The sequence below is a fragment of the Micromonospora wenchangensis genome (assembly GCF_002210435.1).
GTDB lineage: Bacteria > Actinomycetota > Actinomycetes > Mycobacteriales > Micromonosporaceae > Micromonospora > Micromonospora wenchangensis.
The window spans coordinates 1-54,062 of the sequence record NZ_MZMV01000039.1 but is presented as its reverse complement, the minus strand read 5'-3'; the positions used below and the strand labels follow the sequence as shown (position 1 = coordinate 54,062).

Annotated in this window: 58 protein-coding genes, 2 tRNA genes and 1 riboswitch (1 of these 61 running past the window's edge); of the genes, 37 read left to right on the top strand and 23 right to left on the bottom strand. The window is 72.3% G+C overall.

The genetic code is table 11. The features are described from left to right. Positions 1 to 1,020 carry the 3' end of an ATP-binding protein gene (locus tag B5D80_RS21650; protein WP_088645744.1) on the top strand. It extends 1,599 nt beyond the left edge of the window, so 1,020 of the gene's 2,619 nt are visible here — the last part of the coding sequence; its start codon lies off the left edge, out of view; the stop codon is at positions 1,018 to 1,020. Positions 1,021 to 1,215: 195 nt separating this feature from the next. Here the strand turns inward: B5D80_RS21650 and B5D80_RS21645 are convergent, their stop codons facing one another. After that, entirely contained in the window at positions 1,216 to 1,722 is a 507-nt protein-coding gene (locus B5D80_RS21645) for a MarR family winged helix-turn-helix transcriptional regulator (protein WP_088645743.1), read from the bottom strand. Positions 1,723 to 1,823: 101 nt separating this feature from the next. Here B5D80_RS21645 and B5D80_RS21640 point away from each other — a divergent pair, with 101 nt between their 5' ends. Together B5D80_RS21640 and B5D80_RS21635 are read left to right on the top strand one after the other, a co-directional pair. Next, on the top strand, positions 1,824 to 2,402 hold the full coding sequence (locus B5D80_RS21640) for a YceI family protein (RefSeq protein ID WP_088645742.1): 579 nt from the start codon (positions 1,824 to 1,826) through the stop codon (positions 2,400 to 2,402). Positions 2,403 to 2,635: 233 nt separating this feature from the next. Then, a complete protein-coding gene (locus B5D80_RS21635; protein WP_088645741.1) occupies positions 2,636 to 4,114 on the top strand; it encodes a glutamate-cysteine ligase family protein in 1,479 nt (492 codons plus the stop codon). A gap of 55 nt (positions 4,115 to 4,169) precedes the next feature. On the opposite strand, the gene B5D80_RS21630 is transcribed toward B5D80_RS21635, so the two are convergent. Next, complete coding sequence (locus tag B5D80_RS21630) at positions 4,170 to 5,531, bottom strand: hypothetical protein (protein ID WP_144081731.1); 1,362 nt, start codon at positions 5,529 to 5,531, stop codon at positions 4,170 to 4,172. A 114-nt stretch (positions 5,532 to 5,645) separates the two neighbouring features. On the opposite strand from B5D80_RS21630, the gene B5D80_RS21625 reads away from it, so the two are divergent. Both B5D80_RS21625 and B5D80_RS21620 read left to right on the top strand, forming a co-directional pair. Continuing rightward, positions 5,646 to 6,326 carry a PASTA domain-containing protein gene (locus B5D80_RS21625; RefSeq protein ID WP_088645739.1) on the top strand — a complete coding sequence of 227 codons (681 nt, stop codon included), beginning with the start codon at positions 5,646 to 5,648 and terminating at the stop codon, positions 6,324 to 6,326. A 145-nt stretch (positions 6,327 to 6,471) separates the two neighbouring features. Next, positions 6,472 to 7,272: a PASTA domain-containing protein gene (locus tag B5D80_RS21620; protein WP_088645738.1), complete on the top strand. Its 801-nt coding sequence runs from the start codon at positions 6,472 to 6,474 to the stop codon at positions 7,270 to 7,272. A gap of 28 nt (positions 7,273 to 7,300) precedes the next feature. Here B5D80_RS21620 and B5D80_RS21615 read toward each other — a convergent pair whose 3' ends face one another. Both B5D80_RS21615 and B5D80_RS21610 read right to left on the bottom strand, forming a co-directional pair. Next, positions 7,301 to 7,870, bottom strand: coding sequence for a hypothetical protein (locus B5D80_RS21615; protein ID WP_088645763.1), 570 nt, complete (start codon positions 7,868 to 7,870; stop codon positions 7,301 to 7,303). 108 nt (positions 7,871 to 7,978) lie between these two features. Then, the gene (locus B5D80_RS21610) at positions 7,979 to 8,263 is read right to left on the bottom strand and encodes a hypothetical protein (RefSeq protein WP_088645737.1); all 285 of its coding nucleotides are present in this window, start codon (positions 8,261 to 8,263) and stop codon (positions 7,979 to 7,981) included. A gap of 638 nt (positions 8,264 to 8,901) precedes the next feature. Between B5D80_RS21610 and B5D80_RS21605 the strand changes: the two genes are divergently transcribed. From B5D80_RS21605 to B5D80_RS21595, 3 genes are all read left to right on the top strand, one after another. Further along, the gene (locus B5D80_RS21605) at positions 8,902 to 9,783 is read left to right on the top strand and encodes a helix-turn-helix domain-containing protein (protein WP_088645736.1); all 882 of its coding nucleotides are present in this window, start codon (positions 8,902 to 8,904) and stop codon (positions 9,781 to 9,783) included. After that, on the top strand, positions 9,753 to 9,974 hold the full coding sequence (locus B5D80_RS21600; protein ID WP_088645735.1) for a DUF397 domain-containing protein: 222 nt from the start codon (positions 9,753 to 9,755) through the stop codon (positions 9,972 to 9,974). Before B5D80_RS21605 ends, B5D80_RS21600 begins: the two co-directional genes overlap by 31 nt. 151 nt (positions 9,975 to 10,125) lie before the next feature. Beyond that, entirely contained in the window at positions 10,126 to 10,527 is a 402-nt protein-coding gene (locus B5D80_RS21595) for a hypothetical protein (protein WP_088645734.1), read from the top strand. Here B5D80_RS21595 and B5D80_RS21590 read toward each other — a convergent pair. From B5D80_RS21590 to B5D80_RS21575, 4 genes are all read right to left on the bottom strand, one after another. Continuing rightward, positions 10,495 to 11,115: a hypothetical protein gene (locus B5D80_RS21590; protein WP_088645733.1), complete on the bottom strand. Its 621-nt coding sequence runs from the start codon at positions 11,113 to 11,115 to the stop codon at positions 10,495 to 10,497. The two genes, B5D80_RS21595 and B5D80_RS21590, sit on opposite strands and share 33 nt — an antisense overlap. Before the next feature lie 158 nt (positions 11,116 to 11,273). Then, a complete protein-coding gene (locus B5D80_RS21585) occupies positions 11,274 to 12,080 on the bottom strand; it encodes a WecB/TagA/CpsF family glycosyltransferase (RefSeq protein WP_088645762.1) in 807 nt (268 codons plus the stop codon). Beyond that, a complete protein-coding gene (locus B5D80_RS21580) occupies positions 12,077 to 13,198 on the bottom strand; it encodes an NAD-dependent epimerase/dehydratase family protein (RefSeq protein ID WP_211291600.1) in 1,122 nt (373 codons plus the stop codon). The genes B5D80_RS21585 and B5D80_RS21580 overlap by 4 nt, the downstream gene beginning before the upstream one ends. A gap of 64 nt (positions 13,199 to 13,262) precedes the next feature. Continuing rightward, a tRNA-Leu gene (locus B5D80_RS21575) sits at positions 13,263 to 13,348 on the bottom strand. 229 nt (positions 13,349 to 13,577) lie between these two features. On the opposite strand from B5D80_RS21575, the gene B5D80_RS21570 reads away from it, so the two are divergent. The 7 genes from B5D80_RS21570 to pknB are packed head-to-tail and all read left to right on the top strand — an operon-like array spanning position 13,578 to position 22,595. After that, positions 13,578 to 14,372 carry an FHA domain-containing protein gene (locus B5D80_RS21570; protein ID WP_088645731.1) on the top strand — a complete coding sequence of 265 codons (795 nt, stop codon included), beginning with the start codon at positions 13,578 to 13,580 and terminating at the stop codon, positions 14,370 to 14,372. 6 nt (positions 14,373 to 14,378) lie between these two features. Next, positions 14,379 to 14,867: an FHA domain-containing protein FhaB/FipA gene (locus B5D80_RS21565; RefSeq protein ID WP_088645730.1), complete on the top strand. Its 489-nt coding sequence runs from the start codon at positions 14,379 to 14,381 to the stop codon at positions 14,865 to 14,867. After that, complete coding sequence (locus B5D80_RS21560; RefSeq protein ID WP_088645729.1) at positions 14,864 to 16,288, top strand: PP2C family protein-serine/threonine phosphatase; 1,425 nt, start codon at positions 14,864 to 14,866, stop codon at positions 16,286 to 16,288. The genes B5D80_RS21565 and B5D80_RS21560 overlap by 4 nt, the downstream gene beginning before the upstream one ends. Before the next feature lie 29 nt (positions 16,289 to 16,317). Beyond that, positions 16,318 to 17,808, top strand: coding sequence for an FtsW/RodA/SpoVE family cell cycle protein (locus B5D80_RS21555; protein WP_088645728.1), 1,491 nt, complete (start codon positions 16,318 to 16,320; stop codon positions 17,806 to 17,808). Next, complete coding sequence (locus B5D80_RS21550; protein WP_088645727.1) at positions 17,805 to 19,310, top strand: peptidoglycan D,D-transpeptidase FtsI family protein; 1,506 nt, start codon at positions 17,805 to 17,807, stop codon at positions 19,308 to 19,310. The genes B5D80_RS21555 and B5D80_RS21550 overlap by 4 nt, the downstream gene beginning before the upstream one ends. Position 19,311: 1 nt before the next feature. Continuing rightward, positions 19,312 to 20,793: a serine/threonine-protein kinase gene (locus B5D80_RS21545; protein WP_088645761.1), complete on the top strand. Its 1,482-nt coding sequence runs from the start codon at positions 19,312 to 19,314 to the stop codon at positions 20,791 to 20,793. Further along, entirely contained in the window at positions 20,790 to 22,595 is a 1,806-nt protein-coding gene (gene pknB, locus B5D80_RS21540; RefSeq protein ID WP_088645726.1) for a Stk1 family PASTA domain-containing Ser/Thr kinase, read from the top strand. The genes B5D80_RS21545 and pknB overlap by 4 nt, the downstream gene beginning before the upstream one ends. 69 nt (positions 22,596 to 22,664) lie before the next feature. Here the strand turns inward: pknB and B5D80_RS21535 are convergent, their stop codons facing one another. The 4 genes from B5D80_RS21535 to B5D80_RS21520 are packed head-to-tail and all read right to left on the bottom strand — an operon-like array spanning position 22,665 to position 25,591. Beyond that, entirely contained in the window at positions 22,665 to 23,315 is a 651-nt protein-coding gene (locus tag B5D80_RS21535) for an aminodeoxychorismate/anthranilate synthase component II (protein ID WP_088645725.1), read from the bottom strand. Between the two features lie 4 nt (positions 23,316 to 23,319). Further along, entirely contained in the window at positions 23,320 to 23,598 is a 279-nt protein-coding gene (locus B5D80_RS21530) for a hypothetical protein (protein ID WP_088645724.1), read from the bottom strand. A gap of 2 nt (positions 23,599 to 23,600) precedes the next feature. Continuing rightward, positions 23,601 to 24,788: a class E sortase gene (locus tag B5D80_RS21525; protein WP_088645723.1), complete on the bottom strand. Its 1,188-nt coding sequence runs from the start codon at positions 24,786 to 24,788 to the stop codon at positions 23,601 to 23,603. Then, a complete protein-coding gene (locus B5D80_RS21520) occupies positions 24,785 to 25,591 on the bottom strand; it encodes a DUF881 domain-containing protein (protein ID WP_088645722.1) in 807 nt (268 codons plus the stop codon). Before B5D80_RS21520 ends, B5D80_RS21525 begins: the two co-directional genes overlap by 4 nt. Before the next feature lie 227 nt (positions 25,592 to 25,818). On the opposite strand from B5D80_RS21520, the gene B5D80_RS21515 reads away from it, so the two are divergent. Both B5D80_RS21515 and B5D80_RS21510 read left to right on the top strand, forming a co-directional pair. Continuing rightward, positions 25,819 to 26,082: a cell division protein CrgA gene (locus tag B5D80_RS21515; RefSeq protein WP_088645721.1), complete on the top strand. Its 264-nt coding sequence runs from the start codon at positions 25,819 to 25,821 to the stop codon at positions 26,080 to 26,082. A gap of 288 nt (positions 26,083 to 26,370) precedes the next feature. Continuing rightward, a complete protein-coding gene (locus B5D80_RS21510) occupies positions 26,371 to 28,587 on the top strand; it encodes a (Fe-S)-binding protein (RefSeq protein ID WP_088645720.1) in 2,217 nt (738 codons plus the stop codon). A gap of 90 nt (positions 28,588 to 28,677) precedes the next feature. Here B5D80_RS21510 and B5D80_RS21505 read toward each other — a convergent pair whose 3' ends face one another. Further along, on the bottom strand, positions 28,678 to 29,358 hold the full coding sequence (locus B5D80_RS21505) for a GOLPH3/VPS74 family protein (RefSeq protein WP_088645719.1): 681 nt from the start codon (positions 29,356 to 29,358) through the stop codon (positions 28,678 to 28,680). A gap of 131 nt (positions 29,359 to 29,489) precedes the next feature. On the opposite strand from B5D80_RS21505, the gene B5D80_RS21500 reads away from it, so the two are divergent. From B5D80_RS21500 to B5D80_RS21485, 4 genes are all read left to right on the top strand, one after another. Next, a complete protein-coding gene (locus tag B5D80_RS21500) occupies positions 29,490 to 30,797 on the top strand; it encodes a hemolysin family protein (protein ID WP_088645760.1) in 1,308 nt (435 codons plus the stop codon). Next, positions 30,790 to 31,794, top strand: coding sequence for a hemolysin family protein (locus tag B5D80_RS21495; protein ID WP_088645718.1), 1,005 nt, complete (start codon positions 30,790 to 30,792; stop codon positions 31,792 to 31,794). The genes B5D80_RS21500 and B5D80_RS21495 overlap by 8 nt, the downstream gene beginning before the upstream one ends. Before the next feature lie 177 nt (positions 31,795 to 31,971). Beyond that, the gene (locus B5D80_RS21490) at positions 31,972 to 32,970 is read left to right on the top strand and encodes a C40 family peptidase (protein ID WP_169733088.1); all 999 of its coding nucleotides are present in this window, start codon (positions 31,972 to 31,974) and stop codon (positions 32,968 to 32,970) included. A 155-nt stretch (positions 32,971 to 33,125) separates the two neighbouring features. Next, positions 33,126 to 33,262: riboswitch (cyclic di-AMP (ydaO/yuaA leader) on the top strand. 75 nt (positions 33,263 to 33,337) lie between these two features. Next, positions 33,338 to 34,315 carry a C40 family peptidase gene (locus B5D80_RS21485; protein WP_245854847.1) on the top strand — a complete coding sequence of 326 codons (978 nt, stop codon included), beginning with the start codon at positions 33,338 to 33,340 and terminating at the stop codon, positions 34,313 to 34,315. Positions 34,316 to 34,366: 51 nt separating this feature from the next. Here B5D80_RS21485 and dcd read toward each other — a convergent pair whose 3' ends face one another. Beyond that, the gene (dcd, locus tag B5D80_RS21480; RefSeq protein WP_088645715.1) at positions 34,367 to 34,945 is read right to left on the bottom strand and encodes a dCTP deaminase; all 579 of its coding nucleotides are present in this window, start codon (positions 34,943 to 34,945) and stop codon (positions 34,367 to 34,369) included. A gap of 134 nt (positions 34,946 to 35,079) precedes the next feature. On the opposite strand from dcd, the gene B5D80_RS21475 reads away from it, so the two are divergent. Beyond that, positions 35,080 to 35,634: a pyridoxamine 5'-phosphate oxidase family protein gene (locus B5D80_RS21475; protein ID WP_088645714.1), complete on the top strand. Its 555-nt coding sequence runs from the start codon at positions 35,080 to 35,082 to the stop codon at positions 35,632 to 35,634. Positions 35,635 to 35,705: 71 nt separating this feature from the next. On the opposite strand, the gene B5D80_RS21470 is transcribed toward B5D80_RS21475, so the two are convergent. Then, the gene (locus B5D80_RS21470) at positions 35,706 to 36,728 is read right to left on the bottom strand and encodes a zinc metalloprotease (protein ID WP_088645713.1); all 1,023 of its coding nucleotides are present in this window, start codon (positions 36,726 to 36,728) and stop codon (positions 35,706 to 35,708) included. Positions 36,729 to 36,962: 234 nt separating this feature from the next. Between B5D80_RS21470 and B5D80_RS21465 the strand changes: the two genes are divergently transcribed. The 4 genes from B5D80_RS21465 to B5D80_RS21450 all read left to right on the top strand — a co-directional run bounded on the left by B5D80_RS21465 (position 36,963) and on the right by B5D80_RS21450 (position 38,973). Beyond that, positions 36,963 to 37,036, top strand: a tRNA-Gly gene (locus tag B5D80_RS21465). 115 nt (positions 37,037 to 37,151) lie between these two features. Beyond that, positions 37,152 to 37,382, top strand: coding sequence for a hypothetical protein (locus tag B5D80_RS21460; protein ID WP_211291599.1), 231 nt, complete (start codon positions 37,152 to 37,154; stop codon positions 37,380 to 37,382). A gap of 381 nt (positions 37,383 to 37,763) precedes the next feature. After that, positions 37,764 to 38,027, top strand: a complete 264-nt coding sequence (locus B5D80_RS21455; protein ID WP_088645711.1) for a bacteriocin immunity protein — start codon at positions 37,764 to 37,766, stop codon at positions 38,025 to 38,027. Between the two features lie 58 nt (positions 38,028 to 38,085). Next, entirely contained in the window at positions 38,086 to 38,973 is an 888-nt protein-coding gene (locus tag B5D80_RS21450; protein ID WP_211291598.1) for an LLM class flavin-dependent oxidoreductase, read from the top strand. Between the two features lie 24 nt (positions 38,974 to 38,997). Here B5D80_RS21450 and B5D80_RS21445 read toward each other — a convergent pair whose 3' ends face one another. Then, positions 38,998 to 39,429 (bottom strand): ASCH domain-containing protein, encoded by a 432-nt coding sequence (locus tag B5D80_RS21445; RefSeq protein WP_088645710.1) that lies wholly within the window; start codon positions 39,427 to 39,429, stop codon positions 38,998 to 39,000. Between the two features lie 101 nt (positions 39,430 to 39,530). Here B5D80_RS21445 and B5D80_RS21440 point away from each other — a divergent pair, with 101 nt between their 5' ends. After that, the gene (locus B5D80_RS21440) at positions 39,531 to 40,073 is read left to right on the top strand and encodes an alpha/beta hydrolase (RefSeq protein WP_088645709.1); all 543 of its coding nucleotides are present in this window, start codon (positions 39,531 to 39,533) and stop codon (positions 40,071 to 40,073) included. 14 nt (positions 40,074 to 40,087) lie between these two features. Here B5D80_RS21440 and B5D80_RS21435 read toward each other — a convergent pair whose 3' ends face one another. After that, the gene (locus B5D80_RS21435; protein WP_088645708.1) at positions 40,088 to 40,636 is read right to left on the bottom strand and encodes a phosphoribosyltransferase; all 549 of its coding nucleotides are present in this window, start codon (positions 40,634 to 40,636) and stop codon (positions 40,088 to 40,090) included. A 157-nt stretch (positions 40,637 to 40,793) separates the two neighbouring features. Here B5D80_RS21435 and B5D80_RS21430 point away from each other — a divergent pair, with 157 nt between their 5' ends. From B5D80_RS21430 to B5D80_RS21415, 4 genes are all read left to right on the top strand, one after another. Next, positions 40,794 to 41,465 (top strand): septal ring lytic transglycosylase RlpA family protein, encoded by a 672-nt coding sequence (locus B5D80_RS21430; RefSeq protein ID WP_425437230.1) that lies wholly within the window; start codon positions 40,794 to 40,796, stop codon positions 41,463 to 41,465. Positions 41,466 to 41,552: 87 nt separating this feature from the next. Next, positions 41,553 to 42,680, top strand: a complete 1,128-nt coding sequence (locus B5D80_RS21425; protein WP_088645706.1) for a PP2C family protein-serine/threonine phosphatase — start codon at positions 41,553 to 41,555, stop codon at positions 42,678 to 42,680. Positions 42,681 to 42,796: 116 nt separating this feature from the next. Then, complete coding sequence (locus B5D80_RS21420) at positions 42,797 to 44,653, top strand: acyl-CoA dehydrogenase (protein WP_088645705.1); 1,857 nt, start codon at positions 42,797 to 42,799, stop codon at positions 44,651 to 44,653. Positions 44,654 to 44,851: 198 nt separating this feature from the next. After that, the gene (locus tag B5D80_RS21415) at positions 44,852 to 45,121 is read left to right on the top strand and encodes a DUF6458 family protein (RefSeq protein ID WP_067300694.1); all 270 of its coding nucleotides are present in this window, start codon (positions 44,852 to 44,854) and stop codon (positions 45,119 to 45,121) included. A gap of 100 nt (positions 45,122 to 45,221) precedes the next feature. Here the strand turns inward: B5D80_RS21415 and B5D80_RS21410 are convergent, their stop codons facing one another. After that, entirely contained in the window at positions 45,222 to 45,758 is a 537-nt protein-coding gene (locus B5D80_RS21410) for a SixA phosphatase family protein (protein ID WP_088645704.1), read from the bottom strand. Positions 45,759 to 45,883: 125 nt separating this feature from the next. Here B5D80_RS21410 and B5D80_RS21405 point away from each other — a divergent pair, with 125 nt between their 5' ends. After that, positions 45,884 to 46,174, top strand: a complete 291-nt coding sequence (locus B5D80_RS21405; RefSeq protein WP_088645703.1) for a DUF6458 family protein — start codon at positions 45,884 to 45,886, stop codon at positions 46,172 to 46,174. A gap of 70 nt (positions 46,175 to 46,244) precedes the next feature. Here B5D80_RS21405 and trhA read toward each other — a convergent pair whose 3' ends face one another. Then, complete coding sequence (trhA, locus tag B5D80_RS21400; protein WP_088645702.1) at positions 46,245 to 46,922, bottom strand: PAQR family membrane homeostasis protein TrhA; 678 nt, start codon at positions 46,920 to 46,922, stop codon at positions 46,245 to 46,247. 107 nt (positions 46,923 to 47,029) lie between these two features. On the opposite strand from trhA, the gene B5D80_RS21395 reads away from it, so the two are divergent. From B5D80_RS21395 to B5D80_RS21385, 3 genes are read left to right on the top strand one after another with little or no spacing between them, the layout of a single operon-like run. Continuing rightward, positions 47,030 to 47,641: a 5-oxoprolinase subunit B family protein gene (locus B5D80_RS21395; RefSeq protein WP_088645701.1), complete on the top strand. Its 612-nt coding sequence runs from the start codon at positions 47,030 to 47,032 to the stop codon at positions 47,639 to 47,641. Continuing rightward, on the top strand, positions 47,638 to 48,522 hold the full coding sequence (locus B5D80_RS21390; RefSeq protein WP_088645700.1) for a 5-oxoprolinase subunit C family protein: 885 nt from the start codon (positions 47,638 to 47,640) through the stop codon (positions 48,520 to 48,522). The genes B5D80_RS21395 and B5D80_RS21390 overlap by 4 nt, the downstream gene beginning before the upstream one ends. Next, positions 48,506 to 49,255 (top strand): LamB/YcsF family protein, encoded by a 750-nt coding sequence (locus B5D80_RS21385; RefSeq protein ID WP_088645699.1) that lies wholly within the window; start codon positions 48,506 to 48,508, stop codon positions 49,253 to 49,255. The genes B5D80_RS21390 and B5D80_RS21385 overlap by 17 nt, the downstream gene beginning before the upstream one ends. A 10-nt stretch (positions 49,256 to 49,265) precedes the next feature. Here the strand turns inward: B5D80_RS21385 and B5D80_RS21380 are convergent, their stop codons facing one another. Genes B5D80_RS21380 through B5D80_RS21370 form a run of 3 tightly spaced genes read right to left on the bottom strand, consistent with a single transcriptional unit; the run spans position 49,266 to position 51,700 of the window. Beyond that, a complete protein-coding gene (locus B5D80_RS21380) occupies positions 49,266 to 51,098 on the bottom strand; it encodes an NHL domain-containing thioredoxin family protein (protein ID WP_088645698.1) in 1,833 nt (610 codons plus the stop codon). A gap of 45 nt (positions 51,099 to 51,143) precedes the next feature. Next, positions 51,144 to 51,398, bottom strand: coding sequence for a flavin reductase (locus B5D80_RS21375; RefSeq protein ID WP_245854845.1), 255 nt, complete (start codon positions 51,396 to 51,398; stop codon positions 51,144 to 51,146). After that, positions 51,395 to 51,700 carry a hypothetical protein gene (locus tag B5D80_RS21370; protein ID WP_088645697.1) on the bottom strand — a complete coding sequence of 102 codons (306 nt, stop codon included), beginning with the start codon at positions 51,698 to 51,700 and terminating at the stop codon, positions 51,395 to 51,397. The genes B5D80_RS21375 and B5D80_RS21370 overlap by 4 nt, the downstream gene beginning before the upstream one ends. A 412-nt stretch (positions 51,701 to 52,112) precedes the next feature. Here B5D80_RS21370 and B5D80_RS21365 point away from each other — a divergent pair, with 412 nt between their 5' ends. Continuing rightward, positions 52,113 to 52,919, top strand: coding sequence for a helix-turn-helix domain-containing protein (locus tag B5D80_RS21365; RefSeq protein ID WP_425437228.1), 807 nt, complete (start codon positions 52,113 to 52,115; stop codon positions 52,917 to 52,919). Continuing rightward, positions 52,910 to 53,101 carry a DUF397 domain-containing protein gene (locus tag B5D80_RS21360; RefSeq protein ID WP_088645696.1) on the top strand — a complete coding sequence of 64 codons (192 nt, stop codon included), beginning with the start codon at positions 52,910 to 52,912 and terminating at the stop codon, positions 53,099 to 53,101. Before B5D80_RS21365 ends, B5D80_RS21360 begins: the two co-directional genes overlap by 10 nt. 95 nt (positions 53,102 to 53,196) lie before the next feature. Here B5D80_RS21360 and B5D80_RS21355 read toward each other — a convergent pair. After that, positions 53,197 to 54,062, bottom strand: an 866-nt coding sequence (locus tag B5D80_RS21355; protein WP_211291597.1) for a HEAT repeat domain-containing protein, incomplete at its 5' end; no start/stop codon positions are given.

Below are 54,062 nucleotides of genomic sequence, written 5' to 3'. Positions count from 1 at the left end.
CGGCTGGCCGCCGAGCTGACCCGCTGGTGGCGGATGCGGGGGCGGGACGTCAGCGGCCGGCAGTGGCTGTGCCGGCTGCTCGCCGACCCCCGTACCGCCGACGCCGATCCGGTGCTGCGGGCCTGGGCGTTGCTCGGGGTGGCCCGGCTGGCCGCCGAGCACGGCGCGGCGGCGCAGGAACTGCCCGCCGCCCGTGCCGCGCTCGCGGTGCTCGCCGGGCGGGCCGACGTGGCCGGGGAGCTGGCGGCGCGCACCGTCCTCGGCACCCTGCTGGTCGCGACCGGCGGGTACGACGAGGCGGCCGAGCAGGCGCACGCGGTGCTGACCCTGGCCACCCGGCACGGCCGGACCCGGGACACGGCGGTCGCCCAGCACCACCTGGCCTGGCACGAGATCCGCCTCGCCGACCTGTCGGCGGCCCGGCGTCGGCTGGCCGCGGTGGACCGGCTGGCCGCCCAGTGCGGGGAGCCCCGGCTGCGCCTGCTGGCCCGTGCCGACCTGGCCGAGGTGGCCCGGCTGGAGGGCCGTCACGGTGACGCGGTGGACCAGGGCCGGCGGGTGGTCGCCGCGCTGGCCGGGGTGGGTGATCCGGGGCACCGGCGGCGGGTGCTCGGCACGGTGGGGCTGGCGTTGGCCCGGTCGGGTCGGCTGGACGAGGCCGCCGAGATCCTGGCCGAGCTGCGCTGCGACGGTCGCGCGACGCCGCCCGGCCACCGGACGGAGGCGGGCGCGGGCGGGGGGCGTCCGGGCGGTGGCGGGCCGGTCCGGGCGGAGGAGTCGGTCTGCGCGTTGATCGAGGGCACCATGGCCCAGCACCGGGGCGACCGGGAGCTGGCGGCGGAGTGGTTCACGGTGGCGGAGGCTGCCGGTGCGGCCGGTCAGGACCGGCGGGACGTGGTCGAGGCCCTGGTCGGGCTGGCTGTGAGCACCGGCTCCGCCGAGGTGCGGGAGCGGCTGGCGCAGGCGTGCCGGCGCGGCGGCATCCGGCTGCTGCCGGACGAGGAACGCCTGCTGGGCTAGGCGCGGGGGTGGCGCGAGCGAACGAGCCCCCTGGTCAAACCCCTCGCTCAATCGCTCGCGCCGGCACCCCCCGGTGCTCCCCCGCGCGATGAAGGCTAGCCAGCCGGGGCGTCCGTTTTGCGGCGATCGGCGGCTCTGCGACCGTTGGGTCCGACGGGTTCTGCCGCTTTTTCTGCCGGTCCGTCCGGCACCCGGTCAGCAGGGCGACGGCGGCTCGTCGGTCGGTGCCTGGTCGGTGCTGCCGGCGGTCGCTCCCGGGTGGACGGCGTCGCGTACCCGGCGCAGGCCGTCCAGCATGGCGGCGAGGGTGTCCGGTTCGAGCTGGCCGGTGAACCACTGCTCGATGATCTGGAGGTGGCCGGGCAGGGTCTCGTCCAGCCGCTGCATGCCGGCCGGGGTGACCACGGCGTACGAGCTGCGCCGGTCGGACGGGCAGGCGCGGCGGCGCAGCAGCCCGTCGCGCTCCATCCGGTCCACCACCCGGGTGACGCCGCTGGTGGACAGGGAGGTCTGGGCGGCAAGGTCGGTCATCCGCAGTTGGTTGCCGGGGGAGCGGGCCAGGCGCATCAGCACCTCGAACTCGACCGCGGAGACGCCGTGCTCCTCGTACTGCGCGGTGAACCGGGCGGTCAGCCCGGCGTGCGCCTCGACCAGGAGGCCGACGGCGGTGATCCGGGGGTCGTCGAACACAGTCTCGTCCACCTGGCCATCCTAACAGTGCTTGACACGGGGAATATTGCTGCGGTTATAGTTGCTCAGGCAGTCGTTGGGCTACTAAACAATCTTCCCCGGAGGGCAGTTACATGACCAGCACCGAGTCGGTTACCCGCGACTGGGACGGCCTCACCATCCCCGCCGCCGGCACCTACCTGCTGGACGCCGCGCACAAGCGGGTGGGCTTCGTCGCCCGGCACATGATGGTCAGCAAGGTACGCGGCGAGTTCGCCGACGCCACCGCCACCATCACCGTCGCCGAGGACCCGCTGCAGTCCTCGGTCACCGCCACCATCCAGGCGGCCAGCATCAACACCGCCCAGGCCGACCGGGACGGCCACCTGCGCAGCCCCGAGTTCCTCGACGTCGAGCAGTTCCCGACGCTGGAATACCGCAGCACCGCCGTGAAGTCCCACGACGGCAACGAGTTCGTCCTGCTCGGCGACCTGACCATCAAGGGCGTCACCCGCCAGGTCGAGCTGGAGGTCGAGTTCGAGGGCGTCGGCCGCACCCCGTTCGGCACCGACGTGTTCGGCTTCACCGCCAGCACCGAGATCGACCGCGAGGACTTCGGCCTGACCTGGAACGTCGCCCTGGAGACCGGTGGCGTGCTGGTCGGCAAGAAGATCAAGATCGAGATCGAGGGCGAGGCCATCCGGCAGGCCTGAGCCCGGCACGCCGGGGCCTCCGCTCACCGCGAGCGGGGGCCCCGGCGTTTGCGCGTGCGGATTGTCACTGCCCGGCGACGGCGACATCCGGTGCTGGTGGACGGCCGCTGGGTAGAGAAGCGGGACAGCGCATACCCGGTGGGCACTGGCCCCGGCGCGTGGGCGCTCTTATGGTGGTTCACACTGCGCGCCGGGACGGTCACCGCCCCGCGCGTCTCACGCCTGGAGGAAACATGGGTAGGGACGTCGAGCAGGGCGCGTTCTCCCGGGAGGACCGGGTCCGCTACCGGCAGAAGGTGCGGCGCTGCCTGGACGTCTTCGCGTTGATGCTCGACGACTTCGGCTTCGACGCCGACCGGCCGATGACCGGTCTGGAGATCGAACTCAACCTGATGGACCCGGACGCCGAACCGGCGATGCGCAACGACGAGATCCTCGCCGCCATCGCCGACCCGCTCTTCCAGACCGAACTGGGACAGTTCAACCTGGAACTGAACGCGGCACCCCGGCTCATCGAGGGGGCCGGCTTCGCCAACTACGAGACCGACCTGCGCAGCAGCCTCAACCGGGCCGACGAACGGGCGGCCAAGTCGGACGCCCGGATCGTCATGGTCGGCATCCTGCCCACCCTGACCGAACGGCACCTGGTGGCCGACAACCTCTCCACCAACGAGCGGTACCGGGTGCTCAACGACCAGATCGTCGGTGCCCGGGGTGAGGACATCGAGCTGGACATCAGGGGGGTCGAGCGGCTGCGGACGCACACCGACTCGATCGTCCCCGAGGCCGCCTGCACCAGCCTCCAGTTCCACCTCCAGGTCGCGCCGGACAGCTTCGCCGACTACTGGAACGCCTCCCAGGCCATCGCCGGCGTCCAGGTCGCCGTGGGCGCGAACTCGCCGTTCCTCTACGGCCGGCAGCTCTGGGCCGAAACCCGGGTCGCCCTGTTCCAGCAGGCCACCGACACCCGCCCGGACGAGCTGAAGGCCCAGGGGGTACGCCCCCGGGTGTGGTTCGGTGAACGCTGGATCACCTCGATCTTCGACCTGTTCGAGGAGAACGTCAGGTACTTCCCGCCGCTGCTGCCGATCTGCGCCGACGAGGACCCGGTCGAGGTGCTGCACGCCGGCGGCGTCCCGCAACTGTCCGAGCTGCGGCTGCACAACGGCACCGTCTACCGCTGGAACCGCCCGGTGTACGACATCATGAACGGCCGTCCGCACCTGCGGGTGGAGAACCGGGTGCTGCCGGCCGGGCCGACCGTGGTCGACATGCTGGCCAACGCCGCCTTCTACTTCGGGCTGGCGCGCGGGCTGGCCGAGTCCGACCGGCCGATCTGGAGCCAGCTCACCTTCAGCTCCGCCGAGGAGAACTTCCACGCCGCCGCCCGCCGGGGCATGGACGCCATTCTGCACTGGCCCCGGCTCGGCGAGGTGCCGGTCACCAAGCTGGTCCTCGACACCCTGCTGCCGAAGGCGGCCACCGGGCTGGACCGGTTCGGTGTCGCCCCCGCCGAACGGGACCGCCTGCTCGGCATCATCGAGCAGCGCTGCCGTACCGGCCGTAACGGGGCGGTCTGGCAGACCGAGACGGTGTGGGCGGCGCAGCGCCACCGCAACCTGGACCGGGACGCGGCGCTGCGCCACATGGCCAACCGGTACGCCGAACTCCAGCGCAGCAACGAGCCGGTGCACACCTGGCCGGTGGACTGAGCCACCCGGGGAGCGGGATCGGCACGCCGGGGGCCGCCCACCGACCGGGGAACCGTCAGGGGGTGCGGCGTCCGGCGCGTGGCTTGGGCACCGGGCCCGGGTCCGCCGGCGGGTGCTCGACCCCCTGCTGTCCGCCGTCCGCCGGCCCGGGGCGTTGGTCGGTGACCGGACCGGCCGGCGCACCACCGACGGGGGTGTCACCGGGCTGGGCGTCACCGGCTGGCGGAGCCGGCGGGGTGCTTCGACCCCGGCGGACCGGCCGGGCCCGGCCCACGGCCGGGGGCCGGGAGTCGCCACCGGGTGCCGTCACCGGTGCCGGGGAATCCTCACCCGGGCCGGTCGGACTGTCCGCCGGGCCAGGGGTGGCGGGCGGTGCGGGAGCGACGTCCGAGGTGTCGGGTACGGGGCCCGGGTGGTCGGTGTCCCGACCGGGGGCGTCCGGTTCGGAGGGTGCGGTCGGGTCGACGCCGGCCGGCAGGTCGTCAGGTCCCCCGGTACGGGGACGGGGCACCGGCGGCGTCGTCCGTGCGGCGGCCCGTCGCTCGGACCGCTGGGCGAGCGAGGCCACCAGCACCGACCCGGCCGCGCCGACGATGACCGCGTACGGGGCGACGAGGTGGGCCGAGACCTGGGCCGGGGAGATCGTGGCCAGCCGGGGCACGGCGAGGAAGTAGGCGACCGCGACGAGCAGCGGCCCGGCGGCCCCGGAGACCACCGCACCGAGCCGCAGCTCGGGCGTCCGGGCGGCCCGTCGGGCGGCCGACGCGCCGATCAGCAGGGCCGAGCCCAGGGCGAGCAGCGCTCCCGGCCAGTAGAGGTGGTCCCGCCACCAGAACCGGGGGCTGTCCTGGGCGATCTGCCAGATGCCGAGCTGTGCGCTGGTCAGTCCCCGGCCGGCGAGCACCCCGTCGACGACGGAGACGACGGCCAGCAGCCAGAGCCAGCCGACGGTGGCGACCACGTTCGTCGCGGCGGCCCGCGAGTGCAGCGCCCAGACCGCGGCCACCAGCCCCACCAGCACACCCACCCCGGCGTACCCGGCCGCGACGGTCTGCGGCGAGAAGGTCTCCGGTACGGAGGCGGCCCGCGACGGCACCGCGACCAGCAGTACGGTGATCAGCGCGCCGACCGCGCCCGCCACCGCGAGGGTGACCCGGTGCAGGGTGCCACCGGTGGCGGCGTCCCCGCCCCGCTCGTGCAGCCGCTGGGCGCAGACCGCCCCGGCGACGGTGGAGACGGCGGCGATCCAGGTCGCCCAGGCGAGGCTGGCGAACCAGGACGGCTCGGTGGCACCGGCGTCGGTCGGTGTCCAGTTGATGATGCCCAGGCCGTAGCCGAAGCCCAGCTGTGCTGCGCCCACACCGGCGGCGACGCCCAGCGCGGTGAGCACCGATCCTCCCCAGCCCCGTCCCGCCATGCCGGGACTGTAGCGTCCCCTGGTCGAGGCGGCGAGTCGGACGAGCGCCGGAGCACGGCCGGTGACCGCTGGGCAGCGGCCGGTACCGTTTCGGGGAGGAGGCGGGGGAGCGGCATGGACGACGACGAGTACACCGGACAGGACACTGCGGACCGGGGCCGGCCGGGCCGGGGCACGGTGCTGCTCGGCGGCGCCCTGGCGACGGTCCTGCTGGCCGCCGTGGGAGGCACCGTCGGGTGGGTGCTGGCCGGTCCGGGCGACCCGGAGACCGGCCCCACCCCGGCAGCGGCGGCCAGCGGACCGTCCACCCCGGTCGACGCGCCGACCACCGCCCGCCCGACCACCGCGCGGGCCAGCACACCCCCGCCACCCGCCGCCACCGGTGGCGGGCTGACCGTGCCCCGGCTGGTGGGGCTCGACTTCGAGAAGGCGCGGGACACGCTGCACGACCGCAAGCTCGGCTGGCGGCTGGTGTTCGGCACCGGTTCGGGCCGGACGGTGACCCGCACCGTGCCCGCCCAGGACACGTCGGTGAAGCCGGGCACCACCGTGCGGGTCGAGGTCAGCGGGCCGGCACCCGAGGTCGAGGTGCCGGACCTGATCGGCGAGGACTGCGACGACGCCGCCGACGAACTTGGCGAGGTGGGCCTGTTCCCCCGGTATCCCACAGGCAACCGTGGCGAGGTCACCGCCCAGGTGCCGGCGGCGGACGCGACCGCGCACTGGAACGACCAGGTCGCCATCTCCTGCGGTGACGACTCGACGCCGACCGCCGGGCCGACGCCGACGGGCTGACCGGCGGATCGCCGCGCCGGTACGGGTGGATGCCGGCCCCGGCCGTTACCGTGGTGGGGCCGAGGGCCACGACCGCCTGGCGGGCCTCGGGCCGTACCCGGTGGGTCGAGCGCCCGCCGTCCGCCAGGTGGCGAGAGGACGTGCGATGAGCGACGACCGCCAGGACCCGCCCGCCGACGACGCGACGCGCCCGCTGCCCCGACCACCCGACGACGCGACCGGCCGGCTGCCGGCTGCGGACCGGACCGCGCCACTGCCGGCTGACCGGCCCCCGGCGGGTGGGCCGCCCCCGGTCGACGCCACCGCCCGGCAGGAGCCGGTGGACGCGACCCGCCCGCTGCCGCCGGCCGACGGGACGACCCGGCCCGAGCCGGCCGGTACGCCGGTCTGGTCCGGCCGGGCCGGGGTGCCACCGCCCCGGGCGGTCGATCCCCGGGAGCCGGCCGAGTGGTACGCCGAGGAGCAGCGCGGCCGACGCTGGTGGACGCCGATTCTGCTGGGCGTGCTCGGGCTCGTCCTGCTGGGGCTGGTCGGGGTGGGGGTCTGGCTGGCCCTGCGGGCGGTGGACTCCCCGTCGGACGGGACACCGACCCCACCGCCGACGGCCGTGCCGACGACGGGTGCCGCTCCGACCACCGCACCACCCACCACCCCACCGACCACCCGGCCGCCGACGACCCCACCGACCACCGCGCCGTCGACCGGGCCGGCGGCGATCGCGGTGCCGCCGCTGGTCGGGCTGTCCCAGGAGACGGCGGAGGCCCTGCTGGGGCGGCTCGGGTTGTCCTCCCGGGTGCAGACGCGGGAGTCGGACCGACCGCCCGGCACCGTCCTGTCCACCGATCCGGAGGCCGGTCAGCGGGTGCTGCCGGGCGACGAGGTGACCCTGGTGGTGGCCGCCGAGCCGTCGGCGTCGCCGTCGGGCACCGCCACCCCGACCGGGTGACGGAGCCGGGGCGCTGCGCCGGCCCGGCTCACCACATCCGGCGTCTGGTCCCCACCAGGCCCAGGCCGGCCAGGGAGATGGCCAGCCCGAGCAGGCCGGAGTAGAAGAGGGAGCGGGCGACTGTCTGCCGGTCGTCCGACGGCTGTCGGGGCTCGGCGAGCGCGGACGCACCGCCACCGCCGACCCCGGACTGTGCGGCCCCCGGACCGGCCCCGGCGTCCCCACCGGGCCCGGCCGCCGGGTCGTTCCCGGTCGTCGGGTCGCCGCCGGTCGAGGCGTCGTCCCCGGCCGGCAGGTCGCCCTCGGCCCGCAGACCGTCCCCGGCCGGGTTCTCGGCCCAGACCGGGGTGCGGGCGCGCCTGTCGGCGGGCGGTGCCGGGTCGGGCTGCGTACCGTCGGGGTCACCGGTCGGGGCGTCGGCGGGCTCGGCCACGGTGATCTCGGGGGCCGGCACCGGCTCGGCGAGCCGGGTGGCCGACTCGGCCGGGTAGCGGGTCACCACCACGAGGGTGAGGACCGCGCCGATCAGGACCAGCAGCCCGAAGGCGGGTCGGAGGCGGGACCTGTGGTGCCGCCGCGCGGCGGGCAGATAGACCATGGCCATCCCAGGTTCAGGGGCCGGATACGCGCGGGGTGGAGACGTTCGCCGGGGTGGGCGTACCGATTCTATGGCGGCGGCACGCCCTCCGGCCGGGTAATCGGGAGGTCAGCCCACCGCGATCGGCGCGCGGTTGACCGGCCGGCGCGACCGCGCGGTGTGCTGACGCGGCACGGCCGCGGCCCGGAGCTGGGTCAGCCCGGCCCGCTGGACGAAGATCGAGCGGCGACTGACCGCGTCGCCCGCGGCGTTGAGCTGGTAGCCGTCGAGCCAGAGCCAGCCGTCGTACGTCGGCCAGTCGAGCACCCGGATCACCCGGAAGGTGATCGGTCGGAGGAACTGCACACTGGCGGCGCGGGTCACGTGCAGAACGTCACCGGAGCGGGGAAGCACATGGGCTCCTGGGAGGATATGGCCGGCGTCGCGGGGCCGACCGGTGCGGAACGGGGACGGATGCGTTTCCGGCGACGGGGTTGTGCCTCGCGGGCCGGTGCTCGATGTGGTGGTGGCCAGGGGCGTACCCGCTGGTGGTGGATCGCGCCACCCGGCCCTCACCCGGCTGCTCTCGGGTGTTACCGCTCCCGCCGCCGCAGCCTTCGGGCGTGCAGCGGCGGGGTCATCAACCCGGGGCAGGTCTCGTGGACTCCTGCGGCCCGGGGCACCCACCCGGCCGGGCGAGCCCGGGGCGTTGATCACACCGGGAAATCGACCGAAAACGGTGAGTGACTCGAACCATACGGACAGAGTGCATCAGTGTGATGCGGGATGCAAGTTGCACGTCGACTTTTGCCGATACGTGAGGGCGACACGTGAACCGGGCGCTTGATCACGCCGACTCCGGAGCGGCACACTGGACCCGGTTCCGCCCGACGCGGCCGGTCGACGACCGGTTCCACCCCTTGCCGCGAACGATCGCCCGCCGCCCGTCGGACGCGCCCCCGGCGGGTGTGGACGAAGGCGCGATCGACCGGAGGTAACCGGGTGAGCGCGAGGCACCAGCTTCCCCCGTCATCGGCACCTGGGGCGATGCGATGAGCGAACGGCGGAGCCCCACCATCCGGCGTCGTCGGCTCGGGGCCGAGCTGCGCCGCCTGCGCGACGGTGCCGGCATCACCATAGAGGCCGTCGCCGAGCAGCTGGAGTGTTCCGCCTCCAAGATCTCGCGGATCGAGACCGGCCACACCTCTGCCACGCCCCGCGACGTGCGGGACATGCTCCGCATCTACGGCGTGGTGGGCGTGGAGAGCGAGGAGCTGGTGCAGATCGCCCGCGAGGCGCGGCAGAAGGGGTGGTGGCACCCGTACAGCACCGTGCTCGTCGGGGCGTACGTCGGCCTGGAGGCGGCGGCCGGCTCCATCCGCGCGTACGAACAGCAGGTCGTGCCCGGTCTGCTGGAGACCGAGGAGTACGCCAGCGCGATGATCCAGGCGGCCCGTCCGGACTTCACCGCCGACCAGGTGCAACAACGGGTGCGTGTCCGACTGGGCCGTCAGTCGTTGTTGACCCAGGACGATCCGGTCGATCTGTGGGTGGTGCTCGATGAGGCGGTGTTGAGTCGGCCGGTGGGCGGTGACGCGGTGATGCGTAACCAGCTCAGGCGGCTGGTGGAGGTGGCCGAACTGCCGAACGTGACGTTGCAGGTCCTGCCCTTCGAGGTGGGAGCGCACGCCGGCATGGACGGGACCTTCACCATTCTCAGCTTCCCCGAATCGGTTGATCCGGATGTCGTGTACGCGGAGAACGCCACGGGTGGGCTCTTCCTGGAGAAGAGCGACGAGCTACAGAAGTACAGCTTCATCTTCGATCACATTCGAGCAGCGGCCAGGCGACCGGAGGAGTCCATAGCACACATCGCAGAACTGGCAGAGGAGCCGTTGTGGAAATGGCGACCAAGAGGTTCCCCGAGGACCTGACGCAGGCAACCTGGTTCAAGAGCTCAAGAAGCGGGCCGAACTGTGACAACTGCGTCGAGGTGGCTTACGTGATCGGGGCGGTCGGGGTACGGGACTCGAAGGACAAGACAGGTCCCGCCCTCGTATTCGCCCCCGGGGAATGGAACGCCTTCGTCGCCGACGCTCGGAACGGCGCGTTCGGCCAACACTGACCAACGCAGCGTGGCGTTGACCGCGGGCCGGTCGGGGACTCCCCGGCCGGCCCGTCGCCACTTCCGCCCCGGGTCGTTGAACCCCTCGGTACGGCGCTGGTCGACGATCCGCCGCAGGTGGCGGCAACCGAGCGAGGCAGGCGATACACAGATGACGACGATCGGCTCAGACAACCTCACCAACGGTCCCGGCAAGACCGAACGGTTCGGCGGGAAGTACCGCGGCGCACGCCGCGACACGGTGCTCACCGAGGTCGGCGCCGCCGACACCGAACTGGGCCGCGACGGCAGCCCCGCACCCGAGCAGGCCGGCTCGCCACTGTCACTGCCCTCGCTCGACCCGAACCCGCTCACCGAACCGTCGTTCCCGCCGGCCGGCTGGCCGACGGAACCCCCCGAGTCGCTGGTCGACCACCCGTTGCTGCGCGGCCTGCTGCTGGAGCTGCCGCCGAAGGGCAGCGTCCCGCCGCCGGGCTGGCTGGACCGGTGGTTCGAGGCGACCCGGGCGATCCTGGAACTGCTATACGTGCAGGGAGCCGGCCGCAGCCGATGAGGCGGGCAGCCCGGCCAGCGCCGGGCGGGCGCCCGGCAGGGTCCGCTCGGCGAGCCGGTTGTGCCGCAGTCCGTGGCGCACCCCGATGGCCAGGACGGCCAACCCGCCGACGGTGAGCGCCACCCCGGTCACCCCGTTGCCGGCGCTCAGGTCGAGCCCGCCGGCCCGCAACAGGCCCGGCAGGGTGGCCAGCGCGGTCACCTGCACGGGCAGCCCGATCAGCGGGTGCCCGGCGGCGGCCCGCAGGCCGTACGGCGCGGGGGTCTCCGGCGCGGCGGTGAACGCGCCCGCCCCGGCCCGCAGCCGGCGGACCCGGCGCACCGTGCAGGCGGCCACCGCGAGCGCGGGCACGGCCACCAGCGGGAGCTGCCCGGCGGCCCGGTCGACCGGGGTGTCCCCGCCGCTGATCGTGCCGGCGGCCAGCACCGTCGCGGTCAGGGCGAGCCCGGCGACGGAGAGGGCGAGCAGCCATCCGGCACGCCGTCGCAGGGCGCGGGCCCGGTCCAGCCGGGGTAGGCCGTCCGCCACGACGCCGGCGGCGAGCCAGACGGCGGCGATCGACAGCAGCACGATGAGATGCCCATCCATGGACACAGCCTTGCCCACAACGGCGGGCGGCGAATCCGGGACGAGCCCCTGTTCCCACCCCGGAGCATCCCGTAGGGGTGGCCGGGTCCCGGCCGGTCGGCCCAGCGGCACGGGACCGACCGGGTCGTCGTACCGGCCGGTCGTCCGGGGTGGACGGATCAGACCGCGAAGGTGGCCGGCCGTTCGGTGGCCGGAGCCGGCGGCCGGGCCTTCCACAGTCCGGTCTTCTGACCGGCGAGGCGGGTCAGGTAGGCCGGGTTGAGGATGACGTACCGCCGCCAGAGCCGCTTCGGCTCCAGCCCGAGCCGCCAGAACCACTCCAGGCCGGCCCGCTGCATCCACGGCGGCGGCTGCCGGAGCAGGCCGGCGTGGTAGTCGAAGGCCGCGCCGACGGCCATCAGCGGCATGTCCAGCAGGGGCCGCATCGCGTACGTGAAGACCTCCTGGCGGGGGCAGCCCAGGCCGACCAGGACGAGCCGGGCGCCGCTGGCCCGGATCCGGTCGGCGATCTCGACGTCCTCGCCCGGCTGCACGGCGCGGAACTTCGACGGCTCCACCCCGGCGATCTTCAGGGCCGGGAACATCCGCTCCAGCGCCGGGATGAGCTTCGCCAGCGTCTCCTCGGTCGAGCCGTACAGGTAGACCGGAAGGCCCTCGTCGGCGAAGCGGCGCAGCACGTGCAGGGTCAGCGTCGGGCCGTAGACCCGGTCGGCCAGGCCGGCGTGGTGCAGCAGGTTGAGCGCCCAGCGCACCGGCTGGCCGTCCGGGGTGACCACGTCGAAGGAGTTGAGCCGGGCGTTGTGCGCCGGGTCGAGCACCCCGGTCATCACCCCGTGCACGGCCAGCGCGGTCAGCGCCAGCGGCCGGCGGTCCCGGGCCGCCGCGACCACCTGCTCGGTCGCCGAGGCGTAGTCGGTGGCGTCGACCAGGACGCCGAGGACGTTCCGCTTACCCTGCCCGGTCATGCTCCCGGCACCCACTTGTCGACGTTGGCCTGGTAGATCTCCCGCATGATCATGGGTACGTCGTAGACCTGCTTCCAACCCGGGTAGTCGGCCTGGAACGCCTCGTTCGAGCCGATCCACCACTTGTGGTCGCCGATCCGGTTCGCGTCGACGTACTCGGTGATCATCTCCTGGCCGGTGATCTCCTCGGCCAGGGCGAACGCCTCCCGGTTGGAGGTGTTGGAGTGCCGGCCGCCGCCCAGGTTGTAGACCGCCGCCGAGCGCGGCTCCCGGAAGAACGCCTCGAACGCCGACACCACGTCCGAGCTGTGGATGGCGTCGCGCACCTGCTTGCCCTGGTACCCGAAGATCTTGTAGGTGCGGCGTTCCATGTTGGCCCGCATCACGTACCCGAGGAAGCCGTGCAGCTCGGTCGCCGAGTGCGCGGGGCCGGTCAGCGTGCCGCCCCGGAAGCAGGCGGTCCGCATGTCGAAGTAGCGGCCGTACTCCTGCACCATCACGTCGGCGGCGACCTTGGAGGCCCCGAAGACCGAGTGCAGGCAGGCGTCGATCGACATGTCCTCGCGGATGCCCTGCTCGTACGGGTGCCCCGGCTCGATCTCCCACCGGGTCTCCTGCTCCACCAGCGGCAGGCTGTTGGGCCGGTCGCCGTAGACCTTGTTGGTCGAGCAGTGGATCAGCGGCGCGCCGATGCAGTGCTCCCGCACGTTCTGCAGGATGTTGAGGGTGCCGACGGCGTTGACGTCGAAGTCGGTGAACGGGTCCCGCACCGCCCAGTCGTGCGACGGCTGGGCCGCGGTGTGGATCACCACGGCGATGTCCCGGCCGTACCTGGCGAAGAGCTTGCCGAGGGTGTCCCGGTCGCGGATGTCGATGCTGTGGTGCGCGTACGCCGACCCCAGCTCGTCGGTCAGCCGCCGGACGTTCCACGCGGTCGAGGCCTCGGCGCCGAAGAACTCCTGCCGCATGTCGTTGTCGATGCCGACCACGTCCAGGCCGAGCCCGGCGAAGTGCCGGACCGCCTCGGAACCGATCAGACCGCCCGACCCGGTCACCAACGCGACACTCACACGACACTCCTGGTCAAGGTAGGAGGCTGGAAAAAACCATCGGAGCATAGCCTGACGTCCGGTACGCCCCGATACGAAGTGAGGGCCCCGCGTCTGCGGAGCCCTCGTCTGGTGGTGGGGATGGGGGGAGTTGAACCCCCACGTCCTTTCGGACACACGGACCTGAACCGTGCGCGTCTGCCATTCCGCCACATCCCCGTGGCACGACCCTCGAACCTCGGTAGTTCGCGTCGAACCCGCCGTCTCCGGCGGGCCCGGAACATCCTACCGGGTCCTGCGGTCTCGCCTCGACCGGTTACCGTTCCTACGAGCGGTCACCCTTCGTGGCGGACGAAAGAGTAGCACGGTCCGGAGGGCCGCTCCGAACGGGCCGCCGCGCGGTGGCCGAGCGGCGCGCGAGCTGCATGCGCGCCGTCCAGATACCATCATGTCCTCGGGACCCGAGGAGGAGCCGGTGAGCGTGCTGCAACGCTTCGAGAAGCGTCTGGAAGGCCTGGTAGAAGGGGCCTTCGCCAAGGTCTTCAAAGGGGTGGTCCACCCCGTGGAGATCCTCAACGCCATGCAGCGGGAGGCCGAGGCGCACAAGGCCATCCTCGCTGGTGGCCGCACCCTGGTGCCGAACCGCTACGTGATCGATCTCTCCCCGTACGACCACAGCCGGTTGGCGCCGTACGCCGCCGCCCTGGCCCAGGAGCTGGCCCAGTCGCAGGCGGAGTTCATCGGCGAGCAGGCGTGGACGGTCTACGGCGACGTGATCGTCGAGGTCGAGCGCGGCGAGGGGCTGGACACCGGCATGTTCCGGGTCACCGCCGAGGTCTACACCGGCGGCGAGGTCGCTCCGGTCTCCTCCCCGGGCGGCTACGACCCCGGCCCGCCGGCCTACCCGTCGTACGACCAGGGGGGCGGCTACGGCCCGCCGCCCGGCCACGGCGGCGGCGCCCGCAACGTCCGGCTGGTCTCCGGCGACGGCCGCACCTACCCGTTGCAGATGGGCTCGACCGTGATCGGCCGGGGCGACCAGGCCAACCTGCGCCTGCCCGACGTCGGGATCTCCCGGCGGCACGCCCGGCTGGACTTCGACGGCGGCCAGGTGGTGCTGACCGACCTCGGGTCGACCAACGGCACCATGGTCAACGGCCAGCGGGTCTCGGCCGTCGCCCTGAACCCGGGCGACATGATCCAGCTCGGCACCACGACGCTGACCTTCCGCGTGGACGGCTGACCCGCCTTGCCGGAACTCGTCATCACCGTCGCCCGGTTCGGGTTCCTCATCCTGCTGTGGATCTTCGTGTTCACGGTGGTCGGTGTCATCCGTCGGGATCTCTTCGCGGGCGCCCGGTCGGGGCGGCTGGTGGCCGCGCCGCGCGCGGTCGGGGCCTCCACCCAGCAGCAGGCGGCGAAGCCGGCGAAGGTGAAGCGGGGTCGGGCGGCCCACCAGCTGGTGGTCACCGCCGGCCAGCTCGCCGGCACCCGGATCACCCTCGGCGAAGCGCAGATCACGATCGGCCGGGCCGAGGACTCCACCCTCGTCATCACCGATGACTACGCCTCCGCCCGGCACGCCCGGTTGGTGCCCCGGGACGGGCAGTGGTTCGTCGAGGATCTCGGTTCGACTAACGGCACGTACCTCGATCGCGCTAAGGTCACCGGACCAACCCCCGTCCCCCTCGGCGTGCCGATCCGTATCGGCCGCACCTCTCTCGAATTACGGCCATGACTCTGACCCTGCGCTATGCGGCCCACAGCGACCGCGGTCTGATCCGAGACGGAAACCAGGACTCCGTCTACGCCGGGCCGCGGCTCCTCGCCGTCGCCGACGGCATGGGCGGCATGGCCGCCGGTGACGTCGCCAGCAACATCGTCATCGGTGCCATGGCGCCGCTCGACGAGGACGTCCCGGGGGACGCGCTCGTCGACGCGCTGCGATCGGCCGTGGGCACCGCCAACCAGCAGCTCCGCGACACGGTGGACGCCAACCCGCAGCTGGAGGGGATGGGCACCACGCTCACCGCGACCCTCTTCTCGGGCAGCAAGCTCGGCATGGTCCACATCGGCGACTCGCGGGCCTACCTCCTGCGCAACGGCGAGTTCTCCCAGATCACCAAGGACGACACCTACGTCCAGATGCTCGTCGACGAGGGACGGATCAGCGCGGAGGAGGCGAGCAGCCACCCCCAGCGCTCGCTGCTCACCCGCGCCCTCGACGGCCGGGACATCGACCCGGAGTACAGCGTCCGGCAGGTGCTGCCCGGGGACCGCTACCTGATCTGCAGCGACGGCCTCTCCGGCGTGGTCAGCGCGGAGACCATCGGCGACAGCCTCCGCGAGTACACCGACCCGCAGCAGTGCGTCGAGCGGCTGGTGCAGCTCGCCCTGCGCGGCGGCGGCCCGGACAACATCACCGTGATCATCGCGGACGCCACCGACCAGGACATCGTCGAGGCGAGCCCGATCGTCGGCGGGGCCGCGGCCCGGGACCGGGGCATGGCCACCGCCGCCGACGACTCGACCCCGGCCGCCCGCGCGTCGGCGCTGTCCGCGCCGCGCCCGCCCGCACCGGAGGAACCGGCGGCCAACCGGGACGACGACCCGGAGCGCCCGCGCCGGCCGCTGCGTACCGCGGCGATGCTGGCGGCCCTGCTGGTCATCCTCGGTGGCGGCCTCTTCGCCGGCTGGAGCTACACCCAGCGGCAGTACTACGTCGGGGCGACCGACAGCGGGCAGCTCGCGGTGTTCCGCGGGGTCCCCGGCCAGGTGGCCGGCCTCGACCTGTCCAGCGTGCACTCGACCAGCCAGGCCAAGCTCGACGACCTCACCCTGGCCGCCCAGGAGCAGGTCAAGCAGGGCATCCAGGCCAAGAGCCGACCGGACGCGCTGCGCCGGCTGGCCGAGCTGACCAGCGACGACCCGACCAACCCGAACCTGAAGCCGGTCTGCCCGCCGGTACCGTCGCTGATCACCGGCTCACCCGTGCCGGCGAACTCGTCGGCGCCGGCCGTCCCAGGCTCACCCAGCCCCGGCGTGACCAGGGTCCCGGGTGTCACCGGCACCCCCACGCCGCCCACCACACCCGACGCCTCGGCCTCCGACGCGGTTCCGCCGGCCGGAGACCCGGCGGGCTGCCGGTCGCCCGAGTGACCGTCGGCTGAGAACCGAGGGACACCTCCTTGACCGCAGCGGCCCACCCGGTAGTCTCGCCCGTCACGACGGGCGAGCGGCCCGGCGTACGTCTGGCGCGGTCCCGGCGTAACGCCGAACTGTCCCTGCTGGTGCTGGCGATGGTGCTCGTGGCCGCGTACGGGGCGATCGTCGAGGCGAACCTGCTCGACACCGTCACCCGCGACTTCTGGATGCCGGCCGCCGCGCTCGGGCTGGTCTTCCTCGGCATGCACCTGGTGATCCGGTGGCTCGCGCCGTTCGCCGATCCGGCCCTGCTGCCGGCGGTCGCCCTGCTCAACGGCATCGGGGTGGGCTTCCTGCGCCGGCTCGATCTCGGCAAGGCCGCCCCGGCCGACCGGGAGACGCTGGCCATCTTCGCCGGCACCGGCGGGCGGCAGCTCGCCTGGACGCTGGCCGCGGTGGTCCTCGCGGCCGGTCTGCTGGTGCTGATGCGTGACCACCGGGCGGTCTCCCGGTACGCGTACACGCTGGGGCTGGCCGGCATCGTGCTGGTGATGATCCCGGCGGTGCTGCCCGGCCGGTTCTCCGAGATCAACGGCGCGAAGCTGTGGATCAGGGTGGGTGGGTTCAGCATCCAGCCCGGTGAGTTCGCCAAGCTGGCGCTGCTGGTCTTCTTCGCCTACTACCTGGTCCGCAAGCGTGAGGTGCTGTCGCTGGCCAGCCGCCGCATCCTCGGCATCGACTTCCCGCGCGGCCGGGATCTCGGGCCGGTGCTCGGGGTGTGGATGATCAGTCTGCTGGTCCTGGTCTTCGAGAAGGACCTCGGCACCTCGCTGCTCTACTTCGGCATGTTCGTGGTGACCCTCTACATCGCCACCGAACGGGTCAGTTGGCTGCTGATCGGTCTGGTCCTGTTCTTCGGCGGCGCCTACCTCGCGTACGTGCTGGGCGGCACGGTGGGTGGCCCGTTCGCCAACTTCTACACCCGGGCCGAGATCTGGCTCGACCCGTTCGCCGAGCCGTACGACCGGGGCTACCAGCTGGTGCAGGGCCTGCTCGGCCTGGGCAGCGGTGGCCTGTTCGGCTCCGGCCCGGGTGCCGGGGAGCCGCTGGAGATCCCCGAGGTGCAGAACGACTTCATCTTCGCCGGCATCGGCGAGGAGATCGGCCTGTTCGGGCTGACCGCGCTGCTGGTGGTCTACCTGCTCATCGTCGAACGGGGGCTGCGGGCCGGGCTTGCGGTGCGGGACTCGTTCGGCAAGCTGGTCGCCGGTGGTCTCGCCTTCACGCTGGGGCTCCAGGTCTTCGTGATCGTCGGCGGGATCAGCAAGCTCATCCCGCTGACCGGTCAGACCACCCCGTTCCTGTCCGCAGGTGGTTCGTCGTTGATGGCGAACTGGCTGCTCATCGCGGTGCTGCTGCGCATCTCCGACGCCGCCCGGCGGCCGGTGGCCCAGGGCGGCGGCCCGGCGGGCCGACCCGGTGGCGGGCCGCCGGAACAGCTGCACGGTGCTCCCACGGAGGTGATCCGCCCGTGAACGCGCCCCTGCGCCGCGTCGGCGTCGTCGTCATGGTCCTGTTCGGGCTGCTCTTCGCCAACCTCAACTGGATCCAGGCCTACAAGGCGGACGAATACCGCAACAGCGACTACAACGGTCGGGTCCAGGTGGCCGAGTACGAGCGCCGTCGGGGCAACATCGAGGCCGGCGGCACCGCCGTGGCCACCAGCAAGGAGACCGGCGGCAAGCTGCGGTTCCAGCGCAGCTACCCGGCGGGGACGAAGTACGCGCACGTGCTCGGCTACAAGCCGGTCAACCTGGCCGACACCGGCATCGAACGGCTGGAGAACGACTTCCTCGCCGGCACCAGCGACGCCCTGCTCGGCAACCGGATCAAGGACATGTTCACCGGCGACGAGAGTGGCGGCGGCAACGTGCTGCTGAGCATCTCCAAGCGGGCCCAGGACACCGCCTACGAGCAGTTGCGTAACAACCGCAACGGGGTGAAGAAGGGCGCGGCGATCGCCATCGACCCGCGTACCGGTGCGGTGCAGGCGCTGGTCTCGATGCCCAGCTTCGACCCGAACCCGCTGGTCGACCACGACACCAACGTGGCTTCGGCGGCCTACAACAAGTACGAGCAGGACCCGGACGGCCCGCTGAAGAACCGGGCCCTGTCGGAGGTCCTGCCGCCCGGCTCCACCTTCAAGATCGTGATCGCCGCCGCCGCACTGGAGAACGGGGTCGGCAAGGACACCGAGATCCCGGCCGGGGCGAGCTGGACCCCGCCGACCTCGGGCACGCCGATCCGCAACGCCGCCCCGTCGATCTGCCCGGAGGCGCAGGTCACCCTGATCGACGCGGTCACCGAGTCGTGCAACACCGGCTTCGCCCAGCTCGGCGTCCGGCTCGGCGCGGACACGGTGAAGGAGAAGGCCCGGCAGTTCGGCTTCGAGCAGGACGACCTCTTCGTCGGTCAGCTCGGCGAGGGTGGCCTGCCGGTGGCGGCCAGCCGGACCGGCGACATGCAGAACCCCGACGGCGGCACCGACCCGGCCGCGCTGGCGCAGTCCTCGATCGGCCAGAACAACGTCCGGATGACCCCGCTCCAGGGGGCGCTGATCGCCGGCTCGGTCGCCAACAAGGGCCGGCAGATGCGCCCCTACCTGGTCAAGCAGCTCCTCGGGCCGGACCGCACCACCAGCTACTACAACGCCCAGCCCCGGGAGTTGCGCCAGCCGGTCAGCGGCCAGGTCGCCGACGACCTGCGGGACATGATGGTCAGCGTGGTGAAGAACGGCACCGGCAGCTCCGCCGCCATCGACGGCTACACCGTCGGCGGCAAGACCGGCACCGCCCAGTCCGCGCCGGACCGCCCCGACCACGGCTGGTTCATCGGCTTCGCGCTGGACAAGAACGGCAACGCCGTCTCCGCCGTCTGCGTGGAGCTGGAGCAGGCCGGCAGCGGCGGCAGCGCCGAGGCGGCCCGGATCGGTGGCAAGATCATGCAGGCGGCCATCGCCGATGCGGGGGGCCGCTGACATGCTCAGCCCCGGGGTGCAGCTCGGCAACCGCTACCGTCTCGACGAGCGGATCGCCAGCGGCGGCATGGGCGACGTGTGGCGCGGCACCGACCAGGTGCTGGGCCGTACGGTGGCGGTGAAGAGCCTGCTCCCGGCGCTGCTCGACGAGCCCGGCTTCGCCGAACGCTTCCGCGGCGAGGCGCGCACCATGGCCACCATCAACCACCCCGGCGTGGTCGACGTCTACGACTTCGGCAGCGACCAGCAGATCGCCTTCCTGGTGATGGAGTACGTCGAGGGTGACGCCCTGTCGGCGACGCTCAGCCGGGTCGGCCGGCTCACCCCGGCCCGGACGATGGCCCTGCTCGCCCAGGCCGCCGACGCCCTGCACGCCGCCCACGAGAAGGGCATCGTGCACCGCGACGTCAAGCCGGGCAACCTGCTCGTCCGGCCGAACGGCACGCTGGTGCTCACCGACTTCGGCATCGCCCGGTCCGAGCTGGTCGGCCAGCTCACCGCCGCCGGGTCGGTGCTCGGCACCGCCTCGTACATCTCCCCCGAGCAGGCCACCGGCGCGGTCGCCACGCCCGCCTCCGACGTCTACGCGCTCGGTGTGGTGGCCTACCAGTGCCTCGCCGGCCGGCGGCCCTTCGAGGGTGACAACCCGCTCGAAATCGCGATGAAGCACGTGCGGGACACTCCCCGGCCGCTGCCCGGGGACATCCCGCCCCAGGTCAAGGCGATCGTGGAGCGGGCGATGGCCAAGGAGCCCGGCCACCGCTGGCCGAGCGCGGCCGCCCTGGCCTCCGTCGCCCGGCAGGCCAAGCAGGCCCTCTCCCAGCAGGCCCGCGCCGGTGGCGGACACCCCGGCCCGGTCTCCGGTGGCCCGGTCTCCGGGGCGCCGGCGTCCCCGGCCGGCCCGATGGCCCGCGCCCAGGTGCCCGCCGTACCCCGGCAGCAGCCCGGCGTGCCGGTGCACCCGCACCGGCCCGCGGTGAGCGGCCAGGCCCGGCCCCCGGTCGGTGGGCAGCAGGCCCGGCCGCCGATGGGTGGGCAGGCCCGGCCGCCGGTCGCGGCCCGGCACCCGCAGCCGCCGCCGGTGACCCCGCAGCGTCCGCCGGTCCAGGCCACCCCGATGACCCGGCCCTACCCGCAGCAGCCCCGGGGGGCGGCCTCCGTGCCGCCCGCCCAGCTACGTGCCGACCGGCCCGTGTACGCCCGACAGCCCCTCCCGCCCCCCGCTCCACCTGCCCGTTCACGGTCCGGCATGGTGACCCTGGCGATCCTGCTGGCGGTGCTGGTGCTGGTCTGCTCGGGTGTGCTCGCGTACGCGAGCCGGCAGGGCAACCTGGCCACCGACCCCGGTGCGCCGGGTACGACGTCCGGCGCGCTGAGTGCCCTCGGACGCGACGATCCGGCCGGGACGTCGTACCGTCGGGTGGTACGGCTCGGACCGGGTGCCGGCGAGACGACGACGAGCGAAGGACGACGAACGCGATGACAGCCCAGGCCCGCCTGCTCGGTGGCAGGTACCAGGTCGGCGAGCTGCTCGGTTACGGCGGCATGGCCGAGGTGCACCGCGGTCGGGACCTCCGGCTCGGTCGGGACGTCGCGATCAAGATGCTCCGGACGGACCTGGCCCGGGACGCGACCTTCCAGATGCGGTTCCGGCGGGAGGCGCAGAACGCCGCCTCGCTGAACCACCCGGCGATCGTCGCCGTCTACGACACCGGTGAGGAGACCGCCCCGACCGGGGAGACCCTCCCGTTCATCGTGATGGAGTTCGTGAACGGGCGGACCCTCAAGGAGGTCCTCGGCGTCGAGGGGCGGCTCCAGCCGCGCCGGGCGCTGGAGATCTGCGCCGACATGTGCGCGGCCCTGGAGTTCAGCCACCGGCACGGGATCATCCACCGGGACATCAAGCCCGGCAACGTGATGCTGACCCAGACCGGCCAGGTCAAGGTGATGGACTTCGGCATCGCCCGCGCGCTGGCCAGCGGCGCCACCACGATGACGCAGACCAGCGCGGTGATCGGCACGGCCCAGTACCTCTCCCCCGAGCAGGCGCGCGGCGAGGCGGTCGACGCCCGCTCCGACGTGTACGCCGCCGGCTGCGTGCTGTTCGAGCTGGTCTGCGGCCACCCGCCGTTCGTCGGCGACAGCCCGGTCAGCGTGGCGTACCAGCACGTGCGGGAGGCCCCGCCGACGCCGAGCGACATCAACCCGGACGTCACCCCGGCGATCGACGCGATCGTGCTCAAGGCGCTGTCGAAGAACCCGCTCAACCGCTACCAGAGCGCCGGTGAGATGCGGGCCGACCTGCTCCGCGCCGCCGCCGGCCGACCGGTGATGGCCACCCCCGTCCTGAGCCAGGACGAGACGACCCCGATGGCCGCGGCGGCGAGCGGCTACCCGACGCAGGTGGTCGGCCAGCAGACCCGGCAGATCCCGGCCCGGGTCGGCGACCCGCAGCGGCGCAAGAGTTCGGCCTGGGTGATCGCGGCGTTCGCGGCGGTCGGCGTCCTGGCGGTGATCGCCCTGGTCGCGGCGCTGCTGATGAACGGTCAGGAGCCGAAGAAGAGCCCGGTGCCCAACCTGGCGGGCAAGACGCAGGACGTCGCGTTCGCCGAGATCCGCAATTCCGGCTTGGTGCCGGCGACCGGCGACCAGGTCTTCGACAGCACCTGCAAGGTGGGCACGGTGGTCAGGCAGGACCCGCCGGCCGGCACCGCGCTGGAGGAGAACGGCCAGGTGACGGTGAGCCTCTGCGGCGGCAAGCCCGAGGTCAGCATCCCCAACGGCCTCAAGGGCAGCAAGGTCGAGAGCGCCGAGACCCGGCTCAAGGACGAAAAGTTCAGGGTCAAGGTGGTGACGAAGGACAGCGAGGAGAGCGAGGACATCGTCCTCGACGTGTCCCCGCCCGAGGGCGAGAAGGTGCCGGAGGGCACCGAGGTGACCCTCACCGTCTCCCGGGGCAACGTCCGGGAGGTGCCGGACGTCAAGGACCTCAGCCAGGCGGAGGCCACCCGGACCCTGCAGAACGCCGGGTTCAAGGTCAACCCGGAACTCGGTTCGGAGGTGCCGGCGGACGAGGCCGGCAAGGTGCAGAGCCAGAACCCGAAGGCCGGCACCAAGAAGGCCAAGGGGAGCACGGTCACCATCGTGGTGAGCGTGCCGGAGGTGACCGAGTCGCCGACGCCGCCGACGCCGACCACGCCGGTGCCGACCACCACCCCGCCCGGTGACGGCACGGGGGGCGGGTTCCCGCTGCCCACCCCGCCGTTCCGCAGCGACGACGACTGACCCGTACCCCCGCCCTGCCGGGCCCGGTCCGCCGGGACCGGGCCGGGTGATGAACCGGCGGGCGGCCCGTCAGAGGGTGGCGAAGGCGGCCCGGCGGCGGGCGTCGACCTCGGCGGCCAGCTCCGGGGCGCGTTCCAGGGCCTCCGGGTGGCCGCAGGCGGCGACCCAGTTGGCCAGCATCAGGTGGCCGCCCTCGGTGAGCACCGACTCCGGGTGGAACTGCACCCCCTCGATCGGCAGCGTCCGGTGCCGCATCGCCATCACCACGCCGGAGGCCGTCCAGCCGGTGACCTCCAACTCGTCGGGCAGCGTCTCGGGCAACACCGCCAGCGAGTGGTAGCGGGTGGCGGTGAACGGGTCGGGCAGGCCGGCCAGCACCCCGACCGAGTGGTGCCGCACCTCGGAGGTCTTGCCGTGCAGCAGCTCGGGGGCCCGGGTGACGGTGCCGCCGAACGCCTCCCCGATCGCCTGGTGCCCCAGGCAGACGCCGAAGATCGGCAGCTCGCCGGCGTACCGGTGGATGACGTCGAGGCAGATGCCGGCGCGGTCCGGACTGCCCGGCCCCGGCGAGAGCAGGATGCCGGCCGCGCCGACCCGGCCGACCTCGGCGACGTCGATCTCGTCGTTGCGCCGGACCTCGCACTCCACCCCGAGCTGGCCGAGGTACTGCACGAGGTTGAAGACGAAGGAGTCGTAGTTGTCGATCACGAGGACGCGCATGGGCTCACCGGCTTGGGGAGGGGGCGGGCGGGGTGTTGTTCCGGTCGGTGTCGTACGGCAGGTCGTGCCCGTCGCCGGCCGGCGCGTCCGGGTCGACGGCGGAGTCACCGCCCGGGTTGCCGGAGTCCTGGGTGACCTGCACGTCGTCGAAGGGCAGCAGCGGCTCGGCCCAGGGGAACACCACGTACCACAGCAGCGCCACCGTCGCGGTGGCGAGCAGCACCGAGCCGACCAGCTTGCCGGGCAGCCCGAAGGGCAGCTTGCGCCAGATCCAGGAGTACATCGTCAGCCCCTCAGCTCCGGCGGCGGACCCTGCGACTTGGGCTGCGTACGGTCGAGCTCGGCGTGGACGATCAGCCGCTGGTAGTTGTCGAACTTCGGGTTGCAGGTGGTGAGGGTGAGCAGCTTGCGGGTGGGTTTCGCGTTCGGCTCGCCGGGCACCGGGGCGACCACCTCGACCTGGTCGGGGCGGACGATCCGGGACTGGTACACCTTGTAGACGTACCAGTCCTGCTTGCCCTCCAGGAGGATCGCGTCGCCGGACTTCAGCTCGTCAAGCCGCCAGAAGGTGGCCCGGTTGCGGTGCCCGGCGACGGAGAAGTTGCCCACCTCGCCGGGGAGCGCGCTCTTCGGGTAGTGGCCCGGGGCGTACCGGATGTCCTCCTGGGTGACGCCCTCGACGACCACCCAGTTCTTGTCGAGGCTGGGGATGTAGAGCCCGGCGATCGGCTTGCCCTCGGCCGGGGCGACCGCCTTGGTCGGGCCGGGGCTGACCGTGGGGTCGCCGGTCGGGCCCCAGGCCTGGGCGAGTTGCTGGTTGAGCTTGCTCTGGTGGGCGTCGACCAGGGCGGACTTGCCCCAGATCTCGTACCCGGCGAAGAGGAGCACCACCAGGCCGAAGGTGATCAGCACCTCGCCGCTGACCCGGACGCCGGTGCGTAGCCGGGAGGCGAAGGTGGGCCGGGTCAGCTCCGAGTAGACGCTCTTGTAGCCCTCCCCGGTCTGCTCCGGGCGTAGCTGCACCACCCGTTCCCCGCGGCGGGGCGGTGGCGGGGGCGGGACGGGGTCGCCGGACCCGTCCGGCTCGGGGGCGGGTGGCACCGCGCCCATCAGCGCGGTGGAGTCCATCGCCGGAGCGGTCGGTCGGGCCGGCAGCACCGGGAGCAGCGCCGTCGCCGCCGGGTCGACGGTGCGGTCCGGCTGCTGACCGGTGGGCACGGGCGGGGCGGGGCGTCCGGGCCCACCTGACGGCTGCTGCCGGCCGTCGGGCGTCGGCCCGGTGGGGCGGCCCGGCCAGGCGGGCGGCGGTTGGCGGGTGGGCAGCACCGGCGCGGGCCAGGGGCCGGCGGGCTGCGGGTGGGCGGGTTCCGGGCGGGTGGCCGCGGGCGCTGTGGACCGGTCGACCGTGGGGAGGAAGGCGGTCGGCCCGTCGTGCTGGTCGCCGCGGCGCGGGTCCCCGCCCTGCCGGGTCATCGCGGCACCGTCGCCGATCGCAGCGCCGTCGAGTCCTCGAACGCGGGCACGGTGACGGAGCCGACGTGCTCGGAGTAACCGAGCTGGTAGTGGTCGACCGCCTGCTTGAACAACCCGACTCCCTGAGAGCCGGCGAGGGCCTGCTGGAGGGCAGCGGGATCGCCGATTGCTACGATCTTGAATGGTGGCGAGTACACCCGGCCGTGCAGCAGCAGGGTGTTACCGACGCAGCGTACCGCGCTGGTGGAGAGCACGCGGACGTTCATGATGGACATGGCCTCCGCACCTCCGGCCCACAGCGCGTTGACCACCGCCTGCACGTCACCCTGGTGGACGACCAGGTCGTCGTTGGTGGCCCCCTTGGGCAGGGTGCCGTCGCTGCGCCGGGGGGCGTCGTTCAGTTCGACTGTCACCCCGGGCCCGGCGAGCGCGGTGAACCCGGCCGCCTGCTGGAGCCCCTGGGCCCGGTCGCGCTGCTCCTTGATCGGTTGGTCGGTGTCGGCCAGGGCGGCGGTCTCGCCCTCCACGTCGGCGCGCAGCCGGGCGGCCCGGAGTTCGCTGGCGGCCACCTGTTCCCGGCGGTCCTCGATGAGCTGGGTGAGCTGGGGCCGGCGGTCCTCGCGTAGGGCGGTGCCGCCGGCGGTGGTGGCCGTGGTGGTGAAGAGCAGACCGGCCGCGGCGGCGATCAGCGGCACGCCGATCGACCAGCCCGGCCGGCGCTGCCGGGGGCGGCGTGGCAGGAAGGCGGCGACCGCCCGGCGCATGGCCTTCTGCCAGGACGCCGCACCGGATGTGTACTCCACCGAGCGTTCCTCTCCCGTCATGTGGTGACGCCCGTCACTCTCCGGGGCGGTCACCGGCGTCGCGCCGACCCGCCCGATCCGGTCACCGCGTGCACCGGATCGACCCCATTCATGGCCTGGAGCGGCCTTCCGGACTACGCTAGCTGTCGAACATTATTGGCCATGGACCGTCGCCCCCGCGCCCGGTTGTCAGGCCGGACGAGGTCGTCACCCCTCTGGAGAGCGTCGTGCCCAAGTCTCAGGTCCGTAAGAAGAAGGTGTACACCCCGCCGACGGACGTCCGTCCGACGACGACGGCGGCGACGCGCAAGCCTAGCCCGGTGTGGCTGCCGGCGACCGCTGTCGCGTTTATCGTCGGCGGCATCGGCTGGCTGGTGGTCTACTACCTCTCCGAGCAGGAGTACCCGGTCGCCTCGTGGGGCTACTGGAACCTCGCGGTCGGGTTCGGCGCGATGGTGGGTTCGCTGATCCTGCTCTCCCGCTGGCGTTGAGCGCGGCGCTCCGGCGCGTTCCGCGACACGTCCCAGGTCACCCCGGACGGCCCCAGCCCGGCGCTTCGTCGTCGGGAGCCCTATGGTGTCCGCAGGGCGGCGTGGCCTGGTGCGAGAAGACTCACGTTACCGTTGGGTAACTTTCGCGTAGGCTGCACTGCATGACCGAGCGGAGCGAGGTCATCGACCGGTCCGGTCGGGGGTGCGGCGGCGTCACGCCGGCCACCCCCTGAGCCGGCCCCCGGTCGCCGAGCCGCTCGACAGGCAGCAGACCGGGAGGCCAACTCGATGGGCAGCGTCCAGATCGTCACCACGGTCCTCGCCGCCGCCATCACCGCCGTGGCGGTGTGGCTCGCGGTGCGCGCGGTGCTGAAGATGGTGGCCGTCATCCGGCTGGGGCAACCCGCGCCGGAGCGGTTCGCCGACAAGGGCACCCGGGCGAAGACGATGCTGGTCGAGACGGCCGGCCACACCCGGATGCTCCGGTGGGGCGTGGTGGGCGCCGCGCACTGGTTCGTGATGGTCGGCTTCATCGTGCTGTCGCTGCTCGTGCTGGAGGCGTACTTCGAGGTCGTCTCGCCGACCGGCGGCCTGCCGCTGATCGGTGGCCTCGCCGTCTACGGCCTGGTCACCGAGGTGATCGCGGTGCTCGGCACGGTCGGCATCGGAGTGCTGATCGCGATCCGGGTCCGCAACCGGCCGACCCGTCCGGGTGGGCGCTCCCGGTTCACCGGCTCCACCATGTGGCAGGGCTACTTCGTCGAGGCGGTCGTCCTCGCCGTGCTGGTCATGGGGTTCGTGATCCGCGGCTTCAAGGTCGCCACCGACCACTTCGAGTACCCGGTCTGGGCCACCCCGGTCAGCCACGCCGTCGGCGCGCTGCTGCCCGCCTGGCCGGCCGGCGTCAGCGTCGCCGCCCTCATCAAGATCGCCATCTCGATGACCTGGTTGATCGTCATCGCGCTGAACGTGACGATGGGCGTCGCCTGGCACCGCTTCCTGGCGTTCTTCAACATCTTCTTCAAGCGGGAACCGGCCCGGCCCGCCGGCTCCGGGCTCGGCCCGCTGCGCCCGATGACGAGCAACGGCAAGCCGCTCGACTTCGAGGAGGCCGACCCGGAGAAGGACCAGTTCGGTGTCGCCCAGGTCGAACAGTTCACCTGGAAGGGCCTGCTCGACTTCAGCACCTGCACCGAGTGCGGTCGCTGCCAGTCGCAGTGCCCGGCCTGGAACACCGGCAAGCCGCTGTCGCCCAAGCTGCTCGTGCTCAGCCTCCGCGACCACGCGTACGCCAAGGCGCCCTACCTGCTGGCTGGCGGCGGCAAGGACCTCACCGGCGAGGAGAAGGCCACTGCGGCGCAGCTCGCCCACCTCGACGTGCTCACCCTCGCCGAGGCCGACAAGCCGCTGATCGGCGACGCCGAGGCCGGCGGCGTCATCGACCCGGACGTGCTGTGGTCCTGCACCACCTGCGGGGCCTGCGTCGAGCAGTGCCCGGTCGACATCGAGCACGTCGACCACATCGTCGACATGCGGCGCTACCAGGTGCTGATCGAGTCGAGCTTCCCGTCCGAGGCCGGCGTCATGCTGCGCAACCTGGAGAACAAGGGCAACCCGTGGGGCGCCCCGCAGAACACCCGTGAGGACTGGACCAAGGGGCTCGGCTTCGAGGTGCCCCGGGTCGGCGAGGTCGACGACTTCGAGTACCTGTTCTGGGTGGGCTGCGCCGGCGCGTTCGAGGACCGGGCCAAGAAGACCACCCGCGCGGTGGCCACCCTGCTCAACGAGGCGGGCGTCTCCTTCGCCATCCTCGGTGAGGGCGAGACCTGTTCCGGTGACCCGGCCCGCCGGATCGGCAACGAGTTCGTCTTCCAGATGCTCGCCCAGCAGAACGTCGAGACCCTCAACGAGGCGTTCGAGGGCCGGGAGCAGGCCAAGCGCAAGATCGTCGCCACCTGCCCGCACTGCTTCAACACCCTCGGCAACGAGTACGGCCAGCTCGGCGGCGAGTTCGAGGTGGTACACCACACCCAGCTCCTGGCCCACCTGGTCAGCACCGGGCGGCTCACCCCGGTGCAGCCGGTCGATGGCGGGGTCACCTACCACGACCCCTGCTACCTGGGCCGGCACAACCGGGTCTTCGCGGCGCCCCGGGAGGTGCTCGGCAGCGCTGTCAACGGCGGCGGCAGGGCCGACACCGACCTGATCGAGATGCCGCGCAACAGCGAGCGCTCCTTCTGCTGTGGTGCCGGCGGCGCCCGGATGTGGATGGAGGAGAAGATCGGCAAGCGGATCAACGTGGACCGGGTCGAGGAGGCCATGTCCACCGGGGCGCGGACGGTCGCCGTCGGCTGCCCGTTCTGCTCGACGATGCTCAATGACGGGGTCAACGGCAAGGGGGCCGGCGAGCAGGTCGAGGTGGTCGACGTGGCCAGTGTGCTGCTGCGCTCGGTCAAGCCGGACACCGCGCCCGGCGCGAAGGAGACCGCGCCGACCGCCGGCTGAGGCCGTACCGCCGCCCTGGGCGGACGCACGACGGCGGCGGCACCCCCCCCCGGTGCCGCCGCCGCGGCGGTGGTCAGGACGCTGTGACGGTCAGGACGACGTGCTGGTGACGATGGCGGCCGTGGTGGCGACCGTGGTCGCCGTCATGATCGCGGCCTGGGTCTCCTCGATCGCCTTCTTCGTCGCCGCGGCCGCCCAGTCCCCCTCGGCGATCTCCGCGGTGCGCGCCTTGAGCCGCTCCTTCGGCAACTCCCGGAAGAGCTTGCGGTCCAGCCCCACCGCGCGGGTCAGGCCGAGCAACGCGGCCGTCCGGGCCTCCACCGGGCCGTCGGCGAGCAGCGCGTCGACCATCCGCTGCCGGGCCTCCGTCTCCGCCACCGGCTCCGCGCCGGTCGGCGACGGATAACGGGTACGCGGGAAGACCAGCAGCACCCGGTCGGAATCCCGGCGCAGCACCCCCGTGTCGACCAGGCCCGACAGCACCCGGTCGGGCAGCCCCTTGGCCAGCCGGCTGATCCAGTCCTTGGGTCGGCGGCGCTTGCCGTCGGCGGCCACCCGGGCGAGGGCGTCGTCGAGCACCGGGTGGCCTACCGGCGTCGGGTCGGTCACCACCAGCCGGTCGTCGGCCACCTCGACCCGACCGGCGAGCGCCAGTTCGAGCAGCACCGCGCCGGACAGCCCGTAGTCGAGGTGCGGCCGGCCGAGCCGGTTCACGCCGGTGTCGTCGTAGGCGAGCAGGACCAGTTCGTCAGCGAGGGTGAGCGGTGCCATGCCGTCCACGCTAACCCGATGGCACGAACCCTGCCCGGCGGCGGCCGGTGACCGTGTGCCACGCCCCGGTGACCGCCGGGGGCGGATCTGAAACAATCACGCCCATCGACTCACTGCTGCTCGGCACGCTGCTGCCCCTGGCCGGCTTCGTGCTGCTGACCGCCGGCAACGCGTTCTTCGTCGCGGCCGAGTTCGCCCTGGTCACCGTCGACCGGGCGGAGATCGACAGGCGGGCCGAGACCGGCGACGTCACCGCCGCCACGGTACGCCGGGCGCTGCGCGAACTGTCCTTCCAGCTCTCCGGGGCGCAGCTCGGCATCACCCTCACCGCGCTGCTCACCGGCTACCTGGCCGAGCCCGCCCTGTCCCGGCTGTTCGCGCCGCTGCTGGCCCCGCTGGGCGGTGCGGACCGGTTCGGCCCGCTGCTCGCCCTGGCGCTGGCCACCCTGCTGTCGATGCTCTTCGGTGAGCTGGTGCCGAAGAACCTGGCGCTGGCCCGGCCGATGCCGGCGGCCCTGGCCACCGCCGGGCCGATGCGGGCCTTCTCCCGGGCCTTCGGCTGGCTCATCAGGGGGCTGAACAACTCGGCGAACCGGCTGGTCCGCCAGCTCGGGGTGGAACCGCAGGAGGAACTGGCCAGCGCCCGGTCCCCGGAGGAACTCGGGCTGCTCGCGGCCATCTCGGCCCGGGCGGGCGCGCTGCCGCCGGACACCGCGATGCTGCTGCGCCGGACCATCCGCTTCGGCGACAAGCGGGCCGCCGAGGCGATGACCCCCCGGGTGGACGTGATCGCGTTGCGGGCCACCGCCACCGTCGCCGAGCTGCTGGACCTGTCCCGGCGGACCGGCCGTACCCGGTTCCCCGTCTTCGAGGAGACCCTCGACCTGGTCACCGGGGTCGCGGCCGTGCCGGACGCGCTCGGTGTGCCGCTGGCCGCGCGGGCCCGCACCACCGTCGCCTCGGTCGCCCGTGAACCGGTGTACGTCCCGGAGAGCCTGGACCTCGACGGCGTGCTGGCGGCGCTGAAGGCCGCCGGGTCCGACCTGGCCATCGTCGTCGACGAGTACGGCGGCACCGACGGGGTGGTGACCGTCGAGGACCTGGTCGAGGAGCTGGTCGGGGAGATCGCCGACGAGTTCGACCCGGCCACCGTGGACGACGCCCACGCCACCGGGCTGACCGTGCCGGGCGGGGAACGGACCGTCCTGGTCGACGGGGTGCTGCGCGGGGACGAACTGTTCGAGCAGACCGGCTTCCGGCTCCCCGAGGGCCCGTACGAGACGCTGGCGGGCTTTCTGATGGCCCGGTTGGGGCACATCCCGTTGCCGGGCGAGACGACCCGTGCGGACGGCTACGCGTTCACCGTCGTCGAGGTGGAGCGGCACCGCATCGAACAGGTGCGGGTGGTCCGTCCCGAGGAGCCGCACGCCGATGACTGAGCTGCTGGTCGCGGTGGTGCTGCTGCTCGGCAACGCGTTCTTCGTGGGCAGCGAGTTCGCCCTGATCGCGTCGCGTCGTACGGTGGTGGAGCCGTTGGCCGCCACCTCGCAGCGGGCCCGGTGGGCGTTGTCGGCGATGAACCAGATCCCGCTGATGATCGCCGGGGCGCAGCTCGGCATCACCGTCTGCTCGCTCGGGTTGGGGGCGATCGCCGAGCCGGCCCTGGCCCACCTGCTGGAGCCGGTGTTCCACGCGGTGCCGCTGCCGGCGGGCGCGGTGCACCCGGTCTCCTTCCTGATCGCCCTGTGCGTGGTGGTGTTCCTGCACACCGTCGTGGGCGAGATGGTGCCCAAGAACATCACCCTGGCCGGGCCGGAGCCGTCGGCGCTCTGGCTGGGGCCGGCGATGCTGGCGTTCTGCCTGGCCACCAAGCCGTTGCTGCTGGCGATGAAGTGGGCGGCGCGGCAGGTGCTGCGGCTGTGGGCGGTGGAGGCGACCGACGCGGTCAAGACGGTCTTCACCGCCGAGGAGCTGGCCGGGCTGGTCGCCCAGGCCCGCACCGAGGGGCTGCTCGACGCCGAGGAGCACGCCCGGATCACCGGGGCGCTGGCGTTGCACGACCGGACGGCGGCCGACGCGTTGCAGCCCTGGTCCACGGTCACCACGGTGGCGGAGGACGTCTCACCGGCCTCGCTGGAGGTGCTGGCGACCAGCACCGGCCGGTCCCGGTTCCCGGTGGTGCAGCGTTCCACCCGCCGGGTGCTGGGGTTCGTGCACGTCAAGGACGTCCTCGGGTACGCCGGGGTGGCCCGTCGCGCGCCGGTGCCGGCCGAGGTCTACCGGCCGCTGGCGGTGGTCCCGCCGGACCGTACGCTGGCCGATCTGCTGTTGGCGATGCGGCGCGAGCGGCGGCACATGGTGCTGGTGAGCGACGGTCGCCGTCCGCTGGGTGTGGTCACGCTCGACGACGTATTGACGGCCATCGTTGGAAATTGAGTGGACACCCTTTGTGTGCAAGCGATTGCACTGATGTGATGGAGTGCCCACCCGCCTTGATTCCCCACCGCGACTGCCCCTAATGTTGCACCGGCCGCTGTGGGACGTCTGCCTCCTTCTTCCCCTTAGCGAGGCGCCCGGCGGTCGGTTGCAAAGGAGTCGACGCCGGTGGCAACCATGCCCCCTCACCGTCACGCCCAGGGCCAGCCGCCCGTACGGCCGGCAGCCCTCCGGCGGGTCGCCCGCCGCCTGCTCACCCTGGTCGCGGCGGTCGCCGTAGGTGCCGGGATGCTCGCCGTGCCGGCCCACGCCGCGCCGTCGCCCGAGGAGATCGAGGCGGCCCTCGACAAGCAGTGGGAGCAGATCGAACCGACCATCGAGAGCCACCACAAAGTCCAGGAGCAGCTGAAGGTCAACCGCAAGAAGGCGGCCGACCTCCAGAAGAAGATCGAGCCGCTGGCGCTGCAGAGCGAACTCGCCCTGGGCCGGGTCGGTGACCTCGCCTCCCGCTACTACAAGTCCGGCCCCTCGCAGGAGCTGAGCGCGCTGCTCACCACCACCAAGCCGGGCACCCTCGCCGCGCAGCTGACCATCCTGGACCGGCTCGCCGCCGAGCAGCGCCGGGAGGTCGAGGCCGTGCTCGTGGTGCGCCGCAAGTACGACGCCGAGAAGCAGAAGCTCGACACCCTGATCGCCGCCGAGGTGAAGCAGGAGAAGGAACTCGCGGCCAAGAAGAAGCAGATCAACGCCGAGATCAAGCGGCTGCAGGCGGCGATGCCGAAGACCACGGTGAAGGTGAACGGCTGCCCCACGATCAACGGCGTGGTCAGCTCCGCCGCCCGGACCGCGATCGCGACCGCCTGCGCCCAGGTCGGTGACCCGTACGTCTGGGGCGCCACCGGGCCGAACTCGTTCGACTGCTCCGGGCTCACCCAGTTCGCGTACAAGGCGGCCGGCATCTCGCTGACCCACTTCACCGGTGCGCAGTGGAACGAGGGCAAGGCCATCCCGCGCTCCGAGGCCCGCCCCGGCGACCTGGTGTTCTTCTTCAGCGACCTGCACCACGTCGGGCTCTACCTGGGCAACGACATGATGGTGCACGCGCCCCGGACCGGTAAGCCGGTCCAGGTGACCAGCATCAACTACATGCCGGTGGCCGGCTTCCGCCGCCCCTGAGCAGCTCATACGCCAACCCCCGGCCCATCGGGCCGGGGGTTGCGTGTTTTCCGGTCACGGACCGTGCCGGCCCGGCGGGTTGCGGATCGATAACGACCGTCTCTACTCTGGTCAATCGTCGGTCGGCACCAGGTCCGCCCCGCCCGGGGTGGCGTCGGCCGACACCGCCGAGTCGCCTCCGGGCGAGCCGGGGACCCAGGTACGCCGGGGTGAATCCGCGACCATCGCGGTAGGGCGCTCCCTTCCCGCCCGAACCCGTCAGCTAACCCGGTAGGCGGTCGAGGAAGAAGGAGCCCGGAGCCCGGTGGCACACCATGCCCCGCGGCCACCGTCGCACCGGACGACCCAGGTCGCCCGGAACACGACTGTGCCGCGCCCACGCTGGTCCCGCTTCACCACCACCCTCGCCATCCTGGCCGCCGCCGCGGTCGTGTTGACCGGTGGCCCCACGGCGGCGCACGCCGACCCCTCGGTCGCCGAGATCGAGCGACAGATCGACCAGGACTGGAACAAGCTCGAACCGCTCATCGAACAGCACAACGCCACCCGCATCGACCTCGCCGCCAAGCGCCGGCAGGCCGACGCGCTAGGCAAGCGGATCGCTCCTCTGCAACGCCGCGTCGACCAGGCGATGAACCAGGTCAGCGGCCTCGCCGTCCAGGCGTACAAGGGCGAGAACGTGTCCACCGTCAACGCCCTGCTGGGCAGTCGCAGCCCGAGCCAGGTGGTAGAGCAACTGGGGCTGCTGGACCGGTTCGCCAGCCGCCAGCAGCGCGAGGTGCGGGAGGTCGCCCAGCTACGCGACGAACTCGCCGCGACCAAGGCGCCGTTGGACGAGATGGTCGCCCAGCTCACCCGTACCGAAGCGCAGCTCGCGGCCCGTAAGAAGCAGATCAACACCGAGATCGACAGGTTGCAGAAGCTGCGGCTCACGGTCTACGGCAACGGCGGCGGCGGCAAGCTGCGCCCGGCCCCGTGCCCCGCCGGCTACCCCGGTGGCCCGGCCGGTACGGCGGTCAACTTCGCCTGCGCCCAGATCGGCAAGCTGTACGTGTGGGGCGCGGCCGGCCCGAACAACTACGACTGTTCCGGGCTGACCATGGCGGCCTGGGCGAAGGCCGGGGTGTCGTTGCCGCACAACGCCCGGCAGCAGCGCCAGGTCACCGACCGGGTGAGCCGGGCCGACCTGCGCCCCGGCGACCTCGTCTTCTACTACTCCGACCTGCACCACGTCGGGATGTACGTCGGGGACGGTTGGGTCGTGCACGCCTCCCAGGCCGGCAAGCCGATCACGATGAAGCGGGTCGACGACGGACCGGTCAACAGCTACGGCCGACCCGGCTGAGCCACAGCGTCCGGGCCCCGGCCCAGGGGCCCGGACGCGCGGCACGCCGCGTCAGCGGGTGGGCCAGGTGCGCCAGTTCTGCCAGGAACGGCTGGGGGTCGGCCCCCGCTGGCCCTGGTAGCGCGACCCGTACACGGCGGACCCGTACGGGTGCTCGGCCGGCGAGGAGAGCCGGAAGATGCAGAGCTGGCCGATCTTCATGCCCGGCCAGAGGGTGATCGGCAGGTTGGCCACGTTCGACAGTTCCAGCGTGACGTGGCCGGAGAAGCCCGGGTCGATGAACCCGGCGGTCGAGTGGGTGAGCAGCCCCAGCCGGCCCAGGCTCGACTTGCCCTCCAGCCGGCCGGCGAGCTGGTCGCCGAGCGAGATGACCTCGAGCGTGGAGGCGAGCACGAACTCGCCCGGGTGCAGCACGAACGGCTCGCCCGCGGGCACCTCGACCATCGACGTCAGGTCGTCCTGTTGCAGCGACGGGTCGATGTGGGTGTAGAGGTGGTTGTTGAACACCCGGAACAGCTTGTCCAGGCGCACGTCGATGCTTGAGGGCTGCACCAGACTCGGCTCGAACGGCTCCAGCGCCAACGCGCCGGCCTTGATCTCGGAGACGAGGTCCCGGTCGGAGAGCAGCATCGGGACACCATATCCAGCGCCCCGGCCGGACCCGCCCACCGGGCCGCCCCACCGGCCGGCCCCGACGCGTACGTCAGGCCGTTCGACCTGCGTGTCGGACTGATTTTAGTACGTCTGTTCGATAGGATGACCGCATGGCATCCTGGTCCGCATTCGCCGCCGACGAGCCCCGCCTCGCCGACGGGATCCGCCTTCTCCTCCAGCAGTACGGGTCGGGTTTCGGCTACCTGGCCACCGTTCGCGCCGACGGCGGTCCCCGGGTGCACCCGGTCTGCCCGCTGGTCACCGACGGCGGGCTGTTCTGCTTCGTGGTCGACTCGCCCAAGCGGCGTGACCTCGAACGCGACGGCCGCTACGCGCTCCACTCGTTCCCGCCGGAGGAGAGCGACGACGAGGCGTACGTCGCCGGTCGCGCCGAGCCGGTGACCGATCCGGCCCGGGTGGCGCTGGTGGCCGAGATCGGTCGGGCCGCTCCCCAGGTCGACTGGCGGCTGTTCGAGTTCAGCGTCGACGTCGCGATGCTCACCCGCCGTGACCACGGCGGCCCGTTCAGCGGCGACGCCGGGCGTCCCGCCGTGCAGGTCTGGCTCGACCCGGTCCCCGGTCGGCACGGTGTCGCCGGCCTGCCCGACCAGCGACCGTCCCGGCGCGGGCGGCACGGCTTCGACACCCGCCGCACCGCCGCCTGACCCGGAAACGACGGTGCCGGCCCCGTCCCCAAGGGACGGAGCCGGCACCCGACGCTGTGCCGTGCCGCCGGTCAGGCCGACGCGCGGTACGCGTTCCAGGCGTTCACCATGCGGCTCGCCTGCCCAGCGGTGAACTGGTACATGCACGAGTCGTAGGTGTAGTCCATGAAGTTGGTGATCGGGTCCTTGCCGGTCGCGGTGCAGGTGTCCCGGCCGGTCGGGCACTGGTAGGCCGGCTCACGCTCGGCCGGGGTGTCCGAGACGCCGTCGCCCGAGCCCGAGCAGCCACCCTGGAAGGTGTGGTAGAGGTTCAGCCAGTGGCCGACCTCGTGGGTGCCGGTGTCGCCCAGGTTGTAGTTGGTGGCGGTGCCGTTCGGCAGCGACTCGCCGAGCACCACGACGCCGTCCATCACGTCCAGGGTGCGCTTGGGGAAGGTCGCCCAGCCGAGCAGGTCGTCGCTCAGCTCACCCAGGTACATGTTGAGGGTGTTCTTGCCGCCGGTGCGCAGCGAGGTCTTCATCGACCGCTCGGCCGAGGAGCCCTGCACGATCGGGTACCACGACGCGTTGGTGACCCGGTTGATCTTCTGGAGCTGGAACGTGAAACCCGTGGCGGCCCCGCCGGTCGCACCGCTGTACGCCTGGTTGAGCACGCTGATCTGCGAGTTGATCATCGAGTCGGGGATGTTGCCCCCGGCCCGGGTGCTGTCCCGCTGGATGACGTGCACGACGACCGGGATGCTGATCGGGGCCAGCGCCACCGTCTTGCCCTCGGTCGAGCCGGTGCGGTAGCTGGACTTCGACCGCAGGGCGCTGTTGCGCAGGGCGGCAGCGAACTCGGCCTCCCGCTCCTGGACCTGCTTGGCGGTCAGCTCGTTCGGGTCGTGCCGCTTGTGGGCGGCCTTGCTGCCGCCACGGACGCGGGCGTCGGAGTGGACGTCGGCCGGCTCCGCGCAGGAGGTGTTGTCGGGGGCGGCGGAGTACGCGGAAGCAGCGGGTACGACGCCCACCGCAGCGGTGCTCAACAGCAGCGCGAAGGTCGTCGACGCGACACCGGCGGCACGCCGGGTCAGCAGGTTGGGACGCAGTCCCATGGGCCCACCTCTTTCTGGCGGCGCGACAGGGGGTATGTCGCGCCGAGGTCGTGAACGTGGGGGTGACGTTACAACTGATCGACACGTTTGAGAACGTCCCCAAGCTGCTTCTGTGAAACATCTGACCGTTTCTTTTGCACCCTGGGTGTCCTGATGATCACGATTGGTTGTCGACGGCGCGCGGGGGTGCCCGGGTGCGCGGGCGTGGTCACCTCAGGTACAGTGGTGCCGCTTGCGGGTGTAGTTCAATGGCAGAACATCAGCTTCCCAAGCTGACAGTGCGGGTTCGATTCCCGTCACCCGCTCCACGCACGGAAGCCCTGGGCAGGACAGACGTCCTGCCCAGGGCTTCCGTGGTTGCGGGTCACGCTGAAACAGAGCCGGGCCATCAGCAGGCCATTGCCTCGTCCTAGGCTGAGTCGCGTGGATGCTGTCGTGGCGCTACTGATGGTTGTCGGCAGCCTCGTCGTGATCCTGGCCGGGCTTGTCTGGCTCGCACGTCGGGTCCGGCGTAGTGGCGTGGGCGCTGGGCTGATGGGCCCGATCGACGAGGTATACAACCCTGGTGCCCACCGGGCCAGACAGGAGATCCAGGTACAGGACGAACGCGCGGAAGCCCCTTCGACAGCCGACAATCCGCTTCGACGTGATTGACACCTTGCGTGGTGTCGGGGCTGGCGTTACGCAGGCTGACCTCGGCGACCTGAAGCCGCCTGAGCCGTATGGCGGGGGGAGCGGATGCACCTGCGCGTCCTTTGGACCTGATGACGTGAACGATTCGCGCCGGTGGCCGCAGCGGTGTCGACGTCAGCACAGCACGCCGTCCGTCGCCGGCCACCCGTCACCCGCCGCCGGCCACCCGTCACCCGCCGCCTGCCACTCGCCGTCTGATTCGTTGACGGCATCAGCTCGAAAGGACGCGCCAGGACTTACCCGACCCCGGACTGACCTGGACGACAGCCCGGGCCGGAAACCGCGACACTCCCTCGCCGAGGATCATGTGGGTGCCATCGACCCTGCTCCGAGGAGGTCACCGTGCCGGCGAGGCTGACCCGCGACGAGGCCGTCGCCCTCATCGAGCGGATCATGCGGCTCGACTATGCCGGCGACGGTGAGCTGAACGACTGGCTGGACAGACTCGAACGCGACCTCGTCTGCCCGGACGTCTCCGATCTGATCTTCACGACCATCCCGGAGCTGACGGCCACCGAGGTCGTCGACCGTGCGCTGGCCTACCGGCCGATCGCGATGCAGGCCACCCCGTGGCCAAAGACCGAGGAGCAGGTCCGGCCCGACTGACCCACGTGCGCGCGCAGCCGGCGCGGGAACGGCGGGGCCGGTGGCGGGACGTACGCTGGTGATCATGCGGATTGGCATTGTGATCCTCCCCGACCAGCGCTGGCCGGAGGCGCGTCGGCGCTGGCAGCAGGTGGACGAGTGGGGCTTCGACCACGCCTGGACGTACGACCACCTGGGTTGGCGGGACCTGGTCGACGGTCCCTGGTTCGACTCGATGTCGACGCTGACCGCCGCCGCCATGGTCACCGAACGGGTGCGGCTGGGCACCCTGGTCGCCTCGCCCAACTTCCGGCATCCGGCGGCGTTCGCCCGGCAGGTCACCACCCTCGACGACATCTGCGGCGGGCGGCTGCTGCTGGGCCTCGGTGCGGGCGGCATCGGGTTCGACTCGGCGGTGCTGGGCGGCGAGACGCTGCCGCCCCGGCCACGCGTGGACCGGTTCGGCGAGTTCACCGAACTGCTGGACCTGATCCTGCGGGAGGACGGCACCACCTGGCGGGGCGACTGGTTCAGCGCGGTGGACGCCCGCAACAACCCGGGCTGCGTGCAGCAGCCCCGGGTGCCGTTCGTGATGGCCGCCAACGGGCCCCGGTCGATGCGGCTGGTCGCCCGGTTCGGTCAGGGCTGGGTCACCACCGGAACCGGTGAGGAGGAGCTGACGGCCTGGTGGGACGGGGTGGCGACGCTCTGTGCCCGGATGGACCGTACCCTCGGCGAGGCCGGCCGGGACCCGGCGGGCCTGCCCCGCTACCTCTCCCTGGACTCGGCGCCGGTCTTCTCGCTGCGCAGCGCCGACTTCTTCGCCGAGCAGGTGGCGCGGGCGGCGGCGCTCGGCTTCACCGACGTGATCACCCACTGGCCCCGGGCCAGCAGTTGGTATGCGGGCGACGAGGCGGTGCTGGCCGACGTCGCCACCCGGCTGCTGCCGGAGCTGCGGACGGCCTGACCGGGGTGCCGTGCCCAGGGGCGTTCAGGTGCCGAGGTCGCCGGTGGGCGTCCCGCCGTCGCCGGCCGAGACCAGCCGGAACCGGATGCAGACGATCTCGGTGTCGTCGGTGACCGGGGTGCCGACCCGCGCCCAGTAGCCGGCGTGCCCCGCCCGCCAGTCCTCGATGGACCGGTCCCCCTCCCCCTCGGAGCGGGCGAAGTCCCAGGAGACCCCGGAGAAGGGGACGACCTCGATCCCGGTCACCTCGACCACCCCGACGAGGGCGTCCCGGTCGTCGACCAGGGCCAGCCGTTCGCCGACGTGCTCCAACTCCTCGGTCTCGTCGGCGTACTCGGTGAGCAGGCCGGCGGTGGCCGTCTTCACCCCGGCCAGCACCAGCGTGTTGAGCGTGGTGCGCACCTCGCCGGGGGTGCCGAGGGCGAGCGTGCGGAGTCCGCCGATCCGTGGCCACATGCGGCCGAGGCTACCGCCGCGTCGATCTCTCGTCGCCCGGTTTCGACGCCCCCACTGTCGGCTCCGCCGTCGCTACGGTGGGTCCGACGACGGGAGGAACCATGGACCGACGCGCGGTACTCGTTCCCGGACGGGGCTACGACACCCACTACCCGCTGTTCGCCTACCCGGGTGAGGGCCTGCGCCGGGCGGGCTTCGACGTCCACGAAATCGGCTGGCAGCCGCCGGAGGGGATCGGGATGGACGGCGCGCCCCCGTCGGTGGCGATGGACTGGGTCGCCGGGCAGGTCGCCCCGACCCTGGAAACACCGACTGATCTGCTGGTCGCCAAGTCGCTCGGCACCCTGGCCGCCCCACTCGCCGCCGACCGGGGGCTGGCCGCGATCTGGTTGACGCCGCTGCTGCACCGCCCCGAGGTGGTGGCGGCGCTGGACCGGGCGTCCGCGCCTTTCCTGCTGGTCGGCGGTACGGCCGACGGGGCGTGGGACGGCGCGGTGGCGCGGCGGCTCACCCCGCACGTGCTGGAGGTGCCGGACGCCGACCACGGGCTGCTGGTGCCCGGCCCACTGGCCCGCTCGGCCGAGGTACTCGGACAGGTCTGCACGGCGGTCGAGGAGTTCGTGCGGCTCACCTGGCCGGGCTGACACCGGAGCGTGGGTCAGGGCAGGTCGGCGGGGGTGAGCAGCCCGCGTACGCCCAGTTCGGCGGCGACCGGGTCGGGCAGGTCGACGACCACCGCGGCGACGCCGACCCAGTGCGCGCCCCGGGCGGCGCAGAGGTCCCGGACGGCCCGCACCTGGGCGCCGGTGGCGACCCAGTCGTCGACCATGAGCACCCGGTCGTCCGCGTCGAGCCGGTCGTCGCGTACCGCGAGGTCGACCTGCCGGCCCCGGAAGTCGGGTGGGCTCCGGGCCCAGGTCAGCGGGCCGGCGGGGAGGCGTCCGTCACCGGGCTTGTGGGCCGGGACGAAGCCGACGCCCAGGGCGGTCGCGGCGAGCGGTCCGAGCATCAGCCCGGTCACCGCGGGGGCGACGACGACGGTGGGCCGCTCGGCGCGGAACGGCGCGACCAGGGCCGGACCGAGTGCGGCCAGCACCTGCGGGTCCCGCCACCAGCGGGACACGTCGCTGACCAGGTGGCTGCTGCCCGGCCCGGGATCGACCCAGGCGAACAGTTCGGCGAGGCGGGTACGCAGCGCAGCGGTCATGCCCACATCCTCGGCGGTGAATGCCATCGGTGGCATTCTGGCCCGTGCGGCCCAGCGGTCCTCGGCTGATCGGTCACACGTATCACTGTAATTCCGGGCATACCGCCATGATCACGTTGACTTCGGAAGTGCTTCTTTCGTTACGGTCCGAGCCGTCATGCAGGCATACGAAAGGACCGAGCCGGTGGTCGGCAGGCATTCCCGTACCCGGATCTTCTCCTCGCCCGCCGGCATCGCCGCCACCGCCGCGCTCGGTGTCGCGCTCGCCGTCGGCGGCACCGTCGGCGCGGTGCAGCTGACCGCCGACGACGCGCCGGCCACCGTGGTCGTCGACCCGGTCGCCCCCAGCACCGCCGCCACCACCGACGCGCCGACCCCGAGCCCGTCCCCGAGTGTCACCGCCTCCCCGAGCGCCAGCCCGTCGCCCACGGTCACCGCCAGCCCGAAGGCCACCCGCACCCAGGCCGCCTCCCGGAGCAAGCCGCGCACGGCCGCGCCCAAGCCGTCCGCCACCACGAAGAAGGCGACGCCGAAGAGCACCGTGGTCGACAGCGGCTCCTGCGGCGCGTCCTTCTACGACGAGGGCCAGTTGACCGCCAACGGGGAGAACTTCGACCCGGGCGCGATGACCGCCGCCCACAAGACCCTGCCGTTCAACACCAAGGTCCGGGTGACCAACCCGGCCAACGGCAAGTCCGTCACCGTACGGATCAACGACCGTGGCCCGTTCATCGACGGGCGTTGCATCGATCTGTCCCGGGCCGCCTTCGCCGCGATCGCCTCGGTCGACCTGGGTGAGCTGACCGTCAGGTACGAGGTGCTGGGCTGACGGCGAACGGTGACAGCAGCGGGACGGCCGGGTAGAACACCCTCAATCGTGGGGCTAGGTTCATTCTCCGGCCCGGTTCCATCAGGCATGCTGTCCCACGTACGTAAACATGCCTTCCAGTTGGGCCGAGGCCCACTGAGTCCCGGGTCCCGCGCCGGCGTCGGCGCGGCCGTCGGGCTGCTCGCGCTCGTCTCGGCGGTCGAGTCGGCCGACGGCCGTGCGGTGCACTACGTCGCGCTGATGGCGGTGGCCCCGATCCTGGCCGCCGGCTTCGCCTCGTGGCGCGCGGTGGCCGGGGTGGGTTTCCTCGCGCTGCTGGTCGGGGCGGGTTTCGCGGTGGCCGATCCGGCGATGAAGCTGACCACGGCGGTGTCCCTGGTCGGGATCGCCTTCGCCACGGTGGTGGCGGCGAGCGTGGCGGCGGTCCGGCAGGGGCAGGTGGAGCGGATCGGCGAGTTGTCCAGGTTGGCCTCGGTGGCCCAGCAGGCCGTGCTGCGTCCGCTCGGCCCGCAGGTGGGCACCCTGGCGGTGGCGGCGCGGTACATCTCCCCCACGGCCACCGCCGAGATCGGCGGTGACCTGTACGAGGCGATCGACACCCCGTACGGCGTGCGCATGATCATCGGGGACGTGCGGGGCAAGGGGCTGGACGCGGTCCGGCTCGCCAGCATCGTGCTCGGCTCCTACCGGCACGTCGCCTACGAGCGGCCCGACCTGCGGGCGGTGGTGGCCGACCTGGACCGGGCGGTGGCCCGCAACGTGGGGGACGAGGACTTCGTCACCGCCGCCGTGGTCGAGGAGCGCGGCGGGACGCTGACCATCGTCAACTGCGGCCACCCGGCGCCGCTGCTGCTGCGCCGGGGTGCGGTGATCCCGCTGGAGCCGCCCGCCCCCGCCCCGCCGTTGGGGTTCATGCCGGTGGTCCGGCCGCGGGTCGAGCGGTTGGAGCCGGGGGACCGGCTGCTGCTGTTCACCGACGGTCTCGGCGAGGCGCGGCGCGACGGCGAGTTCTTCCCGACCGCCGACCGGGCCTGGCGGCTGCTCGGCCACGGCACGGTCGGCGACGGCCTGGCCTCCCTGGAGACCGCGCTTGTCGAGTGGGTGCACGGCCGGCTCGACGACGACATCGCCCTGGTCCTGATGGAGTACACCGGCCCGCGCAGCGGAGCGACGGTGGCGGTGCCCTCGTGGGAGGTCGGCGCGACCGAGAGTTGAACCGCCGGGTGTGTAATCGCCGTCACTTCCGTGGCCGGGTTGTCGCTGCCTACCCGTGAGTAATACAGTGGGGGTTACTGATCGGTAACACCTGTCCGGAAGCGGGGCCAGCGAACATGACCCACTACAAGAGCAACCTTCGGGACCTTGAGTTCAACCTGTTCGAGGTCTTCGGGGCGGACCAGACATTCGGCCAGGCGCCGTACACGGACCTGGACGTCGACACCGCCCGCAGCTTCCTCTCCGAGGTCGACCGCCTGGCCCGCGAGGACCTCGCGGCCAGCTACCAGGACAGCGACCGCAACCCGCCGGTCTTCGACCCCGCCACGCACACCGCGCCGCTGCCGGAGTCGTTCAAGAAGTCGTACCAGGCGTTCATGGACTCCGAGTTCTGGCGGCTGGACCTCCCCGGGTCCCTGGGCGGCAGCAGCGCCCCGCGCGCCCTCTGGTGGTCGCTCGCCGAACTCGTGCTCGGCGCCAACGCCCCGGTCTGGATGTACGCCTCCGGCCCGTCCTTCGCGCACGTGCTGCACGTCGAGGGCACCGAGGAGCAGCAGAAGTGGGCCAAGCTCTTCATCGACAAGCAGTGGGGCTCCACGATGGTGCTGACCGAGCCGGACGCCGGCTCGGACGTCGGTGCCGGGCGCACCCGCGCCGTCCAGCAGCCCGACGGCTCCTGGCACATCGAGGGCGTGAAGCGGTTCATCACCTCCGGTGAGCACGACCTGAGCGACAACATCGTGCACTACGTGCTGGCCCGCCCGGTCGGTGTGGAGGGCGTCGGCGGTCCGGGCACCAAGGGGCTGTCGCTGTTCGTCGTGCCGAAGTTCCACTTCGACGCCGAGACCGGTGAGCTGGGCGAGCGCAACGGCGTCTTCGCCACCAACGTCGAGCACAAGATGGGCATCAAGGTCTCCAACACCTGCGAGGTGACCTTCGGCGAGCACGGCGTACCGGCCAAGGGCTGGCTGCTGGGCGACAAGCACGACGGCATCCGGCAGATGTTCATGATCATCGAGTACGCCCGGATGATGGTCGGCACCAAGGCGATCGCCACCCTGTCCACCGGCTACCTCAACGCCCTGGAGTACGCGAAGAACCGGGTGCAGGGCGCCGACCTGATCCAGCAGGCCGACAAGGCCGCGCCCCGGGTCACCATCACCCACCACCCGGACGTCCGCCGTTCGCTGCTGATGCAGAAGTCGTACGCCGAGGGCCTGCGGGCGCTGGTCTGCTACACCGCCACCTGGCAGGACAGGGTCGCGGTCGCCGAGGCGGCCGGCGACGAGGCGGCCACCAAGCTGGCCAAGCGGGTCAACGACCTGCTCCTGCCGCTGGTCAAGGGCGTCGGCTCGGAGCGGGCGTACGAACTGCTCGGCCACGAGGCGCTCCAGACCTACGGCGGTTCGGGCTTCCTCCAGGACTACCCCCTGGAGCAGTACGTCCGGGACGCCAAGATCGACACCCTGTACGAGGGCACCACCGCGATCCAGAGCCTCGACCTGATCTTCCGGAAGATCGTCCGGGACAACGGCCGGGCGCTGACCGCCGTCGCCGGGGAGATCCAGGAGTTCATCACCACCGAGGCCGGAAACGGGCAGCTCAAGGAGGAGCGGCTGGCGCTCGGCCGGGCACTCGCCGAGATCCAGAACATCCTCGGCGTGCTGACCGGCTGGCTCGGCGAGGCCCAGGGCGGCGACGCCCGCAGCCTCTACAAGGTGGGCCTGAGCAGCCGCCGCTTCCTGCTCGCCCTCGGTGACCTGGTGGTCGGCTGGCTGCTCCAGAAGCAGGCCGACGTGGCGCTGAAGGCACTGGCCGGCGAGGTCTCCGCCACCGACCGGGCGTTCTACACCGGCAAGGTGGCCGCCGCCCGGTTCTTCGCCCGTGAGGTGCTGCCCCGGATCGGCGCGGACCGGCGGATCATCGAGGGTGCCGACCTGGACATCATGGACCTCCCGGAGGAGGCGTTCTGATCCCGGCCGGTCGATAGTTCGCAACGGGGCCGATGTTGCGGTATCCGAACGCCTGGATACCGCAACATCGGCCCCCGTCCCACCTGCCCCCGGATTACCCGCCCCGATCCCGGTAGGCGGGAGGCTGGGCGGGTAAGCCGCGCGGACCACGTCGTCAGGGCACGCCCAACGGCCACCGCACGGGGGAGTGCAGCGCACATGGGTATCGGTAGCGGCATCTTTCTCATCGCGCTCGGCGCGATCATGACGTTCGCCATCCGGGCCAACGTCTGGTGGATCGACCTGCGCGCGGTCGGCTGGGTGTTCATCCTGGCCGGGCTGGCCGTACTGCTCACCACGCTGTGGTTCTGGCAGGACCGGCGCAAGCGGGCCCGCACGCTCATCGTGGAGGAGAACCGGCTCTCCCACCCGACCGCGATGATGCCGCCGCCGCCCGACCCGCCGCCGCCCACCGCGCCCCCGTCCTGACCGCGCCCGGCCCCCTCCTCACCGCGCGCGATCCGCCGGCCCGACGGGAGGTGCCGGGGGACGACCGGGCCGGTCCCGGGAAGGTCGCTGGCCCGCCCGGTCAGCCGCGTGCGATGTGCCGGTCGACGATCGGGGCGGCACCGGGGGTCAGTTCCGCCCACGGCACCGCTGCCCGGTGCACCACCAGGTCGCTGGTCCGCAGCCCCTCCCGGTCGGCCCGTTCCGGGTCGAGCAGCGCCGAGAGCAGCGAGACGCCCGGATTGTGCGCGACGAGCAGCACCGTGCCGGCCTCCGGTTCGACCGTCCGGACCAGGTCGAACAGGTCGTCCGGGTGCGCCTCGTACGCGGCGGCGGCGTACCGCACCACCGGAGCCGTCCCCGCCGGGCCACCCTCCGGCGGGGACCCGGTCATGCCCAGCGCCACGTCGTGCCAGGTCTGCCTGGTGCGGCGGGCCGCCGAACAGATCACCACGTCGGGGAGCAGACCCCGCCGGGCCAGCCACGCACCGGCGGCGGCGGCGTCCGCGTGCCCGCGTGCGGTGAGCCTGCGCTCCACGTCGGGGCCGGTCGTGGGTTGTTCGGCCTTGGCGTGCCGGAGCAGCACCAGTGTCCGTGTCTCGGCCTCGCCGTCCGTCATCGCACCAGCTTGCCTGATTGGGGCGGGGGCCGCCTGGGTAAGTCGATGGATGCCACTCGCTCATCGATGCCCTCGATGGCCGTGGCGGGTGGGTAACGCCAGCTGACAGCCAAGGAGGCGACGTCATGGGCATCGGTGCCAGCATCTTCCTCATCGCGGTGGGCGCGATCTTCGCGTTCGCCGTCGACGCCAACCTGGGATGGCTCAACCTCGACGTGGTCGGCTGGGTGCTGATGCTCGCCGGCGTCGTCGGGCTGCTGACCACCCTCTACTTCTGGAACAGCCGCCGCCGGGCCGTCGTCACCACCGCGGTGCGGCAGGACCAGGTCGTCGCCGACCGGGTCGTGCCGGTGCAGGGCGGCCAGGTGGTGCGCGAGGAGTACCGCGAGACGCGCGGCTCGGGTTACCCGGTCTGACCGTCCCGCACCCCACGAACTCGAGGGCCCCGCAACGGCGCGGGGCCCTCGAACTGTCTGCGGCGAGTGGTCAGGCGAAGAGGGCGAAGTAGATCGCGATGTGGTGACAGAGGGCGGCGATCAGGGTGCAGGCGTGGAAGAACTCGTGGTGGCCGAAGACGGTGGGCCACGGGTTCGGCCGGCGCAGCGCGTAGCAGACGGCACCGATGCTGTAGACCGCGCCGCCGGCGGCGAGCAGCACCAGCACGGTGACCCCGCCCTGGCTCAGGATCTGCGGGAGGATCGCCACCGACACCCAGCCGAGGGCCAGGTAGAGCGGCGCGGAGACCCAGCGTGGGGCGTGCGGCCAGATCAGCTTGACGGCGACACCGGCGAGCGCCCCGCCCCAGACCAGGCCGAGCATCAGGACGGCCGTCGGCCGGTCGAGCAGCAGGACACAGAGCGGGGTGTACGTCCCGGCGATGAACACGAAGATCATCGAGTGGTCCATCCGGCGCATGATCTGGTAGCCGCGCTCCGACCACACCCGGCGGTGGTAGAGGGCGCTGGTGCCGAACAGACCGCAGACTGTCACGCTGTAGATCAGGCAGCTGACCAGGGGTGTCCAGCCTGGCCGGGTGGCCGCGACCGCACTGAGGACGATGCCGCAGACGACCGCGACGAAGAACGCGTAGGTGTGCAGCCAGCCGCGCATCCGGGGCTTACCGATGTCGACAGGCTTGAGTCGAAGCGGTGCGGAGGTGGTCACGGAAACAGGTTACGGCACCGTAGGTTACTTCTAGGTAGTGCGACAGGTCACGACCCCGGTCGGGTCCACCTACCCTGGACGGCGCATCGATCGGAGAGTATGGCGGAATGCGGATCCGACCCGTGGGCCGGCACGCCCTCCTGCTCGACTGCGACGACCCCGCCCAGGTGGAGCGGTGGTGGGCCGAGCTGTGGCGACGCCGGGAGGCCGGTGAGCTGACCGCCGCCGAGATCGTCCCGGCCGCCGGTACCGTCCTGCTCGACGGGGTGCCCGACCCGGAGTCGACGGCCGCCCGGATCGCCCGCTGGACCCCCGGCCCGGCCGTCGCCGCCACCGGGGTCACCACCGTCGAGGTGCCCACCGTGTACGACGGCGAGGACCTGCCCCGGGTCGCCGAGCACTGGCGGTCGACCGTGCCCGAAGTGGTGCACCGCCTGGCGAACACCGAGTTCCGGGTGGCGTTCTGCGGGTTCGCCCCCGGCTTCGCCTACCTGACCGGGCTGCCCCCGCGGTACGCGGTGCCCCGACTACCCACCCCGCGCCCCCGGGTGCCGGCCGGCTCGGTGGCCCTGGCCGGGCCGTACGCGGGGATCTACCCGAGCGCGTCGCCGGGCGGCTGGCTGCTGGTGGGGCGGACCACGCTGACCCTGTTCGACGTGTCCGCCGACCCACCCGCCACCCTCACCCCGGGCACCCGGGTCCGGCTGGTGACCGGATGACCGGGCGGCCGGCTGAGCAGGGAACCGTAGGCGCGATCGAGGTACGGCGGGCGGGGCCGCGTACCACTGTGCAGGATCTGGGGCGGCCCGGGTGGGCGCATCTCGGCGTACCCCGGTCGGGGGCGCTCGATCCGGCGGCGCTGGCGCTGGCGAACCGGCTGGTCGGTAACCAGGCGGACGCCGCCGGTCTGGAGCTGACCCTCGGCGGGTGCGAGCTGCGGCTGACCCGGGCCGGCACGGTGGCGGTGACCGGGGCCGACGTCGACGTCCGGGTCGACCGGCGGCCCGGTGACGTGGGCCGGCCGCTGACGGTGCCGGCGGGCGCGGTGCTGCGGATCGGCACGCCCCGGCACGGGCTGCGCAACTGGCTCGCGGTCGACGGCGGCATCGCCGTCGCGCCGGTGCTCGGCAGCCGGTCCACCGACACCCTCGCCGGCCTCGGCCCGCCCCCGGTCCGTGACGGCGACCTGCTCCCGCTCGGCCGACCGGCCGGCCCACCCGCCCCGGTGGACTTCACCGTCGGCCGGCCGGTGCCGGACGAGCTGTGGTTGACCCTGCGCCCCGGCCCGCGCGCCGACTGGTTCACCGCCGGGGCGATGGCGCTGCTGCTCGGCACGGCGTACACGGTGAGCCCGGTCAGTGACCGGGTAGGCGCGCGACTGGTCGGCGCGGCGCTGCCCCGCGCGGTGGCCGGGGAGCTGCCCAGCGAGGGCGTGGTGCTCGGCGCGGTGCAGGTGCCCGCCGACGGCCAACCGTTGATCTTCCTGGCCGACCATCCGACCACCGGCGGCTACCCGCTGATCGGGGTGGTGGACGACGTGGCGGGGCTCGCGCAGGCCCGGCCGGGGACTACGGTGAGGTTCCATGGACCTCAACGCTGACCTCGGCGAGGGATTCGGCATCTGGCGGCTCGGCGACGACGAGGCGCTGCTCGACCTGGTCACCTCCGCCAACGTGGCGTGCGGTTTCCACGGCGGCGACCCGTCGACCATGCGCCGGGTCTGCGCCGCCGCCGCCGAACGCGGCGTCGCGGTCGGCGCGCAGGTCGGCTACCGGGACCTGGCCGGTTTCGGCCGCCGGCACATCGCGTACGGCTTCGACGAGCTGCGCGACGACGTCACCTACCAGCTCGGGGCGCTCGACGCGTTCTGCCGGCCGTACCGCACCCGGGTCCGCTACCTCAAGCCGCACGGCGCGCTCTACCACGCGGCGGCCACCGACGAGGTGCAGGCCGCCGCCGTGGTCGCCGCCGTCACCGGGTACGACCACGAGCTGCCGATCCTGTGCGCGCCCGGCTCCACCCTCGCCCAGCTCGCCGTCGGCGCGGGACTACGGGTGGTCGCCGAGGGCTTCGCCGACCGCGGTTACCTGCCCACCGGGGCGCTGGTGCCGCGTACCGCCCCGGGCGCGCTGGTCACCGACCCGGAGGAGGTGGCGCTGCGGGCGGTCCGGATGGCCACCGAGCACACGGTGGTGGCGGTCGACGGAACCGTGGTGCCGTGCCCGGTCGCCTCGATCTGCCTGCACGGGGACAGCCCCGGCGCGGTCGCCTCGGCCGCCCTGGTGCGGGCCGCGCTGATCGACGCCGGGGTCACCCCCACCCCGTTCGCCTGACGGCTCGCGCTCAGGTGTCCAGGCCGCGCAGCACCAGCGGGAGCCGGGTCGCGCCGTCGTCGACCACCCGTACCGGGACGCCCCAGTCCTGCCGGGTCAGGTGGCAGGCGGCGTGCTCGACGTCGGCGTCGCAGGTGGCGGCCTGGGCGGTCACCTGGAGCACCCCGTGGGGTACGGCCGGGTCGACCACCAGCCGGCGGGACAGTTCGGTGCCGGTGCCCGCCCCCTCGACCAGCAGTTCCGGCGGCGAGGCCGAGACGACCAGCCGGGTCGACGGCCCGTACGTCTCGTCCAGCTTCTGCCCCGGTGCCGGCGTGAAGATCACCTCCAGGGTCACCTCGCCGGCCGCGACGTCCGTGGGTTTGCGTTCCAGCCGGTGCCGGGGACCGTCCACGGTGTCCGCCCCGGCGGCGGTCAACGCGCCCGGGGCGAGCCGGGTCAACCGGTGCGCGGCCGACTCCACCACCAGCACCCCGCCGTCGGCGGTGAGCACCAGGTCGCTCGGCTCGGCCAGCCCGTCGGCCACCGTGGCGACCAGGCCGGTCGCCGGGTCGAAGCGGCGTACCGCGCCGTTGTAGGTGTCGGCGATCAGCACCGAGCCGTCGGGCAGCGCGCACACCCCCAGCGGATGCTGGAGCAACGCCAGGTCGGCCGGCCCGTCCACGTGCCCGAAGTCGAACAGCCCCTGCCCGACGGCGGTGCCGAGCACGCCGTTCTGCACGTACCGGATGGCGCTGGTCTCGCTGTCGGCGACCCAGAGCCGCGCGCCGTCGGCGGAGACGGACAGGCCGGACGGCTGGGCCAGCCACGCCTCGGGCAGCGGGCCGTCGCGCAGCGCCTCGACGGTGGTGCCCGCCCACATGCCGGCGGTGCGCTTGACCGGGTCGAACCACCAGAGCTGGTGGATGCCGGCCATCGCCACGATGACCCGGTCGTCGTACCAGGCCAGGTCCCACGGGGACGACAGGTCGACGGAGAGCGCGTCGTGGGCGTGGTCGTCGACCGTGGAGCGCCACTGCCGGCCGGTGCCGGCGACCGTGGTCACCTCGCCGGTGTCCAGGCGTACGCCGCGCAGCAGGTGGTTGACGGTGTCGGCGACCAGCAGGTCGTAGCCGGCGACCTCGGCCACGTGTGGGGGCAGCAGGCAGAGCCCCTGCGGCTCGGCGAACCCCGCCGAGGCGGCCGGCCCGTCGACCCGACCCCGCTCACCGGAACCGATCCGCCGGACCGGCGTCTCGCCGTCCGGGGCCAGCTCGACCAGGCTGTGCCGGGCCGAGTCGGAGACCAGCAGGTTCCCGCCGTCGAGCAGCACCGCCTTGCCGGGGAAACGCAGCGTCGTCTCGGGAGGCGTCGGCGGCACGTACGGCCCGTCGCCCCGGTGCAGGGTGCCCTTGGCCTCGTGGGTGGCGATCAGGTCGTCGACCAGCCGGATCAGCCCCTCGGCGTGCCCCTCGCCGGCCATCGTGGCAACCACGTACCCCTCCGGGTCGACCACCGCCAGGGTGGGCCACGCCTTCGCCGCGTACTGCTGCCACATGTCCAGCTCGGGGTCGTCGAGCACCGGGTGGTGCACGCCGTACCGTTCGACGGCGGCGGCCAACGCGGCCGGGTCCTTCTCGTGCTCGAACTTCGGCGAGTGCACCCCGACGACGACGAGCACGTCGGCGTACTTCTCCTCAAGCGGGCGCAACTCGTCGAGCACGTGCAGGCAGTTGATGCAGCAGAAGGTCCAGAAGTCGAGCAGAATGATCTTTCCCCGCAGGTCGGCGAGCCTCAGCTCCCGCCCACCGGTGTTCAACCAGCCCCGACCCCGCAGCTCTGGTGCCCGTACCCGTGCGCTCATGCCCCCATCGTGCCGCACCGCCTGCCGACGGGTCGCACGAAGGGCTCAGTGGTCGGGTGGCTGTGCCCAGGACAGGAAGCGGTCGGTGAGGTTGTTCGACCGGCCGCTGTCGAGCTGGGTGAGGTGGTCTTCCGCCTCCCGTTGCAGCCTGGACAGCAGGGCCAGCAGAGCCGGCCGGTCGTCGGCGAACGTGGCGAGCAGGACGAGTTTCGCCTCCCCGCACGGCCACGGGTTCGCGTCGAGGCGGCACAGCCAGATCGGGCGCAGCGGTCGGTGGGCGAGCCCGTCGAGCGGCGTCACGCCGACACCGCCAAGCCGCGAGCTGCCGACCTGGTCGCTGCCCGTGGTGCGGGCGGCCGGGCCGCTGCCGGAGGCGGACAGGGGAGCCGACGCACCCCGGCGCGGCGGACGTACAGCTCGCGCCGTCGTCGGGCCAGGCCGTCCGGCCCCAGCTCGTACGCCTCGATCCAGGCCCAGCCGTCGTACGTGTGGCGGTCGGTCAGCTCGCGGATCACCCGTACCGTGATCGGCCGGACGAACTGCGGGCTGGCCTCGCGGGTCAGGTGGAGCAGGTCGCCGCCCCTGAGTCTCGGTTCGTTCATCGCCCCGGCCCCCGGTTCCGGCTCTCCGTCCAGCGATCCGCCAAGACGACGTTCGTCATCCGGCCCGGTCCCCGGTAGGGCGGGATGAACGGCCCGATCGGGCCGGGGACGATCGGCGGCGCGGGCGGTGGTGGTGGGGGCGGCGGGGTTGGTTGGGGTTGGGGCTTCGGAGCGGGCTTCGGTTTCCGGGCACGACTCTCCCTGTGACGGCATGGCGTCGGGCTGCCCCGGTGCTGCTGTCGGGGCAGCCCGACCACGAACGCGACCGCCGGGCTTCTCCGCACCGGTCGCGCCGTTCCGTCTTCCACCCTGGACTTCCGCCCATTGGCTTCGGAATAGTGATCAGGTGATCGCGGAGCGCAACGAAACGTTGTGAGCTGGCAAGGAATACAGAGGATCGCCGTGGAAGGGTGTGGAAGCCGTGGGAATCTCTCCGTCGGAGTACCTCCTTCGAGAACTGCGGCGACGTCGGGCGGCTGCCGGGCTCACCCAGACGCAGCTCGGCGAGCGAATCTTCTGCTCGGATTCGCAGGTGAGCGCGATCGAAACCGGGGTGAAGCCGCCGACCCTGCCCTACCTGGCGTCGGTGGACGAGGCGCTGGGAACGGAGGGTTACTTCACGACCCTCTGGGACGAGTTGGTCAAGAGCGATGCGGCCCCGGTATGGCTGCGCGAGTGGATCGAGATCGAGCGCGAGGCGACCGCACTTCGCTGGTATGAGCACGCCTTCGTGCCCGGCCTCCTACAGACCGAGGGGTACGCCCGTGCCACCTTCCAGGCGGCCCGGGTGCCGACCGTGGAGCTTGACCGGCGAGTCGCGGCCCGGCTCGAACGGCAGGTCGTCCTTGACCGTGACCCCGCACCCCAACTCTTCGTCGTCTTGGACGAGGCCGTCCTCCGACGGGCGTGCGGTGGGCCTGCCGTCATGGCAGAGCAGCTTGCGCACCTCATAGCCTGTGCTGAGCAGCCACATATCCAGTTGCGCGTCGTCCCGATGTCCGCTGGCATGTATCCAGGCCTGGCCGGGGCATTCATCATCGCTGACCTGCCCGACGGCTCCCGGACCGGATACATCGACAACCAACTGGCGGCGCAGGTCGTGGGGCAGGCTGAGTTGATTGCCGACCTCGGTGTGTCGTGGGACGCTATCCGAGGCGAGGCGTTGCCGCTGGGCCTGACCCTGGAACTTCTCACGGAAGTAGCGAGGACATGGACCTGACCGGTGCCAAGTGGCGGAAGTCTTCCCGCTCGTCCACCAATGGCGGTGCATGCGTCGAGGTTGCCGGGAATCTGGTCGACGCGGTCGGCGTACGGGACAGCAAGGACCCGAACGGCCCTGCTCTCGTCTTCGCCCCGACGGCCTGGCGAGCATTCGTCGGCCGACTCCCCGAGCGGGCCTGATCGTTCCAGTGCCGATGCGCTCGGTGCAATTGTGCTGGGAGCGGTGAGATGAACGCCAACCCGGTGCCGCCGCCCACGCCAACGGTCATGCCAGGCTAGTCCAGCCGCTCATCGTGCACCAACGAGGGAGAGGCGATCTCGACGTAGGCTCGAAGGGTTTCATGTGCTTCGTCCCACGCGGATACCGCTCCCCGTGTAACGCTGATGCATGCCTTAGCCAATTCTGGCAAGAGATCAGGTGCTAGTTCCGGATGGCGGCGCGAAAACTCGACCAACGTTCCTTTCGCCTCCCGGCGCACATTGTCATTGCTGTCCGTCAAGAGGATTAGAAGTACCTTCTGGAGTTTTTTGAAGGCTGTCGCGTATCGCATTGCCCGTACCGCGTTTGCCCTTGTTTGCACTGACCTTCCCGCGGCAGCGAGGTTGGTCAGTATGGTCGTGATGGGTTCGGTGAGTGCGCCGCCTTGGGCCAGCGCCCGGATCGCCTGGATCTGTACGTCCGCGTTGGTGTGGGTGGTGGCGAGGCTGGTCAGTGCGGTCGTGGCGGTTTCGGTGAGTGTGCCGCCTTGGACCAGTACCCGGAACGCCTCGATCTGCATGAACGGGTCAGTGTGGGTGGTCAGTGCGGTAACGGTGGGTTCGGTGAGTGCGCCGGTTGCGGTCAGTGCCCGGAACGCCTCGATCTGTACGTCCGGGTCGGTGTGGGTGGTGGCGATGTTGGTCAGTGCGGTGATGGTGGGTTCGGTGAGTGCGTCGTGTTGGGCCAGCACCTGGAACGCTTCGATCTGTACGTTCGGGTTGGTGTGGGTGGTGGCGATGTTGGTCAGTGCGGTGATGGTGGGTTCGGTGAGTGCGTCGTAATGGGCCAGCGCCCGGAACGCCTGGACCTGCACGAATGAGTCGGTGTGGGTGGTGGCGATGTTGGTCAGTGCGGTGATGGTGGGTTCGGTGAGTGCGTCGT

Bases quoted from the DNA above. Each gene is read 5' to 3' on its own strand.
- B5D80_RS21505 (WP_088645719.1), bottom strand. From the start codon at position 29,358: ATGGCACCGCTCACCCTCGCTGACGAACTGGTCCTGCTCGCCTACGAC.
- B5D80_RS21390 (WP_088645700.1), top strand. From the start codon at position 47,638: ATGACCGGGCGGCCGGCTGAGCAGGGAACCGTAGGCGCGATCGAGGTA.
- B5D80_RS21585 (WP_088645762.1), bottom strand. From the start codon at position 12,080: ATGACCGGGCAGGGTAAGCGGAACGTCCTCGGCGTCCTGGTCGACGCC.
- pknB (WP_088645726.1), top strand. From the start codon at position 20,790: ATGACAGCCCAGGCCCGCCTGCTCGGTGGCAGGTACCAGGTCGGCGAG.
- B5D80_RS21510 (WP_088645720.1), top strand. From the start codon at position 26,371: ATGGGCAGCGTCCAGATCGTCACCACGGTCCTCGCCGCCGCCATCACC.
- B5D80_RS21630 (WP_144081731.1), bottom strand. From the start codon at position 5,531: ATGGCGGGACGGGGCTGGGGAGGATCGGTGCTCACCGCGCTGGGCGTC.
- B5D80_RS21420 (WP_088645705.1), top strand. From the start codon at position 42,797: ATGACCCACTACAAGAGCAACCTTCGGGACCTTGAGTTCAACCTGTTC.
- B5D80_RS21425 (WP_088645706.1), top strand. From the start codon at position 41,553: ATGCTGTCCCACGTACGTAAACATGCCTTCCAGTTGGGCCGAGGCCCA.
- B5D80_RS21615 (WP_088645763.1), bottom strand. From the start codon at position 7,870: ATGGTCTATCTGCCCGCCGCGCGGCGGCACCACAGGTCCCGCCTCCGA.
- B5D80_RS21435 (WP_088645708.1), bottom strand. From the start codon at position 40,636: ATGACCGCTGCGCTGCGTACCCGCCTCGCCGAACTGTTCGCCTGGGTC.
- B5D80_RS21445 (WP_088645710.1), bottom strand. From the start codon at position 39,429: ATGTGGCCACGGATCGGCGGACTCCGCACGCTCGCCCTCGGCACCCCC.
- B5D80_RS21415 (WP_067300694.1), top strand. From the start codon at position 44,852: ATGGGTATCGGTAGCGGCATCTTTCTCATCGCGCTCGGCGCGATCATG.
- B5D80_RS21635 (WP_088645741.1), top strand. From the start codon at position 2,636: ATGGGTAGGGACGTCGAGCAGGGCGCGTTCTCCCGGGAGGACCGGGTC.
- B5D80_RS21600 (WP_088645735.1), top strand. From the start codon at position 9,753: ATGGCGACCAAGAGGTTCCCCGAGGACCTGACGCAGGCAACCTGGTTC.
- B5D80_RS21495 (WP_088645718.1), top strand. From the start codon at position 30,790: ATGACTGAGCTGCTGGTCGCGGTGGTGCTGCTGCTCGGCAACGCGTTC.
- B5D80_RS21620 (WP_088645738.1), top strand. From the start codon at position 6,472: ATGAGCGACGACCGCCAGGACCCGCCCGCCGACGACGCGACGCGCCCG.
- B5D80_RS21470 (WP_088645713.1), bottom strand. From the start codon at position 36,728: ATGGGACTGCGTCCCAACCTGCTGACCCGGCGTGCCGCCGGTGTCGCG.
- B5D80_RS21410 (WP_088645704.1), bottom strand. From the start codon at position 45,758: ATGACGGACGGCGAGGCCGAGACACGGACACTGGTGCTGCTCCGGCAC.
- B5D80_RS21545 (WP_088645761.1), top strand. From the start codon at position 19,312: ATGCTCAGCCCCGGGGTGCAGCTCGGCAACCGCTACCGTCTCGACGAG.
- B5D80_RS21380 (WP_088645698.1), bottom strand. From the start codon at position 51,098: ATGAGCGCACGGGTACGGGCACCAGAGCTGCGGGGTCGGGGCTGGTTG.
- B5D80_RS21360 (WP_088645696.1), top strand. From the start codon at position 52,910: ATGGACCTGACCGGTGCCAAGTGGCGGAAGTCTTCCCGCTCGTCCACC.
- B5D80_RS21590 (WP_088645733.1), bottom strand. From the start codon at position 11,115: ATGGATGGGCATCTCATCGTGCTGCTGTCGATCGCCGCCGTCTGGCTC.
- dcd (WP_088645715.1), bottom strand. From the start codon at position 34,945: ATGCTGCTCTCCGACCGGGACCTCGTCTCCGAGATCAAGGCCGGCGCG.
- B5D80_RS21385 (WP_088645699.1), top strand. From the start codon at position 48,506: ATGGACCTCAACGCTGACCTCGGCGAGGGATTCGGCATCTGGCGGCTC.
- B5D80_RS21570 (WP_088645731.1), top strand. From the start codon at position 13,578: ATGTCCTCGGGACCCGAGGAGGAGCCGGTGAGCGTGCTGCAACGCTTC.
- B5D80_RS21530 (WP_088645724.1), bottom strand. From the start codon at position 23,598: ATGTACTCCTGGATCTGGCGCAAGCTGCCCTTCGGGCTGCCCGGCAAG.
- B5D80_RS21595 (WP_088645734.1), top strand. From the start codon at position 10,126: ATGACGACGATCGGCTCAGACAACCTCACCAACGGTCCCGGCAAGACC.
- B5D80_RS21535 (WP_088645725.1), bottom strand. From the start codon at position 23,315: ATGCGCGTCCTCGTGATCGACAACTACGACTCCTTCGTCTTCAACCTC.
- B5D80_RS21440 (WP_088645709.1), top strand. From the start codon at position 39,531: ATGGACCGACGCGCGGTACTCGTTCCCGGACGGGGCTACGACACCCAC.
- B5D80_RS21370 (WP_088645697.1), bottom strand. From the start codon at position 51,700: ATGAACGAACCGAGACTCAGGGGCGGCGACCTGCTCCACCTGACCCGC.
- B5D80_RS21525 (WP_088645723.1), bottom strand. From the start codon at position 24,788: ATGACCCGGCAGGGCGGGGACCCGCGCCGCGGCGACCAGCACGACGGG.
- B5D80_RS21640 (WP_088645742.1), top strand. From the start codon at position 1,824: ATGACCAGCACCGAGTCGGTTACCCGCGACTGGGACGGCCTCACCATC.
- B5D80_RS21405 (WP_088645703.1), top strand. From the start codon at position 45,884: ATGGGCATCGGTGCCAGCATCTTCCTCATCGCGGTGGGCGCGATCTTC.
- B5D80_RS21475 (WP_088645714.1), top strand. From the start codon at position 35,080: ATGGCATCCTGGTCCGCATTCGCCGCCGACGAGCCCCGCCTCGCCGAC.
- B5D80_RS21430 (WP_425437230.1), top strand. From the start codon at position 40,794: ATGCAGGCATACGAAAGGACCGAGCCGGTGGTCGGCAGGCATTCCCGT.
- B5D80_RS21580 (WP_211291600.1), bottom strand. From the start codon at position 13,198: ATGCTCCGATGGTTTTTTCCAGCCTCCTACCTTGACCAGGAGTGTCGT.
- B5D80_RS21560 (WP_088645729.1), top strand. From the start codon at position 14,864: ATGACTCTGACCCTGCGCTATGCGGCCCACAGCGACCGCGGTCTGATC.
- B5D80_RS21625 (WP_088645739.1), top strand. From the start codon at position 5,646: ATGGACGACGACGAGTACACCGGACAGGACACTGCGGACCGGGGCCGG.
- B5D80_RS21605 (WP_088645736.1), top strand. From the start codon at position 8,902: ATGAGCGAACGGCGGAGCCCCACCATCCGGCGTCGTCGGCTCGGGGCC.
- B5D80_RS21395 (WP_088645701.1), top strand. From the start codon at position 47,030: ATGCGGATCCGACCCGTGGGCCGGCACGCCCTCCTGCTCGACTGCGAC.
- B5D80_RS21490 (WP_169733088.1), top strand. From the start codon at position 31,972: ATGCCCCCTCACCGTCACGCCCAGGGCCAGCCGCCCGTACGGCCGGCA.